The 55727-nt window shown below is 64.9% G+C and carries 59 protein-coding genes (2 of these 59 only partly in view); 30 read left to right on the forward strand and 29 right to left on the reverse strand.

The features are described from left to right. The 17 genes from ACN0TK_RS08895 to trmB all read left to right on the forward strand — a co-directional run. Positions 1-111 carry the 3' portion of a hypothetical protein gene (locus tag ACN0TK_RS08895; RefSeq protein ID WP_417309121.1) on the forward strand. Its footprint begins 423 nt before the window's first position, so 111 of the gene's 534 nt are visible here — the last part of the coding sequence; the start codon falls outside the window, past its left edge; it ends in the stop codon at positions 109-111. Between the two features lie 112 nt (positions 112-223). Next, on the forward strand, positions 224-1261 hold the full coding sequence (gene trpS, locus ACN0TK_RS08900) for a tryptophan--tRNA ligase (protein ID WP_417309122.1): 1038 nt from the start codon (positions 224-226) through the stop codon (positions 1259-1261). Positions 1262-1333: 72 nt separating this feature from the next. Next, complete coding sequence (locus ACN0TK_RS08905) at positions 1334-1807, forward strand: universal stress protein (protein WP_417309123.1); 474 nt, start codon at positions 1334-1336, stop codon at positions 1805-1807. Positions 1808-1880: 73 nt separating this feature from the next. Next, complete coding sequence (locus ACN0TK_RS08910) at positions 1881-2441, forward strand: NifU family protein (RefSeq protein WP_417309124.1); 561 nt, start codon at positions 1881-1883, stop codon at positions 2439-2441. A 399-nt stretch (positions 2442-2840) separates the two neighbouring features. Continuing rightward, positions 2841-3437: a tRNA (adenosine(37)-N6)-threonylcarbamoyltransferase complex dimerization subunit type 1 TsaB gene (tsaB, locus tag ACN0TK_RS08915; RefSeq protein ID WP_417309125.1), complete on the forward strand. Its 597-nt coding sequence runs from the start codon at positions 2841-2843 to the stop codon at positions 3435-3437. Continuing rightward, positions 3434-3919 carry a ribosomal protein S18-alanine N-acetyltransferase gene (rimI, locus tag ACN0TK_RS08920; protein ID WP_417309126.1) on the forward strand — a complete coding sequence of 162 codons (486 nt, stop codon included), beginning with the start codon at positions 3434-3436 and terminating at the stop codon, positions 3917-3919. The genes tsaB and rimI overlap by 4 nt, the downstream gene beginning before the upstream one ends. 28 nt (positions 3920-3947) lie before the next feature. Then, positions 3948-4385, forward strand: a complete 438-nt coding sequence (locus ACN0TK_RS08925) for a Fur family transcriptional regulator (protein ID WP_417309127.1) — start codon at positions 3948-3950, stop codon at positions 4383-4385. Next, positions 4382-5191: a lysophospholipid acyltransferase family protein gene (locus ACN0TK_RS08930; protein WP_417309128.1), complete on the forward strand. Its 810-nt coding sequence runs from the start codon at positions 4382-4384 to the stop codon at positions 5189-5191. Before ACN0TK_RS08925 ends, ACN0TK_RS08930 begins: the two co-directional genes overlap by 4 nt. 123 nt (positions 5192-5314) lie before the next feature. Further along, complete coding sequence (gene miaB / locus ACN0TK_RS08935; protein ID WP_417309129.1) at positions 5315-6733, forward strand: tRNA (N6-isopentenyl adenosine(37)-C2)-methylthiotransferase MiaB; 1419 nt, start codon at positions 5315-5317, stop codon at positions 6731-6733. Positions 6734-6761: 28 nt separating this feature from the next. Continuing rightward, positions 6762-7796 carry a PhoH family protein gene (locus ACN0TK_RS08940; RefSeq protein WP_417309130.1) on the forward strand — a complete coding sequence of 345 codons (1035 nt, stop codon included), beginning with the start codon at positions 6762-6764 and terminating at the stop codon, positions 7794-7796. Positions 7797-7798: 2 nt separating this feature from the next. Then, positions 7799-8269 (forward strand): rRNA maturation RNase YbeY, encoded by a 471-nt coding sequence (gene ybeY, locus ACN0TK_RS08945; RefSeq protein WP_417309131.1) that lies wholly within the window; start codon positions 7799-7801, stop codon positions 8267-8269. Positions 8270-8449: 180 nt separating this feature from the next. Further along, on the forward strand, positions 8450-9415 hold the full coding sequence (locus ACN0TK_RS08950; RefSeq protein WP_417309132.1) for a hemolysin family protein: 966 nt from the start codon (positions 8450-8452) through the stop codon (positions 9413-9415). 106 nt (positions 9416-9521) lie between these two features. Beyond that, positions 9522-11135 (forward strand): apolipoprotein N-acyltransferase, encoded by a 1614-nt coding sequence (gene lnt / locus ACN0TK_RS08955; protein WP_417309133.1) that lies wholly within the window; start codon positions 9522-9524, stop codon positions 11133-11135. Positions 11136-11265: 130 nt separating this feature from the next. Next, entirely contained in the window at positions 11266-12531 is a 1266-nt protein-coding gene (gene metK, locus ACN0TK_RS08960; protein WP_417309134.1) for a methionine adenosyltransferase, read from the forward strand. Positions 12532-12610: 79 nt separating this feature from the next. Further along, entirely contained in the window at positions 12611-12850 is a 240-nt protein-coding gene (locus tag ACN0TK_RS08965) for a DUF433 domain-containing protein (protein WP_417309135.1), read from the forward strand. Beyond that, positions 12850-13179 (forward strand): DUF5615 family PIN-like protein, encoded by a 330-nt coding sequence (locus ACN0TK_RS08970; protein WP_417309136.1) that lies wholly within the window; start codon positions 12850-12852, stop codon positions 13177-13179. The genes ACN0TK_RS08965 and ACN0TK_RS08970 overlap by 1 nt, the downstream gene beginning before the upstream one ends. A 12-nt stretch (positions 13180-13191) precedes the next feature. Continuing rightward, entirely contained in the window at positions 13192-13893 is a 702-nt protein-coding gene (gene trmB, locus ACN0TK_RS08975) for a tRNA (guanosine(46)-N7)-methyltransferase TrmB (protein ID WP_417309137.1), read from the forward strand. A gap of 79 nt (positions 13894-13972) precedes the next feature. On the opposite strand, the gene recF is transcribed toward trmB, so the two are convergent. The 7 genes from recF to mutM form a co-directional block, all read right to left on the reverse strand. After that, positions 13973-15085 (reverse strand): DNA replication/repair protein RecF, encoded by a 1113-nt coding sequence (gene recF / locus ACN0TK_RS08980; RefSeq protein WP_417309192.1) that lies wholly within the window; start codon positions 15083-15085, stop codon positions 13973-13975. Further along, positions 15085-15639 (reverse strand): HEAT repeat domain-containing protein, encoded by a 555-nt coding sequence (locus tag ACN0TK_RS08985; RefSeq protein ID WP_417309138.1) that lies wholly within the window; start codon positions 15637-15639, stop codon positions 15085-15087. The genes recF and ACN0TK_RS08985 overlap by 1 nt, the downstream gene beginning before the upstream one ends. Before the next feature lie 29 nt (positions 15640-15668). After that, complete coding sequence (gene dnaN / locus ACN0TK_RS08990; RefSeq protein ID WP_417309139.1) at positions 15669-16787, reverse strand: DNA polymerase III subunit beta; 1119 nt, start codon at positions 16785-16787, stop codon at positions 15669-15671. A 152-nt stretch (positions 16788-16939) separates the two neighbouring features. Beyond that, positions 16940-17110: a hypothetical protein gene (locus tag ACN0TK_RS08995; RefSeq protein ID WP_417309140.1), complete on the reverse strand. Its 171-nt coding sequence runs from the start codon at positions 17108-17110 to the stop codon at positions 16940-16942. A 161-nt stretch (positions 17111-17271) separates the two neighbouring features. After that, complete coding sequence (dnaA, locus tag ACN0TK_RS09000) at positions 17272-18720, reverse strand: chromosomal replication initiator protein DnaA (RefSeq protein ID WP_417309141.1); 1449 nt, start codon at positions 18718-18720, stop codon at positions 17272-17274. Between the two features lie 854 nt (positions 18721-19574). Further along, complete coding sequence (rpsT, locus tag ACN0TK_RS09005) at positions 19575-19844, reverse strand: 30S ribosomal protein S20 (protein ID WP_417309142.1); 270 nt, start codon at positions 19842-19844, stop codon at positions 19575-19577. Between the two features lie 169 nt (positions 19845-20013). Further along, on the reverse strand, positions 20014-20895 hold the full coding sequence (gene mutM / locus ACN0TK_RS09010) for a bifunctional DNA-formamidopyrimidine glycosylase/DNA-(apurinic or apyrimidinic site) lyase (RefSeq protein ID WP_417309143.1): 882 nt from the start codon (positions 20893-20895) through the stop codon (positions 20014-20016). Positions 20896-21101: 206 nt separating this feature from the next. On the opposite strand from mutM, the gene ubiE reads away from it, so the two are divergent. From ubiE to ACN0TK_RS09040, 6 genes are all read left to right on the forward strand, one after another. Continuing rightward, positions 21102-21857, forward strand: a complete 756-nt coding sequence (ubiE, locus tag ACN0TK_RS09015; RefSeq protein WP_417309144.1) for a bifunctional demethylmenaquinone methyltransferase/2-methoxy-6-polyprenyl-1,4-benzoquinol methylase UbiE — start codon at positions 21102-21104, stop codon at positions 21855-21857. Between the two features lie 4 nt (positions 21858-21861). After that, positions 21862-23400 (forward strand): 2-polyprenylphenol 6-hydroxylase, encoded by a 1539-nt coding sequence (gene ubiB / locus ACN0TK_RS09020; protein ID WP_417309145.1) that lies wholly within the window; start codon positions 21862-21864, stop codon positions 23398-23400. Between the two features lie 117 nt (positions 23401-23517). Further along, positions 23518-24117 (forward strand): hypothetical protein, encoded by a 600-nt coding sequence (locus ACN0TK_RS09025; RefSeq protein ID WP_417309146.1) that lies wholly within the window; start codon positions 23518-23520, stop codon positions 24115-24117. Between the two features lie 4 nt (positions 24118-24121). Further along, positions 24122-24580: a dUTP diphosphatase gene (dut, locus tag ACN0TK_RS09030; RefSeq protein ID WP_417309147.1), complete on the forward strand. Its 459-nt coding sequence runs from the start codon at positions 24122-24124 to the stop codon at positions 24578-24580. Further along, positions 24561-25298, forward strand: coding sequence for a DUF2259 domain-containing protein (locus ACN0TK_RS09035; protein WP_417309148.1), 738 nt, complete (start codon positions 24561-24563; stop codon positions 25296-25298). The genes dut and ACN0TK_RS09035 overlap by 20 nt, the downstream gene beginning before the upstream one ends. Further along, entirely contained in the window at positions 25295-26020 is a 726-nt protein-coding gene (locus ACN0TK_RS09040; RefSeq protein ID WP_417309149.1) for a HesA/MoeB/ThiF family protein, read from the forward strand. The genes ACN0TK_RS09035 and ACN0TK_RS09040 overlap by 4 nt, the downstream gene beginning before the upstream one ends. On the opposite strand, the gene ACN0TK_RS09045 is transcribed toward ACN0TK_RS09040, so the two are convergent. The 3 genes from ACN0TK_RS09045 to fabA form a co-directional block, all read right to left on the reverse strand. Continuing rightward, a complete protein-coding gene (locus ACN0TK_RS09045; RefSeq protein WP_417309150.1) occupies positions 26005-27081 on the reverse strand; it encodes a DUF4037 domain-containing protein in 1077 nt (358 codons plus the stop codon). The two genes, ACN0TK_RS09040 and ACN0TK_RS09045, sit on opposite strands and share 16 nt — an antisense overlap. 115 nt (positions 27082-27196) lie before the next feature. Beyond that, positions 27197-28423: a beta-ketoacyl-ACP synthase I gene (gene fabB, locus ACN0TK_RS09050; RefSeq protein ID WP_417309151.1), complete on the reverse strand. Its 1227-nt coding sequence runs from the start codon at positions 28421-28423 to the stop codon at positions 27197-27199. A gap of 32 nt (positions 28424-28455) precedes the next feature. Continuing rightward, positions 28456-28962 (reverse strand): bifunctional 3-hydroxydecanoyl-ACP dehydratase/trans-2-decenoyl-ACP isomerase, encoded by a 507-nt coding sequence (fabA, locus tag ACN0TK_RS09055; protein WP_417309152.1) that lies wholly within the window; start codon positions 28960-28962, stop codon positions 28456-28458. Between the two features lie 162 nt (positions 28963-29124). Between fabA and irrA the strand changes: the two genes are divergently transcribed. Continuing rightward, positions 29125-29568, forward strand: coding sequence for an iron response transcriptional regulator IrrA (gene irrA, locus ACN0TK_RS09060; RefSeq protein ID WP_417309153.1), 444 nt, complete (start codon positions 29125-29127; stop codon positions 29566-29568). 3 nt (positions 29569-29571) lie between these two features. Here irrA and ACN0TK_RS09065 read toward each other — a convergent pair whose 3' ends face one another. Both ACN0TK_RS09065 and ACN0TK_RS09070 read right to left on the reverse strand, forming a co-directional pair. After that, complete coding sequence (locus ACN0TK_RS09065; RefSeq protein WP_417309154.1) at positions 29572-30096, reverse strand: GrpB family protein; 525 nt, start codon at positions 30094-30096, stop codon at positions 29572-29574. A 42-nt stretch (positions 30097-30138) separates the two neighbouring features. After that, entirely contained in the window at positions 30139-30669 is a 531-nt protein-coding gene (locus ACN0TK_RS09070; protein WP_417309155.1) for an SH3 domain-containing protein, read from the reverse strand. Between the two features lie 137 nt (positions 30670-30806). Here ACN0TK_RS09070 and ACN0TK_RS09075 point away from each other — a divergent pair, with 137 nt between their 5' ends. Continuing rightward, positions 30807-31814, forward strand: a complete 1008-nt coding sequence (locus ACN0TK_RS09075; RefSeq protein WP_417309156.1) for a 2-hydroxyacid dehydrogenase — start codon at positions 30807-30809, stop codon at positions 31812-31814. Between the two features lie 17 nt (positions 31815-31831). Here the strand turns inward: ACN0TK_RS09075 and ACN0TK_RS09080 are convergent, their stop codons facing one another. The 8 genes from ACN0TK_RS09080 to rbfA form a co-directional block, all read right to left on the reverse strand. Beyond that, positions 31832-33094 (reverse strand): RNA polymerase sigma factor, encoded by a 1263-nt coding sequence (locus ACN0TK_RS09080; protein ID WP_417309157.1) that lies wholly within the window; start codon positions 33092-33094, stop codon positions 31832-31834. 52 nt (positions 33095-33146) lie between these two features. Then, entirely contained in the window at positions 33147-33578 is a 432-nt protein-coding gene (locus ACN0TK_RS09085) for a YciI family protein (RefSeq protein ID WP_417309158.1), read from the reverse strand. A gap of 157 nt (positions 33579-33735) precedes the next feature. Then, positions 33736-34029 carry a hypothetical protein gene (locus ACN0TK_RS09090; RefSeq protein WP_417309159.1) on the reverse strand — a complete coding sequence of 98 codons (294 nt, stop codon included), beginning with the start codon at positions 34027-34029 and terminating at the stop codon, positions 33736-33738. A gap of 128 nt (positions 34030-34157) precedes the next feature. Then, positions 34158-36293, reverse strand: coding sequence for a polyribonucleotide nucleotidyltransferase (pnp, locus tag ACN0TK_RS09095; RefSeq protein WP_417309160.1), 2136 nt, complete (start codon positions 36291-36293; stop codon positions 34158-34160). Positions 36294-36622: 329 nt separating this feature from the next. After that, positions 36623-36892, reverse strand: a complete 270-nt coding sequence (rpsO, locus tag ACN0TK_RS09100) for a 30S ribosomal protein S15 (protein ID WP_417309161.1) — start codon at positions 36890-36892, stop codon at positions 36623-36625. Between the two features lie 140 nt (positions 36893-37032). Then, on the reverse strand, positions 37033-38754 hold the full coding sequence (locus ACN0TK_RS09105) for a sensor histidine kinase (protein ID WP_417309162.1): 1722 nt from the start codon (positions 38752-38754) through the stop codon (positions 37033-37035). Positions 38755-38858: 104 nt separating this feature from the next. Then, positions 38859-39776, reverse strand: a complete 918-nt coding sequence (truB, locus tag ACN0TK_RS09110) for a tRNA pseudouridine(55) synthase TruB (RefSeq protein ID WP_417309163.1) — start codon at positions 39774-39776, stop codon at positions 38859-38861. Continuing rightward, the gene (gene rbfA, locus ACN0TK_RS09115; protein ID WP_417309164.1) at positions 39773-40183 is read right to left on the reverse strand and encodes a 30S ribosome-binding factor RbfA; all 411 of its coding nucleotides are present in this window, start codon (positions 40181-40183) and stop codon (positions 39773-39775) included. The genes truB and rbfA overlap by 4 nt, the downstream gene beginning before the upstream one ends. 249 nt (positions 40184-40432) lie before the next feature. Here rbfA and ACN0TK_RS09120 point away from each other — a divergent pair, with 249 nt between their 5' ends. Then, positions 40433-41092: a L,D-transpeptidase gene (locus ACN0TK_RS09120; RefSeq protein ID WP_417309165.1), complete on the forward strand. Its 660-nt coding sequence runs from the start codon at positions 40433-40435 to the stop codon at positions 41090-41092. 352 nt (positions 41093-41444) lie between these two features. Here the strand turns inward: ACN0TK_RS09120 and ACN0TK_RS09125 are convergent, their stop codons facing one another. Continuing rightward, positions 41445-42485, reverse strand: a complete 1041-nt coding sequence (locus tag ACN0TK_RS09125) for a helix-turn-helix domain-containing protein (protein ID WP_417309166.1) — start codon at positions 42483-42485, stop codon at positions 41445-41447. A 92-nt stretch (positions 42486-42577) separates the two neighbouring features. Continuing rightward, complete coding sequence (locus ACN0TK_RS09130) at positions 42578-44455, reverse strand: ABC transporter ATP-binding protein (protein ID WP_417309167.1); 1878 nt, start codon at positions 44453-44455, stop codon at positions 42578-42580. A gap of 177 nt (positions 44456-44632) precedes the next feature. On the opposite strand from ACN0TK_RS09130, the gene ACN0TK_RS09135 reads away from it, so the two are divergent. Continuing rightward, positions 44633-45784, forward strand: coding sequence for a THUMP domain-containing class I SAM-dependent RNA methyltransferase (locus ACN0TK_RS09135; protein ID WP_417309168.1), 1152 nt, complete (start codon positions 44633-44635; stop codon positions 45782-45784). A 107-nt stretch (positions 45785-45891) separates the two neighbouring features. Here ACN0TK_RS09135 and infB read toward each other — a convergent pair whose 3' ends face one another. The 4 genes from infB to rimP form a co-directional block, all read right to left on the reverse strand. Further along, positions 45892-48504: a translation initiation factor IF-2 gene (gene infB, locus ACN0TK_RS09140; RefSeq protein WP_417309169.1), complete on the reverse strand. Its 2613-nt coding sequence runs from the start codon at positions 48502-48504 to the stop codon at positions 45892-45894. 120 nt (positions 48505-48624) lie between these two features. Next, positions 48625-49242 carry an RNA-binding protein gene (locus ACN0TK_RS09145; RefSeq protein WP_417309170.1) on the reverse strand — a complete coding sequence of 206 codons (618 nt, stop codon included), beginning with the start codon at positions 49240-49242 and terminating at the stop codon, positions 48625-48627. A gap of 19 nt (positions 49243-49261) precedes the next feature. After that, complete coding sequence (gene nusA, locus ACN0TK_RS09150; protein ID WP_417309171.1) at positions 49262-50857, reverse strand: transcription termination factor NusA; 1596 nt, start codon at positions 50855-50857, stop codon at positions 49262-49264. Then, positions 50858-51478 (reverse strand): ribosome maturation factor RimP, encoded by a 621-nt coding sequence (gene rimP / locus ACN0TK_RS09155; RefSeq protein ID WP_417309172.1) that lies wholly within the window; start codon positions 51476-51478, stop codon positions 50858-50860. A 308-nt stretch (positions 51479-51786) separates the two neighbouring features. Here rimP and ACN0TK_RS09160 point away from each other — a divergent pair, with 308 nt between their 5' ends. Further along, on the forward strand, positions 51787-52200 hold the full coding sequence (locus ACN0TK_RS09160; RefSeq protein ID WP_417309173.1) for a GFA family protein: 414 nt from the start codon (positions 51787-51789) through the stop codon (positions 52198-52200). On the opposite strand, the gene ACN0TK_RS09165 is transcribed toward ACN0TK_RS09160, so the two are convergent. Further along, on the reverse strand, positions 52197-52817 hold the full coding sequence (locus ACN0TK_RS09165; RefSeq protein ID WP_417309174.1) for a GNAT family N-acetyltransferase: 621 nt from the start codon (positions 52815-52817) through the stop codon (positions 52197-52199). The genes ACN0TK_RS09160 and ACN0TK_RS09165 overlap by 4 nt on opposite strands. Positions 52818-53369: 552 nt before the next feature. On the opposite strand from ACN0TK_RS09165, the gene ACN0TK_RS09170 reads away from it, so the two are divergent. Further along, positions 53370-53849 (forward strand): SRPBCC family protein, encoded by a 480-nt coding sequence (locus ACN0TK_RS09170; RefSeq protein WP_417309175.1) that lies wholly within the window; start codon positions 53370-53372, stop codon positions 53847-53849. Positions 53850-53864: 15 nt separating this feature from the next. Here the strand turns inward: ACN0TK_RS09170 and ACN0TK_RS09175 are convergent, their stop codons facing one another. Together ACN0TK_RS09175 and ACN0TK_RS09180 are read right to left on the reverse strand one after the other, a co-directional pair. Beyond that, positions 53865-54815, reverse strand: a complete 951-nt coding sequence (locus ACN0TK_RS09175) for a hypothetical protein (protein ID WP_417309176.1) — start codon at positions 54813-54815, stop codon at positions 53865-53867. Positions 54816-54878: 63 nt separating this feature from the next. Beyond that, positions 54879-55598 (reverse strand): helix-turn-helix transcriptional regulator, encoded by a 720-nt coding sequence (locus tag ACN0TK_RS09180; protein ID WP_417309177.1) that lies wholly within the window; start codon positions 55596-55598, stop codon positions 54879-54881. A 100-nt stretch (positions 55599-55698) separates the two neighbouring features. Here ACN0TK_RS09180 and ACN0TK_RS09185 point away from each other — a divergent pair, with 100 nt between their 5' ends. Beyond that, positions 55699-55727, forward strand: the 5' portion of a protein-coding gene (locus tag ACN0TK_RS09185; RefSeq protein ID WP_417309178.1) for a VOC family protein. It continues 370 nt past the right edge of the window; 29 of the gene's 399 nt are visible here — the first part of the coding sequence; its start codon is at positions 55699-55701; the stop codon falls past the right edge of the window.

Consider the following 55727-nt stretch of genomic DNA (forward strand, 5'->3'; position numbering starts at 1 on the left):
GATGCCGGCGACACCTCCCCCATCGGCACGACACTCACCCTTGAGCAGCTCGAAGCTGCAGCGCAAAAAGTGCTCGAAGCCTGTCCCTATAGCGCCGAAACCGAGAGCTGATCCGCCGGCCCCCGACGCATCGCGATACCTGTGCCACGGGGCAGGGCCTTGCCCCCATGGGTGTGGAAGCGGTAAAGCCACCTCCGCATTCAACTTCGCTCGGGACAGCCCCATGCCATTCACGCCGCGCGTCTTCTCCGGCATCAAGCCGTCAGGTGATCTGCATCTGGGCAATTACCTCGGTGCCATCCGGCGCTTCGTGCCGCTGCAGGAAACCCATGAGACGATCTATTGCGTCGTCGACATGCACGCCATCACCGTGTGGCAGGACCCCGAGGATCTGCGGCGCTGGACCTACGAGATCGCCGCCGCCTACATCGCGTCCGGGCTCGATCCGAAAAAGTCGATCATCTTCAACCAGTCTCAGGTCGTCGAACACGCCGAGCTGAGCTGGATCTTCAACTGCGTCGCGCGCATGGGCTGGATGTCGCGCATGACCCAGTTCAAGGACAAGGCGGGTGAGAATTCCGAGAACGTCTCGCTGGGCCTGTTCGCCTATCCCTCGCTGATGGCCGCCGATATCCTGCTCTACAAGTCCACCGGCGTGCCGGTGGGCGATGATCAGCGCCAGCATCTCGAACTGACCCGCGACATCGCCAAAAAGTTCAACCACGACTTCAAAAAGCAGATCGCGGGCAACGGCTTCGACGCCGACGAAGGCTTCTTCCCGATTACCGAAACGCTGTCCACCGGCCCCGCCATGCGCGTCATGAGCCTGCGCGATGGCACCAAGAAGATGTCGAAGTCCGACGCCTCCGACATGTCGACCATCTATATGATGGACGAGGCCGATCTGATCACCAAGAAGATCAAGAAGGCCACCACCGACCCCGAGCCGCTGCCCTCCGAGGCCAAAGGGCTCGAAACCCGCCCCGAGGCGCAGAACCTCGTCGCCATCTTCGCCGCGCTCTCCGACCGTTCGGTCGATGACGTTTTGAGCGAATATGGCGGGCAGGGCTGGGGCAAGTTCAAGCCGGCGCTGGCCGAACTTGCCGTCTCCGTGCTCTCCCCCGTCGCCACCGAAATGCGGCGTCTGGTGGATGACCGCGGCGAAATGGACCGCATCCTTGCTGACGGGGCCGATCGCGCCCGCGCCATTGCGCAGCCCGTCATGGAGGATGTCCGACGGATCGTAGGCTTCGTCCGCTGACTGGACGCCCGATCCTCTATCTGGGACAATGCCGCCTTCTGCCAAAGGGGGAGCGGCGCCTTGGCTGAGACCATGACAGACCACAAACACAAGTTCCTTGTCGTCATCGACGACACCAAGGAGTGTGACCGCGCGGTCACCTTCGCCGCCCACCGCGTCAAGCGCACCGGCGGATCGATCGTCCTGTTCTCGGTCATCGAGACCCAGGACTTCACCCAGTTCATCGGCGTGGAGGATGCCCTGCGCGCCGAAGCCCGCGACACCGCCGAGCAACTGCTGGATGCGCGCCGGGCGCGCATTTCGCGGGTCGGCGATATCCGCATGGAAACGGTGATACGCGAGGGCGCCTGGCAGACCGAGATCGAGCGGCTGATCGCCGAGGATCCTGGCATCGGCATCATGGTACTGGCCGCCTCTACATCCAAGGATGGGCCCGGTCCGCTGGTCACCGCTTTCGCCGCCCGTTCCGGCGCCGCGGCCCTGCCGGTCATCGTCACCATCATCCCCGGCACCATGACCGACGAGCAGATCATCGCGGTGACCTGATTTCGCGCAGGCCCTTGCGTTTGCAGTGTCAGAACTCTATTTTAGAACCGTTCTAACACGAGATTTGTCCGCGATGTTTATCCAGACCGAAGCCACGCCCAATCCCGCGACGCTGAAATTCCTGCCGGGCCGCGACGTGCTGCCGGGCGAGCCGCGCGACTTCCGCACGGCCGAGGTGGCGCAGGTCTCGCCGCTGGCGAGCGCCCTTTTTGCCGTGCCCGGCGTCCAGGGTGTCTTCCTGGGGTCCGATTTCATCTCGGTCACCAAGGACACGGCCGAGTGGAATCACATCAAGCCGGCCATCCTCGGCGTCATCATGGAGCATTTCCTCTCCGGCAAGCCGGTCATTGCGACCGGTGAGGAAGTCGATACCGACGTCAGCGAAGAGTTCTTCGAGACGGAGGACACCGAAACCGTCGAGGTGATCAAGGAGCTGCTGGCGACGCGCGTGCGCCCGGCCGTCGCCATGGATGGCGGCGACATCATCTTCAAGGGCTTCAAGTCCGGCACGGTCTTCCTCCACATGCAGGGCGCCTGCTCGGGCTGCCCCTCCTCGACCGCCACGCTCAAGTCCGGCATCGAGAACCTCCTCCGCCACTTCGTCCCCGGCGTCGAGGCCGTCCAGCAGGTCTGATCGACCGGCACAGAGTTTCCAAAGGCCCGGCCCACCGCCGGGCCTTTCTTGCTTTCGTGCCCAACTTTGCAGTCAGGATCCTCCCAAGTTTACGGGGGAGGGGGATCAGCGAAGCGGGTGGAGGGGGCGCTCAACGCGCTGAACGCGCGCCCACACCGCGCCACTCGACTCTAAGTCGTCATGCCCGGGCGCAGACCCGGGCACCCAAACGATGCCCGCCTCGTCCTTCGACCTGCTCAGGATGAGGCTGTTCTAGATCCGCGCCGAGCTTGAGCCACAAGCAGCCCTCATGGTGAGCCTGTCGAACCACGAGGGCGTGGCAAATGAGATGGACCTCAACGGCGTCCACCCCCAACCTCCCCACGTGACTTTCCCACCGGCGCGCACTATCTGTCGGCTATGTCCGAAACCCTCCTCGCCATCGATACCGCCGCCCCGCGCCTGCAGCTCGCGCTGCTGGTGGGCGCGCGCGTCGACACGCTGGTCGAGGACATGCCCAAGGGCCAGGCCGAGCGCCTGTTTCCGGCAATCGACGAGCTGCTCGCCCGCAACGATCTCGCCTATGCCGATCTGACCCGGCTGGCCGTCACCACCGGTCCCGGCTCCTTCACCGGCCTGCGCATCGGTCTCAGTGCCGCCCGCGGTCTGGCGCTGGCGCTCGACATCCCGGTCCTCGGCATTCCCTCGCTGCTCGCCCTGTCGCTCGCCACCACTGGCGCGACTGCCGCGCTCATCGATGCGCGTCGCGGCGAAGCCTATACCCAGCAGTTTTCCGCCCCCGGCGAGCCGAGCTCCGCCGCCGCCGTCCTGCCGATGGACGATGCCGCCGCCGCCATCCCTGCCGGCGCGACAATCCTCTCCGATCCCTTCATCGATATCGCCGCGCTCGCCTGCTTTGCCGCCGGCGCCGATCCGGCCCGCTTTCCGCCCGAGCCCGATTACGTCCGCGGCGCCGACGCCAAACCGCAGGAAAAGTTCAGGGTGGCCCGCCAGTGAGCATCGACAAGCTCTGGTCCGCCCCCGGCAATCTCCACATCGAGCCGGCGGAGTTCGCCGATGCCGATGAGATGGCGCGCCTGCACGCCCAGGGCTTTTATCGCGGCTGGCCGCGCGAGGATTTCGCCACCTATATCGCCGGCAAGGACACTCCGGTCTATGTCGCCTGCGACGCCAAGCGGAACATCGCCGGCTTCGCCATGATCCGGCTCGCCGCCGACGAGGCCGAGCTGATCACCATTTCCGTCGATACCCGCCGCCGCAGCAAGGGCGTCGGCCGCGCGCTGCTGCAGGCCATATTCGACGATCTGCGCATGACCCCTGCCAAGCGCATGTTCCTCGAGGTCGCGGCCGACAATCCCGCCGCGCTCAGGCTCTATGAAAACCTCGGCTTCGAGCGCATCGCCGAACGCACCGGCTATTACGAACGGGCCGATGGCGCGCCCGCCACCGCTATTGTCATGGCGCGCGATCTTGTCTAACCCAAACGATGAACCTCAGGGGGCGGCCATGAACAAAGCCGGCATCCAGACGCTCGAAGAGCAGTGCGCCAGCAAGGGCATGCGCATGACCGAGCAGCGGCGCACCATCGCCCAGGTCATCGAGCAGGCCGTCGATCATCCCGATGTCGAAGAGCTCTATCGCCGCGCCAGCGCCATCGATTCCCGCATCTCGCTGTCCACCGTCTATCGCACGCTGAACCTGTTCGAGGAATCGGGCCTCGTCACCAAGCATGATTTCAAGGATGGCCGCGCCCGGTTCGAGCTGATCCCCGACGAGCACCACGATCACCTGATCGATATCCGCTCCGGCCGCGTCATCGAGTTTCGGAACGAGGAGATCGAGGCGATCCAGGAAGTCATCGCCAAGCGCCTCGGCTACAAGCTGGTCGACCACCGGCTCGAACTCTACGCGGTGCCCATGGCGCCCCGGGAAAAAGACCAATGATCCTGCGTTCGCTGTTTTTCATCTTCATCTTCGTGCCGGTCATGATCGTCGGCATCCCGATCCAGTGGGTCATCACCCGGCTCGGGCTCTACTGGAATTTCCTGCCCTTCGTCTTCCACACCCTGGGTCGCATCTTTCTGGGCATGAAGGTCAAGGTCATCGGCACCCCGTCCACCGGCAAGCCGACGCTCATCGTTTCCAACCACATCTCCTGGACCGACATCATCGCCATCGGCTCGCAGGCCGATGTTACCTTCGTCGCCAAGTCCGAGATCCGGAACTGGTTCTTCGTCGGCTTCATGGGCTCGCTGCAGCGCACGCTCTATGTCGATCGCAAGCGCCGGTCCGACGCGGCGCGCGCCAGCAAGGAAATGGGCCAGCGCATGGCCTCGGGCGGCGCCGTGGTGCTGTTTGCCGAAGGCCAGTCCGATCTCGGCACCCACGTCCTGCCCTTCCGCTCGGCGCTCATCGGCGCGGCACAACATGCCATGCTCGAGGCCGGCGCCGGCGAGGTTATGATCCAGCCGCTCACCATTGCCTACACCAGGCTGCAGGGCCTGCCGGTCGGCCGGACCGATCGCAGCTTCATCGCCTGGATCAAGTCCAAGTCGATCAAGCAGAACATCGTCGAAATCCTCACTGGCGGCACCCGCGAGGTCACACTGGCCTTCGGCACTCCGCGCCCGCTCGGCGCCGGCGCCAACCGCAAGACCGTGGCCAAGGACGCCGAAAACGAAGTCCGGCGCATGCTCGTCGCCCTCAACCGCGGCACCCCGCTGCCCGAAGCCGCCGCCCCCGCTAGCTAGCGCCCTGCTCACCTCGCCCGTCGGGGCAGAGGTCGGCACACTGCGCCGGGTGAGCGGGCCTAGCCCTCGGCCACGATTACGCCGCCTTTGCACTCCCGCGCGCTTCGGTGTATTTGCCGCTGCATGACCGACACCCTCGCGCACGCGCCCAAAAAACTGTTCATCAAGACCTACGGGTGCCAGATGAACGTCTACGACAGCGACCGCATGGCCGATGCGCTGGCGCCGCACGGCTACGAGCCGGTGCAGGCAATGGAAGACGCCGATCTCGTTGTCCTCAACACCTGCCACATCCGCGAAAAGGCCTCCGAAAAGGTCTTCTCCGAGCTCGGCCGCCTGCGCGAGCTGCGCGACACCCGCCGCGCCGAGGGCAACGATCTGATGATCGGCGTCGCCGGCTGCGTCGCCCAGGCCGAAGGCGACGAGATCGTCCGCCGCGCGCCCGCTGTCGACCTGGTCTTCGGCCCGCAATCCTATCACCGGCTGCCCGAACTCATTGCCCGCGCCCATAATGGCGCCCGCGTCGTCGACACCGACTTTCCCGAAGAGGACAAGTTCGCTCACCTGCCGGCGGCCAGGCGCGAGGTCACCCTCAAGCGCGGTCTCACCGCCTTCCTCACCGTGCAGGAAGGCTGCGACAAGTTCTGTTCCTTCTGCGTCGTGCCCTATACCCGCGGCGCCGAAACCAGCCGCCCGCTCGAACAGGTGCTCTCCGAGGCCCGCAATCTCGCCGCCGCCGGCGTGCGCGAACTCACCCTGCTCGGCCAGAACGTCAACGCCTATCACGGGCTCGACGCCACCGGCCGCAGCGTCGGACTGGGCGAGCTCTGCTATCGCCTCGCCGAGATCGAGGGCATTGCCCGCATCCGCTACACCACCTCGCACCCGCTCGACATGACCGACGAGCTGATCGCCGCCCATCGCGATCTTGATGCGCTGATGCCCTATCTGCACCTGCCGGTGCAGTCGGGGTCCGATCGCATCCTCAAGGCCATGAACCGCCGCCATACGGCCGAGCAATATCTCGAGGTCATCTCGCGCATCCGTGCCGCCCGGCCCGATATCGCGCTCTCGGGCGATTTCATCGTCGGCTTCCCCGGGGAAACCGAAGAGGATTTCGAGCAGACGCTGGAGATCGCCCGGGCGACCGGCTACGCCTCGGCCTTCACCTTCAAATATTCCATCCGCCCCGGCACGCCCGGCGCCACCATGGACAATCAGGTCGACGAGACGGTCAAGATGGAGCGCCTTGCGCGCCTCAACGCCCAGATCGTCAGCCAGACCCGCGCCTTCGCCGAAACCTGCGTCGGCCGCGTCCTGCCGGTGCTGATCGACAAGCCCGGCCGCATGCCCGGCCAGATTGGCGGCCGCTCGCCCTATCTGCAGGCCGTGCACATGGACGGCCCCGAAAGGCTGATCGGCCAGATCATTCCGGTTGAGATCGTCTCGGCAGGAAATAATTCACTCGCTGGCAAGATTGTCACAGCCAGTGAACCGAATTCTGCTAGCGTAGTTGAGTCAGATCACGTGGCTGCCCAATAGGGGGCGGCCGGAAAGGGAGCCCACCGGCTTGAGCAGGCATTTGTCCCCGAACCCCGACAGCGCCAATTCGTCCCAGCTGGAACTCGCCTTTGAAGATAATCGGCTCGCCGCCCAACTGTTCGGCGAGTTCGACCAGCACCTCGCCCTGATCGAACAGCGGCTCGAGGTCGAGGCCACCCCGCGCGGCAATCATCTCATGCTCTCCGGTGCCCCCAGCGCTATCGATCAGGCGCGTCGCGTGCTGGAGTCGCTTTACGCCCAGCTCGAAGAGGGTCAGGCGCTGGAGATCGCCACGGTCGATGCGGTCATCCGCATGATCCAAACCGAGGACAGCCAGCTCGTCCTGCCCACGCTGGAGAAGAAGGGCCGCGTGCGCATGGCGCAGATCGCGACGCGCAAAGCCACCATCGTCGCCCGCACCCCGGCGCAGGACGCCTATATGCGCGCCATGGACCGCTCCGAGCTGATCTTCGGCGTCGGCCCGGCCGGTACCGGCAAGACCTATCTCGCCGTCGCCCATGCCGCGAGCCTGCTCGAACGCGGCGACATCAATCGCATCATCCTCTCCCGCCCGGCCGTCGAGGCCGGCGAGCGCCTTGGCTTCTTGCCCGGCGATCTCAAGGAAAAGGTCGATCCCTATCTGCGCCCGCTCTACGACGCGCTCTACGACATGATGCGCCCCGAACACGTCGAGCGTTGGATCACCTCCGGCATCATCGAAGTGGCGCCGCTGGCCTTCATGCGCGGCCGTACCCTCTCCAATGCCGTCGTCATCCTCGACGAAGCGCAGAACACCACCTCGATGCAGATGAAGATGTTCCTGACCCGTCTGGGCGAGAACTCGAAGATGATCGTCACCGGCGATCCCTCCCAGGTCGATCTGCCGCGCGGCGAACGCTCCGGCCTCATCGAAGCTGTCGATCTTCTCGACGGCATCGAGGGCGTGCACGTCACCCGCTTTTCCGACAAGGACGTCGTGCGTCATGCGCTGGTCGGCCGCATCGTGCGCGCCTACGAGGCCGATACCGCCCGCCGCCTCAGCGAAAACGCCTCCAGGGGCTGAGCATGCAGCCGCTGTCGATTGTCGTGGCCGTCGAGGCCGATGGCTGGCCCGAAGGGCTCGAGCAGATCACCGAGATCGCCATCGGCGAAGCCCTGTCGCAATCGTCGGCCAAGCTCGCCGGCGTCGCTGAGCTGTCGGTCGTTCTGGCCGATGATGCCACCCAGCGCGAACTCAACAAGCAGTGGCGTGGCCAGGACAAATCCACCAACGTCCTCAGCTTCCCCCAGCTCGAACACTTCTCGCCGGTCTCCGGCTTGATCGGCGACATCATCCTTGCCCGTGAAACGCTGGAGCGCGAGGCGGCCGATCTGCAGGTCTCCTTCACTGACCATTACACCCATCTGGTCGTGCACGGATTTCTGCATTTGCTGGGCTACGACCACGAAACCGAGGAGGAGGCCCTTGTGATGGAGGGGCTCGAGACCCAGATCCTCGCAACGCTCGGCATTGCCGATCCCTATGCCGACAGTTAGACTGACCCCTTTCAACAACCGATGGACTGGCCGCACAGGCCGCACCCAATGAACGACCCTGACAGTTCGACCAATACCCCGAAGCCTTCCGCCAACGGGAAAAGCCCGGCGGAGCCTCCCTCTAGTCCCGCCCCCGCCACGCAGCGGGGGCCGACCCTGTGGACCTGGCTGAGCGGCCTCATGGCGCTGCGCACGGCCTCGCTCCGCGACGATCTCGAAGTTGCCCTAGAGAACGAGGACAAGGGCGAGACCAGCGATTTCACGCAATCCGAACGCACCATCCTGAAAAACGTGCTCGATCTCGCCGACAAGCGGGTCGAGGATGTCATGGTGCCGCGTGCCGACATCGAAGCGATCGACGCCACCGATACGCTGGCCGAAATGGTCAGCCGCTTCCGCCATGTCGGCCATTCGCGCATGCCGGTCTATATCGATAGCCTCGACAACATCACCGGCTTCATCCACGTCAAGGATACGCTGCGCCGCATCACCGAGCAGGTGCACGACCCCGACGCCGCGCTGCCGGTCAAGATGGTCTCCAGCGCCCTGCGCCAGAAGATCGAGAAGCTCGATCTCGTGCGTCAGGTGCTCTTCGTGCCGCCGCTGATGCCGGTGGGCGATCTGCTCACCCAGATGCAGCTCAAGCGCGTCCACATGGCCATCGTCATCGACGAATATGGCGGCACCGACGGTCTCGTGACCATCGAGGATCTGCTCGAGGCCGTCGTGGGCGAGATCGAGGACGAGTACGACGACGACATCGCTCTGGTCCGCAAGATCAATTCCAACACCTTCATTGCCTCGGCGCGTGCCGAGCTCGAAGAGGTGCAGGAGGTCATCGGCACTGATTTCGATGCTAGCGCCTACGCCGACGAAGTCGATACCATCGGCGGGCTGGTCTTCGATCTGGCCGGTCACGTGCCGACCAAGGGTGAGCTCGTCCGCGGCATCGCCGGTTTCGAGTTCGAGATCCTGCAATCGGACAGCCGCCAGGTGAAGCGGGTCAAGATCCGCCGCCAGCGGGCCCGGTCGGCCAAGCCGGCGCCGCGCGTCCCCGTGTCCGATGGCAAGGTGGCCAAAGGCACATCGGGTCCGGTCAACAAGGTCGATCAACCGCCCGCGCCCGGCCGCGAGGCAGCCGAATAAACTGTTCGGCGGGGCGCGTCCCCGCCGCATCTTGACCGGCCACGCCCCGCTGGCGACTGTCCGACATGCCCGATGATTCGCGTCCCACGTTTGTGTCTCGCAAGCCATGACCTGGCTCGCCGAAACCATCATGCTGTCGCATGGCTGGCGCCGCTGGCTCATTCTCATCGTCGCAGGCGCCATTGCCGCGGCTTCCGTGCCGCCCTTTTTCATCCTGCCGGCGCTCTTCGTCGCGCTGCCCATCTGGGTCTGGGCGCTCGATGGCGCCGAGAGCCGGCGCGGCTGGCGCCGTCTCTTCGGGCCCGCCTTCCGCATCGGCTTTGCCTTCGGGCTGGGCTATTTTTCCGTCGCCTTGCACTGGCTCGGCGCCGCCTTCCTGCAGGAGGGCGGCATCTACCTCGTCGGCATGCCGCTCGCCATCCTTGCGCTCGCGGCCATTCTCTCGGTCTTCTGGGGTCTCGGCAGCGCATTGGCGCATATGATGTGGTCGGGCGGGGCGCTGCGCATCTTCGCCTTCGCTTCCATGCTGTCGCTGGCCGAATATGCGCGCGGGCACCTGTTCTCCGGTTTTCCCTTCGATCTTCTGGGCTATGCGCTCACCGCCAATGACGAAATGGCCCAGCTCGCCTCGGTCGTTGGCACCTATGGCCTCACCTTCCTCGCGGCGCTTCTTGGCGCCACGCTGGCGCTGGTCTGGCCCGCCGATCAGCGTTCGCTCACCCGCCGGCTGATCCCGGCCTTTCTCGCCATAGCGGCCATCGCGGCCCAGGTCGGCTATGGCAGCATCCGCCTTTCGACCACCGAGCTCACCCCGCGCGACGACATGCGCGTGCGCATGGTGCAGCCGATGATCCTCGAACACGCGGGCTGGGATGTTGCCGATCCCGATACGCTTGTCACCCGTCTGATCCAGCTCTCCGAAACCCGCCTGACGCCAGACGATCCGGGACTCGACGCCGTCACGCATCTCGTCTGGCCCGAGTCGGTCTTTCCCTTCTTTCTCAACCGCTACCCCCAGGGGCTGGCGCTTTTCGCCCGCATGCTGCCCGACACCACCTTGCTGCTCACGGGCGCCCCCCGCGAGGCGCTGGCCGACGATGGCACCCCCATCCCGGACAATCCGGGCTATAATTCCATCCTCGCCATCGACACCAATGGCGAAACCATCGCCAGCTACGACAAGTCCCATCTCGTCCCCTTTGGCGAATATCTGCCGCTGCAGAGCTTCTGGCGCCTGTTCGGCATCAATCAGTTCGTTCCCGGCACCAATGGCTGGGCCGCCGGCAACGGCGACCGGCTGATGCGCCCCGGCATCGGCCCGGCCTTCCTCGCGCTGGTTTGCTACGAGGCCGTGTTCCCCGGCGATATCGGCGATCCTGCGGAAGCCCAGTTCATCCTCAACATCACCAATGATGCCTGGTTCGAAGGCTCCATCGGCCCCGCCCAGCATGCGCACCATGCGCGCATGCGTGCCGTCGAGACCGGCCTGCCGCTCCTGCGCGCCGCCAACTCCGGCGTCACCCTGGCCACCGACCCGCTCGGTCGCGTCACCGACCAGATCGCCGAATCGGTCACTGCGGTGCTCGATGTCGTCCCCGATCAGCCGCTCCCCGGTCGCACGCTCTTCGCCGCTTGGGGTGATCTGCCCTTCTGGCTGGCACTGCTGGTGTCCGCCGGACTCGGCCTTTTCGGCGCCCGTCCGCCCCGCCGTATCGGATGATCGCGTAGATGCCGGCGTAGGGGATATAAAGCTTCCTTTATATTCGCCTTGACCCACGGCCCGGCGGGTGGCAGAAACCGCGCAACGTCGCGTTTTTGCGCGTTTTCAGGCCAATTTTGGGGGGTTCACCTTGCCGCGGTCATCCTACCTGTTCACGTCCGAGTCCGTTTCCGAAGGTCACCCCGACAAGGTGTGTGACCGGATTTCCGACGAAATCGTCGATCTGGTGTTCCGCGAGGCCAAGAAGGCCGGCATGGATCCCGCGCAGGTGCGGACCGCCTGCGAGACCCTCGCCACCACCAACCGGGTGGTGATCGCCGGCGAGGTCCGCGTGCCGGATTCGCTGCTGAAAAAGGATAAGGACGGCACCATCCTGAAGGATGCGTCGGGCGCCCCGCGGGTCAATCCGACCAAGTTCAAGTCCGCCGCCCGCAAGGCCATTCGTGCGATCGGCTACGAGCAGGACGGCTTCCACTGGAAGACCTGCAAGATCGATGTGCTGCTGCACGGCCAGTCCGCCGATATCGCCCAGGGCGTTGACGAGTCCGGCAACAAGGATGTCGGAGCCGGCGATCAGGGCATCATGTTCGGCTATGCCAGCCGCGAAACGCCCGAGCTGCTGCCCGCGCCGATCTACTACGCCCACAAGATCCTCGAATCGCTCACCGCCGCCCGCAAGGCCGGCGAAGGCGATGCTGCCAAGCTCGGCCCGGACGCCAAGACCCAGGTCACCGTGCGCTATGAGGACGGCAAGCCCGTCGCTGTTACTCAGATCGTTCTGTCCACCCAGCACGTCGATCCGTCGCTGAGTTCCGAGGATGTGCGCCGCATCGTCGAGCCCTACATTCTCGCCGCTCTGCCCGAGGGTTGGGTTTCGTCGGAAACCGTCTGGCACATCAACCCGACCGGCAAGTTCGTTGTCGGCGGGCCCGATGGCGATGCCGGCCTCACCGGCCGCAAGATCATTGTCGACACCTATGGCGGCGCGGCCCCGCATGGCGGTGGTGCCTTTTCCGGCAAGGATCCCACCAAGGTCGACCGCTCGGCGGCCTATGCCGCGCGCTATCTCGCCAAGAATGTCGTTGCCGCCGGCCTTGCCGAGCGCGCCACCATCCAGCTCAGCTACGCCATCGGCGTCGCCACGCCGCTGTCGATCTATGTCGATCTGCATGGCACCGGCAAGGTCGAGGAAGCGGTGCTCGAAAAGGTGCTGGGCGATGTCTTCGATCTCAGCCCCCGCGGCATCCGCACCCATCTCGATCTGAACAAGGCCATCTACGCGAAAACCTCGGCCTATGGGCACTTCGGCCGCAAGGCCGGTCGCGATGGCTCCTTCAGCTGGGAAAAGACCGACCTCGTTCCGGCCCTGAAAGCCGCCGTCAAGGCAGCCGCCTGACAGCAAGACGCCGGCGGTTTGCCGCCGGCGAGCGGCGCAGCTATAATCCGGGGACGTCAATGCCCCCGGAGGCGTCGCGATGACCGACGATGACCTGCTCCTGCTGCAACGGATCGTCTCCACCCCCGGTGTGCTGGGCGGCAAGCCGCGGATCGATGGGACCCGGGTTGGCGTAGCCCATATTCTGGAAGCCCTGGCCGCCGGTGACACCGCGGAGGAAATCGTCAGGGACTTCCCCTGGCTGTCACATGACGATATCCGGGCCGCTCTCCTCTATGGTGCCTATCAGGCTCAGAATCCCACGCAAGCTGCGGAGTAATGCGCTTCCTGCTCGATGCGCAGCTGTCGCCCCGCCTGGTGCGGCAATTCGAGCAGGCAGGCCACGACGCCTCACATGTCTTCGACCATCTGGACCCCGCGGCAGGCGACGAAGCGGTCGCCATCCTGGCCAATCAGCTGTCTGCCTCTGTTGTCAGCAAGGATGCCGATTTCGCCGAATTGGCACACCGCGGCATCACCCAGCAGACCTTCGTTTGGGTGCGCGCCCCCAACATGTCGAACGATCTGCTATGGGCAAGGGTAGACCTTGCCATGCCTCGCATAGTATCGGCGGTGCGCGCGAAGGCGCGTATCGTCGAAGTGTTTTAGCCAAGGCCGAGTGTGACCAAACCTCATCCCCTGAATGCCACGGGCGAGCCGCGCGCCTTTTTCGGACGCCGCTCGGGCAAGCGCCTGCACGCCGGGCAGGACCAGCTGTTCCGCGATCTGCTGCCGCAGATCGAGATCACGCTCGATGAAGCCCCGCTCGATCCCAAAATCCTGTTCCCCGACGCCAGCCAGCATATCGTCGAGATCGGCTATGGCGGCGGCGAGCATCTGGCGCTCGAAGCGTCCCGCGCGCCGCAGACCGGTTTCATCGGCTGCGAGGTGTTTTCCGGCGGCATCGCCAAGATGGTGCAGCAGGTCGACGAGCAGGGGCTCGACAACGTCCGGCTCTTCACCGATGACGCGCTGAAACTCCTGGTCAAACTGCCCGACGCCTCGCTCGACGGCGCCTATCTGCTCTATCCCGATCCCTGGCCGAAGACCCGTCACCACAAGCGCCGCTTCGTCTCGCCGCTCACCCTCGCCGAGCTGGCGCGCACGCTGAAACCCGGCGCCTGGTTCCGCTTTGCCACCGATATCGAGGATTACGCCAACTGGACCCTGGCCCACATCCTGCGCGCCCCCGCCTTCCGCTTCGCCCCCGCGCCAGGCAGCTGGCACACGCCCTATGACGGCTGGCAGGCGACGCGCTACGAACAGAAAGCCCGCCGCGAAGGCCGCGACATCAGCTTCTACTTCGAGTTCACCCGCCTCTGAGCTGGAAGCTGCGCCGCTCCACCTCTCCTTTGGCGGAGAGGTCGGCGCGTAGCGCCGGGCGAGGGGGCCTAAACCATCCTCACTCCAGCCGTCCCTCCCGCACCGTCACCCGCTGCGCATCGTCGCCCAGCGCCTCGAACAGCATCGGGTCGGTGCCAGTCATGAAACACTGCGTCCCCAGCCCGTCCAGCGCCGCAAACAGCGCCGCGCGGCGGTTGGGGTCGAGATGCGCCGCCACCTCGTCCAGCAACAGGAAAGGCGCCATTCCTGCTGACCGCTTCACCAGTCGCGCATGCGCGAGAATCAGCCCGATGAGCAGCGCTTTCTGTTCCCCGGTCGAACCCAGCGCCGCCGGCATGTCCTTTTGCGCATGCCGCACATCGAGATCGACCCGGTGCGGCCCGACCAGCGTCCGCCCTGCAGCTCGATCCTGCGCCCGTCCGGCCCGCCAGCGCGCCTTGAGTTCGGTCTCCAGCGCCACCGAACTCTGGGGCTCCTCCCCGTCGGCGAAGAGCGGCGACAGCGCCAGCTCCGCCTTGGGGAAAGTCTCTTCGTCGAGGCTCGCGGAAATCAGCCCCTGCAACTCGCCGAGGCTGTCGGTTCGGTTGAGATGCACCCCTGCCGCCGCCGCCGCCATCTGCGCCTCCACCGCTTCGATCCAGCCCGCCTCACGGTCCTCGTCCAGCAGCCGGTTGCGCTGCCGCATGGCCTTTTCGAAGTCGCTCACCTGCGCCGAATGCGAGGGGATCAGCGTCGTCACCAGCCGGTCGAGAAACCGCCGCCGCTCGCTCGCCGGCCCGGTGAACAGCCCATCCATCGCCGGCGTCAGCCACAGCACGCGCAAATAGGCGCTCATTTCCTCGATCGTCCGGGCATTCGCACCATTGATCCGCACGCGCCGACCGCCCTCCGGACCCCCGGCACCGGTGCCGATATCGGTCGGCCCCTCGGCGGCCTCCACCGTCGTCGCCACCGCCCACATCCCGTCCGAGCCCTGCGCCGCGACATCGTCGAAACTTGCGCCGCGCAACCCCCGGCCCGGCGACAGCAGCGACACCGCTTCCAGCAGATTGGTCTTGCCGGCCCCGTTCGGCCCCACCAGCACCAGATGCCGCCCGTCGAGATCGAGGGCGGCCGAGGCATAATTGCGGAAATGGCTGAGTCGCAGCCGGGACAGGAAGCGGGACGGAATCATGAGTCTGAAAGACTGGAGAGTGCGCCTTCGGCGGCGCCGCGCACGTGGCCGTCAGCGTCCCGGGTCAAAGAGTCGATCTCCGCCAATTTGCTTCGGCCGTCAAACCGCACCGCCAGTTCGCAGGCAAATCGGCGGTGTCGCGGCATGCTGTCGATGTGGAATGCATCGAAGACGTCACTCCAGGTGTCTTGCCCAGCCAGTGCCCTCAGGCACCAGCCGGCCGCGGCGCGAACATCTCGGTTCGGGTCGCGTCTGAACATGTTGAGAACCGGCTCGACGTCGCCCTCTATCCCGATGCTCGTCAGCGCGCGCAAGCATGCTGCGCGGGTCAGGGGATCGGCATCCTTGAGGCGGCTTGCAATCCGCTCGTGCGCCTCGGCCAGTTTCCACCTGCCTGAGATCTCCATCGCCGTCCGCGCGACATAGCCGGAGCTGTCCGACAATGCCGACAGCACGACCTGCGTCAGTTTTGCATCCTGAGGCAACTTGCCGATGGCTTCGATAGCCGTGCGTCGCTTGAACGGGTCGCTGTCTGTCGTGGTGGCGAGCAAGACGGCATGGTCTGCCGCCCCGACCCCGCTCACACCCGCATCGGCATCAGCACATAGAGCGCCCGTGCGTCGCCATTCTCTTTCACCAGCGTCGGCGAGCCGGCGTCGTTGAACATGAACACCGCGCTTTCCGAGCGGATCTGCCCGATGATGTCGAGCAGATAGCGGGCATTGAAACCGATCTCGAACCCGTCGGTCTCGAATTCCACCGCCAGCTCTTCGCTCGCCGTGCCGTGGTCCGGGTTGGTCACGCTGAGTTCCAGCTGCCCCTGGTTGGCGCTCAGCTTCACCGCCTTGCCGCCCCGGTCCGACGCGATGGTCGAGACGCGATCGACGGCCGTCGCAAAGCTCGCCTTGTCGACATTCATCTGCTTGTCGTTGTTCTTGGGCGTCACCCGGTCGTAATCGGGGAAGGTGCCCTCGATCAGCTTACTCAACAGCACCACGCTGCCCAGCGTGAACCGGATCTTGGTCTCCGACACTTCCACCGCCACGTCGCCCTCGGCGCCATCCAGCAGCTTTTGCACTTCGGACACGGTCTTTTTCGGCACGATGATCCCGGCCATGCCCGCGGCGCCCTCGGGCGCATCGGCATCGGCCCGCGCCATGCGGTGCCCGTCGGTCGCCACGGCGCGCAGCGTCGGCGCCCCGTTCACCTCCAGCGTGTGCAGGTAAATGCCGTTGAGATAATAGCGCGTCTCCTCGTTGGAGATCGCAAACTGCGTGCGCTCGATCAGTTCGCGCAGCGCCGCCACCGGCACTTGGAAGGCGTGGCTGAAATTGCCCGACTTGAGATCGGGGAAACTGTCCGGCGCGAGGCAGGCGAGGTGAAAGCGCGAGCGGCCCGAGCTCAACAGCAGCTGGTCGCTGCCCGAGGTCTCCAGCCGCACTTCGGCGCCATCGGCCAGCTTGCGCACGATTTCATAGAGCGTATGCGCCGGCACCGTCGTCGTGCCCGGCGTTTCGACCATCGCCGGCACGCTCTCGGTCACTTCGATATCGAGGTCGGTGGCGCGCAGGTCCAGCGTGCCCTCGCCGGCTTTCAGCAGCACATTGGCGAGGATGGGATAGGTGTTGCGCCGCTCGACGACCCGATGCACATGGCCCAGCGATTTGAGCAGGTGGTTACGCTCAAGCGTGACTTTCATTTGTACTTACTTCCCTACCGCTTGCCGCCCGTCCAGGCGCGCCGAAACCCCGGTGAAACCGGGTGGCGACAATCGCAAGAAGGCCGGCAAAACGCAAGGGCGCGCGGCGCTCTAGCGCCCCGAGTCCCCGGCTTTTCGGTGGCTCGCCAGCCTCAGTGACGGCTATTGAGCATCGTCTCCATGGCCTCGAGCCGACGTTCCGTTTCCTCGGCATCGAGACGCTGCAGCATCTCGTGCCAGGCCCGGTCGGCCGGCTTGGGAGAATGGACAGGCTGGCGTTTCAGCTCAAGCCGTTTCACGCCCTTGCGAAGGCGCACAATCAAACGCGGAACAACCACAACACTACCCCGACTCTAGCGCAACTCGATCGCGGCATCCGCCCCCGGAGGGCCGCACTCGTCCTGGAGGTCGTTGCCTCCACCTGCTCCCGTGGCCGGGAGCCAGGGCCCGGCGGGATTGGGCCCGCCGGTTGGTCTTGTCCTGCCTAGTCCTCGAGCATGCGCTTGAGCAGCTCGACTTCCTGGGCCAGGTCCAGATCATCCTTGATCATCTGCTCGATCTTCCGCACCGAATGCAGCACGGTGGTATGATCGCGACCGCCGAACCGGCGCCCGATCTCCGGCAGCGAGCGCGAGGTGAGCGCCTTGGCCAGATACATCGCGATCTGCCGCGGCCGCACCACGTCGCGCGACCGGCGCGAGCTCAGCAGCTCGTTGCGCGGCACCTTGTAGTGGCGCGACACGATCTTCAGGATGTCCTCGATCCGCACCCGCCGGGCATCGCGCTGCCGCACCAGGTCGGCCAGAGTCCGCTCTGCCAGCGGCACGGTGATCGGTTCCTTGGTCAGCTGGTTGGCCGCCAGGAGGCGGTTCACCGCGCCGTCGAGATCGCGGCCATGGCTGACCACGGCGCGCGCCACGTAGTCGATCACCGACGGGGGGAACAGCGCATCGGAAAACCGTTGCCCCGCCTGTTCCACCCGCCGGGTCACGATGGCCCGCCGCAACTCCAGATCCAGCGGATTGATCGACACCACGAGCCCGCCGCTCAACCGCGAGCGCACGCGCTCGTCGAGCATCTCGAGATCGCGCGGTGCGGAATCGCCCGCCACCACAACCTGCTTGGCGCCTGTCAGAAGCGTCCCGAGCGTATGCCCGAACTCGGTCGCCGACTTGCCCTGCAGGAACTGCATGTCATCGATCAGCAGCAGGTCGACCCGCCGCAGCCATTCCTTGAACGCCAGCGCCGACTGCCGCTGCACCGCCGTGATGAAATGGTACATGAAGTGATCGGCCGTCAGATAGACGATCGAACGTTCGGAATCGGCCGCGCCGGCTTCCCACGCAATGGCGTTCAGCAGGTGGGATTTGCCCAGCCCGACGCTCGAATGAATGTAGATCGGGTTGTAGCTCACCGTCTTGTTGGCGGCGGCATGCGCCACCTGGCGGGCAACACCCAGCGCCATCTCGTTGCTGGCACCGGCCACGAAATTGTCGAAGGTCATCTTGGGGTCGAGCGCCGAGCCCGACAGCGCATCGCCGCGCACGGCCTGCGCCGGTTCCTTCATCAGTCGCGAGGTCGGCAGCGCCGCAGTGGCGGGTGCCCGCGCCGGCTCGGCCGGCACTGCCTCGACGGCATGGGCTTGCGGCAGCGGCTTGGCGCGCCCGTTTACCCGCACTGTCAGATGCATGCGCTCGATCGACGGGACTTCCGTGCGGATGACCTGCAGGATCTTTTCGGCATAGTTCGACTGGATCCACGAACACAGGAAACGGGTCGGCACGGACAGGTGCACCAGATCCTCGACGACCTCTTCCAGCTCCATCCGGGCGAACCAGGAATTGTAGATGTCTTCGCCGAACATGGCCTTCAGCCTGGCGCGGACCCGCTGGAACATTTCCTGCAAGGTCAGGTCCGTACCGTCGCTATCCATCGAAGTGGCCTCTTCGTTAAGTGTCGTAACGTCCTTGTTCTTGTCTGCCCATCGGTCCCGCTCCGCCGCCGCGTTCATCATCTGCTATTAGCCCCATCTGTTTCCTGCCGATCTCCGCCGGCCGGTTTAGTCGCGCCCGAATTCGGGCAAATCTATCCTGCGCGCGATCAACGCCGCGCGTTAAGTTGTCCTCACGCTGTAGATGACTGACGTCTGGCCTTTGCTTTGCTCCAGCCAGTTATGTCTTACGGACCCGCAAGAATTGTTCTACATGCCGCCAATTCAGCTCACAAATGTCCATAGATTGCAGCCGCCTTAGACTGCCTTCTCACGCACTATCACCGAATTCAATTGCACTCTGTCGGCTCGATTACTCAGTCTTGTGCCGCGTCTCTGAGCCAACGAAGGCATATTAGACAGTGGAATTTACCGAAGCAACGGGGCATTTTCGCCTTGTGGGGGTTGACTCGGGCTTAGAGGAAAACCTTTCCGCCAGGCCCCCTGCGCCACCCTGCCGCAGCCGATTTTTAAGGCGCTGTGACTCAAGGCTGAATCCAGAAATACCGTCGTTTTTCGCTCTGAGCACCCGGTGACAGACTCTGCCGTTTGGGAGATTTCTTTCCACGATTGACCCCTGAAATCACGTAGGGCCATGCGGGTGAAACGCCCGGATTTCTGGGCTTTTAGGCAAATCGTTAACGTAGCCGCCTGACTGTAGCATTGCTGTCACACTTAATGTGACAGGCCGTACAAACCCGCTTGCATAACCGCCGCGCTTTTTGCCGATCGCGCAACAAAAAAGGCTCCCGCAAGGGAGCCTTTCGCAAACTGTCGCCAGACCTGAGTCTGTCGGATCAGGACGCCTGCAGCGCCTTCACCCGGTGGTTCAGGCGGCTCACCTTGCGGGCGGCCAGGTTGGCATGAACGATGCCCTTGCTCGAAGCCCGTGCGATCTCGGGCTCGGCAACCTTCAGCGCGGCCATGGCAGCTGCGTGGTCGCCACCGGCGATGGCCTCTTCGACCTTGCGGATGAACGTGCGCATGCGCGAACGGCGCGACTTGTTCACTTCCGTGCGGGCTGCGATCTTGCGAGTGGCCTTTTTGGCCGAAGGGGTATTGGCCATGAATTCCTCTTGGCGTCCAACCCACTGGCTCAGCGTACTGTGCCGCAAAAGCCAGGGGCGATGAAATGAAAGCGGCGGCACCGGGCCGCCAAGGTCGGCGCTGTATAGTCGCGCTATGCCTCTGCGTCAACTGGAATCAGGCCTCCGGGCGGCCTGCTGCCGATTCCCCTCAGTGCTGGCAGACCGGGCAAAAAAACGTCGAGCGCCCCGATTGCACGATCCGCCTGATCACCCCCCGACAGCCCGGCGTCGGGCAGGGGGCATCTTCCCGGTCATAGACCGCAAACCGGTGCTGGAAATAGCCCGAGCCGCCGTCGGCCGCCCGGAAGTCCCGCAGCGTCGAACCGCCGGCGTCGATCGCCTCGATCAGCACGGTCTTCACCCCGTCCGCCAGCGCCTCCAGCCGCTTGGAGGGCTTGCCCGATTTCAGCACCAGGCTCTTGGCCGCGACATCGGGCCGGATATGGGCCCGGTGCAGCGCCTCGCTGACATATATATTGCCCAGCCCGGCAACGACCCGCTGGTCCAGCAGCGCCGCCTTCATCGGCGCGGCCTTGCCGCGAAAGCGCTCGGCCATCTCCTCGGCGTTGAAACCATTGCCCAGTGGCTCGGGCCCCAGCGCGCTCAGATAGGGGCAGGTGTCCTCGTCTTTATATAGGTCCATGAATCCGAACCGCCGCGCGTCATTATAGATAAGCGACATCTGGCCATGCTCGGGGTGGCTCAGCGCCAGCACCACATGGTCGTGCTTTTTCTCAGCGCTCGGCTCGTAATAGCGCGAGGCCTCCTTGAAGCGGAAATCGGCAAATCTGTAGATCCCGGTCATCCCCAGATGGCTCAGCCAGGTCTCGCCACTCGACAGCCGGAACAGCAGATATTTCGCCCGCCGGCCCAGCGTTTCGATCGTCGTGCCGGTCAGCGCCTCCGCAAAGCCCTCCGGCAACGGAAAGCGCAGGTCCTTGCGGTTCAGCTTCACGCTGTCGATGCGTGCCCCCGTCACATAGGGCATCAGCCCCCGACGCACCGTCTCGACCTCGGGCAGTTCAGGCATCCAGTTCTCCTTGGTCCCGCCTATGTGGCCCGCCCCGCTGCCGCCGACAAGCCCAAGGCTCCTGAGCCCTCGCGCTGAGCCCGTCGAACCATGAGGGCGCGCGCGCCGGAGCCACCCCAACACCCCGATAACCCTGCGCCTCTTTCCCGCATGGCAAGCCGCGGCGGCTTCGGCTATAACCGCGCCAGTTTTCGAAAGGCCGGCTGATGAGCGAAACCACGCATTTCGGCGAGCGCACTGTGGCGCTCGAGGACAAGCAGGGTCTCGTCGACGACGTGTTCCACCGCGTCGCCGATCGCTATGATCTGATGAATGACCTGATGAGCGGCGGCGTCCACCGTCTGTGGAAGGACGCCATGGTGGCGCGCCTTGCCCCGCCCAAGTCGGGCTCCGTGCCCTATCGCGTGCTCGATATGGCGGGCGGCACCGGCGACATTGCCGAGCGCATCGTCAACGCCTCGGTCGGCTATGCCGAAGTCACCGTCTCCGACATCAATTCCGACATGCTGCGCGTCGGCGCCGAGCGTGCCAAATCCTGGCGCTTTCCGACCCAGGCAACCTTCGTCGAGGCCAATGCCGAAGAGCTGCCGTTCGAGGATGCCAGCTTCGACGCCTATACGATCGCCTTCGGCATCCGCAACGTGCCGCGCATCGAGCGCGCCCTCGCCGAGGCGCATCGCGTGTTGAAGCGCGGCGGGCGTTTCCTCTGCCTCGAGTTCAGCCAGGTCGATGCCCCGGTACTGGCCGAGGTCTACCGCACATTCTCCGATCGCATCATTCCGCCCACCGGCCGCGCCGTCACCGGCGATGCGCAGCCCTATCAGTATCTGGTCGAATCGATCCGCAAGTTCCCGACCGCAGAGCACTTCTCGCGCATGATTGCCGATGCCGGCTTCCGCCGCGTCACGCACACGCCCTTCACCGGCAATATCGCGGCCCTGCACGCCGCCTGGAAGCTCTGAACCCATGGGTCTAGCCGCCTATTTCCGCCTCGTGCATACGGGCTGGGTGCTCGCGCGCGAGGGGACGCTGGCCATCATGGATAGCCCGGCGGTGCCGCCCGCCATGCGCGCCGGTCTGCGCATCGGCCGTTTGCTCGAACGCCCCGAAGTGCGCCGCACCGGCCGTGTCGAACGCCTCACCAATGCCCTCAACCGGCTCGGCCCCACTTATGTGAAATTCGGCCAGATCCTGGCCACCCGCCCCGATATCGTCGGCGCCGCGGTGGCCGATGATCTGTCGGTCCTGCAGGACAAGATGGAGCCCTTCGATCCGGCCAGCGTCCCCGGCCTGCTGCGCGCCGCGCTCGGCGCCAAGGCCGACGCGCTCACCGAACTGTCGGCACCCATCGCCGCAGCCTCCATCGCCCAGGTGCACCGCGCCGTGCTCACCGATGCCGAGGGCCGCCGCACCGTCGCGGTGAAGCTCCTGCGCCCCGGCATCGCCGAGCGCTTCCACCGGGACATCGAAGCCCAATATGCCGGCGCCCGTCTGGCCGAAGCCCTGGTGCCGCGCCTGCGCCGGCTGCGCCCGGTCGAAATCGTCAAGACGCTCGATCGTTCGGCCCGGCTCGAACTCGATCTTCGCCTCGAAGCGGCGGCCATCTCCGAACTTGCCGGCAATATCGAATCCGATACCGGCTTCGTCATTCCCAAGGTGTTCTGGAACCAGACCGCCGCCAACGTGCTCACCACCGGCTGGGTCGAGGGCATTCCGGCGCGCGACCTCGCGGCCATCGACGCCGCTGGGCTCGATCGCAAGCGAATCGCCGCCAACCTGCTGCAGTCCTTCCTGCGCCATGCCATGCGCGACGGCTTCTTCCACGGCGATCTGCACCCCGGCAATCTCTTCGTCGACCCGAAGACGCACGACGTCATCGCAGTCGATTTCGGCATCATGGGCCGCATCAACCGCCGCGAGCGCCGCTTCCTCGCCGAAATCCTCTATGGCTTCATCACCCGCGACTATCACATGATCGCGCGCCGCCATTTCGAGATCGGCTATGTGCTGCCCGATCAGTCGGTCGACGATTTCGCCCTGGCCCTGCGCGCCATCGGTGAACCGCAGCAGGGCAGGCTCGCCTCCGACATCTCGATGGCCGAAGTGCTGGGGCAGCTCTTCGCCACCACCGAAATGTTCCAGATGAAGGCGCGGCCCGAGCTCATCCTCTTACAAAAGGCCATGGTGCTGGTCGAAGGCGTAAGCCGCGCCATCGATCCCGATCTCGACATCTTCACGGTCGCCGAGCCCGTGGTGGGCGAGTTCGTGCGCCGCGCCGCCGGCCCGCTCGGCAAGCTCGAACAGCTGCAGGATCACGCGGAAGTCGCGGTCAAGACGCTCGGCCGCGTCCCGGGGCTGATCACCCGCGTCGAAACCGTACTCGACGAGCAGCAGCAGGCCGCCAATTCGACCGGCCGCAAATGGCGCGACGGGCTGCAGCTCGCCGCCTTCGTCGCCATAATCTGCGCCGCCGTGGTCTATATCGTCACCCAGCTTGCCGGCTGAGCCGTCGCCTGCCACTCAGATTGTGTTCATCACGCTGGCAATAGCGTGGCGATCTTGCAGCAGATCGGACCCCCGCCTAAGGTCCGGGCAAATCAAAAAACGTCTATGGAGCACGCAATGACACCGAAAACACTGGGTCGAATCGCCGGCATATTGGGCCTGACCGCCATTCTGGCCGGCTGTATTGATGTCACCGCCGAAGTCGAAGTGCTGTCCGAGACCGAGGGCCGCGGTGTCAGCACGATTACCATGAGTTCCGACTTCTACCCCATGCTGAAAAGCATGGGCGCCCAAGGCAGCGATCCCGACGATGGCTTCTGTGATGAGGCCGGCGCCGTCCTCACCGAAACCGAGGATGGCGGTGCCACCTGCACCATCGAGGCCTCCGGCAAGCTGGCCGACGTCAACAAGGAAGGCCCGAACGAGAATGCCGCCTTCACCGTGGTCAGCCCGGGCGTTGTGCGCGTCGCCTTCAAGACCGAGGGCATGGCCGGTCAGGTGACTGAAGGCCAGGACGCGGAGAGCGCCGCGATGGTCATGCCCTATTTCGAGGGCCACGATGTCACCATCGTCGTCAAGGGCAAGGCCATCACCGACACCAACATGACCCTGTCAGAAGACAAGACATCCGCCAAATATGTGATTCCGTTCACCGATCTGCTCCAGGGCACGGCAAAGCTGCCCGACGAGCTCTATGCCGTAGTGGATACCAACTGACCTTATGACCAACTCGATCAGCATCGCGCTGCAGGTTTTCGATCATGGCCGGGGGCTCGCGCTTCCGGCCTATCAGTCCACGGGAGCCGCCGGCGCCGACCTGGTGGCCGCGCTTCCTGAGGGTGCCATCGTCACCCTGCCGCCGGGCGGCCGCGAGATGGTGCCGACCGGCATCGCCATCGCCCTGCCGCTCGGCTACGAGGCGCAGGTGCGCCCGCGCTCCGGCCTTGCCGCCCGTCACGGTGTCACCGTGCTCAACAGCCCCGGTACCGTCGATGCCGACTATCGGGGCGAAATCCGCGTCATATTGATCAACCTCGGCGCAGAACCGTTTAAGATCCAGCGTGGCGATCGCATCGCCCAACTGGTCGTGGCGCCGGTCACCACGGCTGCATTCGATGTGAGGGAGACACTCGATGATACGGAACGGGGTACGGGGGGCTTTGGCTCGACTGGCCGCTAGCGCTGCAATCCTGCTGGGGCTGCTCGCCCCTGCAGCGGCCGGCGACGCTGCCACATTTGCCCCCATCGGATTTTCCGGGGACGGCCGCTATTTCGCCTTCGAGGAATTCGGCATTCAGGATGGCTCCGGCTTCTCCTTTGCCAATATCTATCTGGTCGATGTTGCTCAGGATCGCTGGGTCGGTGGCAGCCCATGGCGGGTGATGCGTCAAACCGATGGCGGGCCGGTTGCCCTGGCCCGCGATGCGGCACACCAGAAGGCCGAGGCGGCGCTGGCCGAGTTCGATGTGACCGCGCCGGCGACCTTCACCGCGCTCAATGGCGATGGCGAGATCCTGCCCGACAATGGCGCGACCCTGACCTTCGGCCGCCCCGGCTTCGCCATGGGCGGGCCGACCAACCTCGTCACCCTGTCGCTCACCACCACGACGCCACCGCCCGGCAACCCGGACTGCCTGAACTATATGGACGAGCCGCCGGTCGGCTTCGAGCTCCGGGCCATGCGCGAAGACGGCAGCAACAGCCTGCTCTACGCCGACGACACCGTGCCGCGTTCCCGCGGCTGCGCCGTCGGCTACAAGCTCTATGCGGTCGTTGGCCCCACCGAATGGTACTGGTTCGACAAGACGCCCATTGCCATCATCTCGGTCTATTCCCATGGCTTCGAGGGTCCCGATCGCCGCTTCATCGCTGTGCCCCTGCCGGACCTCGTCGAGTGAGTGCCCTCACCCCCGCCGAAACCCGCCGCTACTCGCGTCACATCGTGCTGCGCGGCGTCGGCGGCGAGGGCCAGCAAAGGCTGAAGGCGGCCCGCGTGCTGGTCATCGGGGCAGGGGGGCTGGGCAGCCCGGTCATCGCCTATCTGGCCGCTGCCGGCGTCGGCACGCTCGGCGTCGTCGATCACGATACCGTCTCGCTCTCCAACCTGCAGCGCCAGGTCATCCACCGCACCGACGCCATCGGCACCGCCAAGGCGGCGAGCGCCGAAGCATTCGTCAACGGGCTCAACGAGCTCGTGCAGTTCAGGGCGCATCCCGAGCGCCTCGAAGCCGCAAATGCCGCGCAGCTCATGTCCGGCTATGATCTCGTGATCGACGGCACCGACAATTTTGCAACCCGCCTCACCACGGCCAAGGCTGCCGCGGCGGCCGGCATCCCGCTGGTCTCGGGCGCCGTGTCGATGTTCGATGGGCAGGTGACGGTCTTCATGCCCGAAGGGCCGCAGTTCCGCGATCTCTATCCCGACACGCCCGACGAAGCCGATCTGCCGGCCTGCGAGGTGGTCGGCGTGCTGGGCGCCGTCACCGGCGTCATCGGCACGCTGATGGCCATGGAGGCCATCAAGCTGATCACCGGCACCGGCACACCGCTCATCGGCCGGCTGCTGCTCTACGATGGCCGCGCCGCCCGCTTCACCGAGCTCGACTACGGCGCGGCGTAAAGCGCCGCCATAATCCGCCGCGCCGTCTGCGGATCTTCGAGCAGCGGCGTCAGATCGCTGAGCTGGTCGAGCGCGCCCATCACCGGCAGCTCGCGCAGCCAGGGGTCCGAAATCGCCCCCATGCTGGCCGCCACGAGGTCATCGGCATTGATCGTGGTGAACGGCCGGTCGTAATAAGGCCCGAGCACCGGCGTGACCGGCTGTCCCAGCCCCGCGGCGACCTGATACGCCGCCAGCGCGAGATAAGCGGTCGCGAGATGGTCCTGACGTGCGCTCCAGTCCTCGGCCCCGAGCGCTGCGGCGAGTGCCGGCGTCAGCACCTCGGCCAGCGACAGCCGCGCAAAGCCGCTCCCCAGCCATTTGGGATAGGGGGCGTAACGCCCCTCGAGCAAAAAGGCCATGCGCATCACGTCGCGTGTCAGTCGCGCCGCCTCGATCCGCGAACCCAGCGCGTCGCCCACCTGCCCGGTGCGGCCCACAAAGGCCTGCTCCTCGGCAATGCGCCGCCACTGGCAGGCGATCTTGTACAGCCGCACGTCGCGCGGATAGCGCGACAGCGCGGCACGCGCATGCGTCAACGCACCGTCATCATCGTGAAACACCGCGCCTGCGGTGAAGGCGAGCAGCCGCTGCTCGGCGAACCCCAGCCAGTCGAGGGCGCTGAGCCCGGTGACAGATGAGACGCCGAGCTGCCGCGCCATGAACTGCGACAGCACGTGGAACTCCAGCCCGTGCGCAGCATGCCCCATGGCGCCGGGGCCAGAGGCAGGCGGGTGCGGACGGCTGCGCCAGCCGATCGGCTCGCCCGCGAAACGCGTCGGCATCGCTTGGACGAATTCGGCAACCAGCCGGTCGGCGTGGCGCGCAAAGTCCGCCTCCGAAACGAAGATCAGGACACGCGGACCCCAATTGTGGTCCCGCGAGGTTTCGTCGTCGAAGCCGAGCAGTTCGGAGCCATAGCCGATCAGCGCCGCGGCAGAGCGCAGCCCCGGCGCCGCGTTGGCGAGGAATGGCCGGACGATCTCGTCATGAAACTGCTGTGAAAGCGCGATGCCCTGCATCTCAATCCCCTCGTTGCGCCGCTCAATCTACGGGCAACGGCACGAGGCCGGAAGGAGAGTTGCGGGGGGAATAGGGGACGCCGGTCGCGCCGGCGTCCCGAATGCGTTTGGCCCGTCAGGCCGCGTCGGGGTGCTGGAACACCAGCGTGGCATTGGTGCCGCCGAAGCCGAAGCTGTTCGACAGCGCGATCCCGATATCCACATCGTCCTTGCGCTGCCTGAGGATCGGCATGTCGGCGAAGGCCGGGTCCAGCTCGGTGATATTGGCGCTCTCGCACATGAACCGGTTCTGCATCATCAGGATGCTGTAGATCGATTCCTGCACGCCCGTCGCACCCAGCGAATGGCCGGTCAGCGACTTGGTCGCCGACAGCGGCGGGCAGCTGTCCTCATTGCCGAACACGGCCCGCAGCGCTTCCATCTCTTTCAGGTCGCCCACCGGAGTCGAAGTGGCATGCGGGTTGATGTAGTCCACCTTGCCCTTCACCGTCTCCAGCGCCATGTTCATGCAGCGGATCGCGCCTTCGCCCGAAGGGGCCACCATGTCGTAGCCGTCCGACGTCGCGCCATAGCCGACGATTTCGGCATAGATCGTGGCGCCACGTGCTTTGGCATGCTCCAGCTCTTCGAGCACCAGCACACCGGCACCGCCGGCAATCACGAAGCCGTCGCGCTTGGCGTCATAGGCGCGCGAAGCGGTTTCCGGCGTGTCGTTGAAGCTCGTCGACATCGCGCCCATCGCGTCGAACAGGTTGCTGAGCGACCAGTCGAGATCCTCGTGGCCGCCGGCGAACACGATGTCCTGCTTGCCCCACTGGATCTGCTCCATGCCGGCGCCGATGCAGTGCTTGGAAGTCGCACAGGCCGAGCTGATCGTATAGTTCACGCCCTGGATGCCGAACGGCGTCGCCAGCGTCGCAGAAGCCGTCGAGCTCATCGCCTTGGGCACGGCCAGCGGCCCGATGCGCTTGGGGCCACGCTCACGGGTGATGTCGGCGGCATCGACCACGGTGCGGGTCGACGGCCCGCCCGAGCCCATGATGATGCCGGTGCGCGGGTTTTTGATGTCTTTGTCTTCAAGCCCGGCCTGGGCGATCGCCTCTTGCATGGCGATGTAGTTCCAGGCCGCGCCCTTGCCCATGAAGCGGGTCGTGCGGCGGTCCAGCACCTCGAACGGGTCGAGCTTGGGCTCGCCATGCACCTGGCAGCGGAAGCCGTACTTCACATAATCCTCGGCCACGACAATGCCGGGCCGGGCCTCGCGCAGGCTGGTGAGCACCTCGTCGAGATTGTTGCCAATCGAGGAGACGATCCCCATACCCGTTACGACGACACGCCGCATAGTCTCTCCTTCTGCCGGAACGATGGCCCGGCTCAGATGTCCGTGAACAGACCGACCCGAAGGTCCTTGGCTTCGTAGATCACCTTGCCGTCGGCCTTGACCCAGCCGTCGGCAATGCCCAGCGCCAGCCGCGAGCGCATCACGCGCCTCAGGTCGATGCCATATTCGACCAGTTTCACATCATTGGTGACCTGGCCGGAAAACTTGATTTCGCCGCCCAGTGCGCGGCCCTTGCCCGGCGATCCGCCCCAGCACAGGTAGAACCCCAGCATCTGCCACAGGGCGTCGAGCCCCAGGCACCCCGGCATCACCGGGTCGCCGATGAAGTGGCACTGGAAGAACCACAGGTCGGGAGTGACGTCGAGCTCGGCGCGCACCTGACCTTTCGAGTGGGAGCCGCCATCAGCGTCGATATGCGTGATGCGGTTGAACATCAGCATCGGTGGGGCCGGCAGCTGGGCATAGCCCTCGCCGAACAGTTCGCCCTTTCCGCTGCGGATCAGGTCATCGTAGTCATAGGCACTTTTGCGCTCAGCCATGGGCCGACATTCCTCTCGGTCGCTGGCGTGTGTTAGTAGTGGTGGGCTCGATGAGGGTCAAGCGCGCACCGGGGTTGTCCAGCCCTGCGGCGCTCGGGCGCTTGTATGAAATCCGCGGTAAAGCTATATGTTCCACGACCTTGGAGCCTGATACACGACCCAATGACCGAACGTAGCTTGAACCACCGCCCGATTCCGTCGCGCAGGCCCTGCCTCACTGCGGTCCTGCGGATGGCCGGGCTGCGCCCCACCCGTCAGCGCGTTGCTCTTGCAGAAATGCTGTTTTCGGGTCCGCATCGCCATGTAAGCGCCGAGCAGCTGCATGACGAGGCGCAGTCGAGCCGGGTCAATGTGTCGCTGGCCACCATCTACAACAGCCTGCATCAGTTCCGCGAAGCCGGTCTGCTGCGCGAAGTGGCGGTCGATGCGTCGCGGTCCTATTTCGACACCGACACGTCCGACCATCATCACTTCTATCTGGAAGACGAGCAGCGGGTGATCGACATCCCGGCTTCGTCCATCGTTATCCAGAACCTTCCCGAGCCGCCGGCCGGCATGGACATCACCCATGTCGACGTCGTCGTGCGGGTCAAGAAAGCCCGCTGAGCCCTACGTACTCAGTTTCGCTTTTTCCGCGGCGATAAAGCTGCCTTTGATGTCATTGTAGGCCGGTCGGCTGTTCGGCGCTTCAGTCATTGCGCGCTGCTTCTCGGCCAAATACGCGGCGCGCAAGGTCGCGTCTACGCGCAGGGCATCTCGAAACGCCAGATTTGGCCCCCATGATGGGCCGCCATATTCCACCAGATGCACCAGATGCGTGCGCTCGCTGCGGTTTCGTCCGCGTCCAAAAATGTGGTGGCCCGCCACACCCGCATCGGCAGCATGGTCATAGCCGAGATCCAGCAGCGGCATCAGGCACTCTCGCCAGCGTGCCATCGGCAAAACGCCGATCAGGATATCGAGGATAGGCTTCGCCGGCATGCCCGGCACGGATGTGGAGCCGTAGTGCGCGATCTCTTTCGCTGCTGTGCCATACAGGGCAGCCGCCAGCCGCAGTCTCTCGGTCTCGAAGTCCACAGCCCATTGTGGGTCGTAGGGGACAAGAAGGTTGGTGTTGTGCGCCAGACCCAGCATCGTGCCTCTCAACTCAAGCGCCAAGTAGCCCGACGCCCGACCTCAGTCGAATTCTTCGTCCGCGTACACACCCCAAAGCTCGGCCTGAGCAATCCAGCCGGCATAGGTCTGCTTGCTGCCGCCCTCCGGCGTATAGCTCGCGCTGGCTTCGCACCAGCTGCCGTCGCAGGCCTTGAGCTCCACCACATAGCCCGGCGTCAGCCACGCCCGCACGCTCGCATCACCCGATCGACCGCTGCGCAAGGCGACTGGCGCATTGCCCGCGGCGGCCGTCGGCGTCACCACGGCGGTGCGTTTGCCCTGCAAAAGGTTCTGGTGCAGCCAGCCTTCCGAGCCATCGGCATCGCGGATCTTCCGCCAGGTGTCGAATTCCTGGATGATTTCCACCGGCACCCCGGCCTTCACATAGACCCAGGCCACCGAATACTTCGTGCCGGGACCCACCCGCACGTTGATCGGGTCCGATCGCGTGGTCACGAACCGCGGCAGCGGCAACCCGCTGGGGGTGTCGGCGCCGAGCGCTACGGGCACGGAGCCGGTGCTAACGGGAACAAGGGCCACAAGTGCGGCCATCAGCAATCTGCCGAATCGCATCTGGAGAACGCCTCGAACGGGTGTCGGGTCGGGTTGGTCGAACATGACTTTGCAGGGGTGTGCTTTTTCCCTATCACTAGACAAAAGACCTTAATGGTCGCTGAAAGGCGCCGCTTTTGACTGACCGTCGACCCAGGATTTTCGTCACGCGCCACCTGCCCACGCAGATCGAAACGCGGATGACGACGCTGTTCGCGGCCGAATTCAATCCGGCTGATACGCCGCTATCGTCTGAAGAACTGCTGGCCAGGGTCGAAGGTTGCGATGTCCTCGTGTCCTCGATCAACGACCGCATCGACGCCGCGCTGATCGCCAGGTTTCCCAAGAGCCTGCGGCTCATCGCCCAGTTCGGCAACGGCTTCGACAATATCGATGTCGAGGCCGCCTATGCCGCCGGGCTCATCGTCACCAACACCCCCAGCGTCCTCACCGAGGATACGGCCGATATGGCCATGATGCTCATGCTCGCCCTGCCGCGCCGCCTCGTCGAAGGCGCCGGAATCATCCCGCGCGAAGGCCGCTGGTCCGGCTGGGCCCCCACCTGGATGCTCGGCCGGCGCCTGCGCGGCAAGGCGCTGGGCATCGTCGGCATGGGCCGCATCGGCACCGCCGTCGCCGAGCGCGCCCGCACCTTCGGGCTCAACATCCACTATTATTCACGCGATCGCCGGCCGCCGCAGGTCGAAGAGGCGCTGTCGGCGACCTATCACGACAGCCTCGACGCCATGCTGCCGCATGTCGATATCGTCTCGCTGCACACGCCGCTGACCCGTTCGACCCAGAACATCCTCAATGCCGAGCGCCTCGCCGCAATGCGCAAGGATTCCTTCGTGGTCAATGTCTCGCGCCCCGAACTGCTCGACGAACAGGCGCTGATAAAGGCGGTCGAAAGCGGTCACCTCTCGGGCGCCGCGCTCGACGTCTTCGAAAGCCGCAACGGCATCGATCCCTGCCTGCTCGATCTGGCCCGCAAGAACCGCATCGTCCTCACCGCCCATATGGCCTCGGCGACGCTCGAGGCCCGCCTCGAGATGGGCGAAACGGTCATCGTCAACATCCGGGCCTTTGTCGATGGCCATCAGCCGCCGCACCGCGTACTGCCGGAAAACCGCAAAGGCGTTTGATCCGCTCGAGGCTGCGCCTAGCCGCCCCTTGCACGGCACGCGTCCGCCCGGTCTTCCAGCAATCGCCGCTCGCGCTGGTTCGCGGTCATCGCCGCCGCCCGGGCAAACTCTCCGGCCGCCGCGTCAAACTGTCCGAGCTTTTCCAAGAGATCGCCGCGCACGCTGGGCAGCAGGTGGAACTGCGCCAGCCGCGGGTCCTGCATCAACCCGTCGACCGCCACCAGCGCCACCGCCGGTCCATACGCCATGCCGATCGCCACGGCGCGGTTGAGCGCCACGACCGGAGAAGGCGAGACGCGGTTGAGCGCGTCATAGAGCGCGGCGATCCGCACCCAGTCGGTGTCCGCGAACTGCGCTGCCGTCGCGTGGCAAAGCGCAATCTCGGCCTGCAGGCGGTAGGGTCCCGGCGCTTGGTCCAGCGCCGCAGCACGGCGCAACGCCGCCTCTCCGCGCCGGATCAGCAGCCGGTCCCAGCGGCTGCGGTCCTGGTCGGCCAGCAGCACCGGGTTGCCCTGCCGGTCGGTGCGTGCAGCAAAGCGGGCGGCCGTCAGCTCCATCAGCGCCACCAGCCCCAGCATTTCGCCATCATCCGCCATCAGCCCGGCAAGGCTGCGTCCCAGCCGCAGCGCCTCCTCGGCCAGTTGCGGGCGCAGCAGATCGTCGCCTGCGGTCGCCGCATGGCCTTCCGAAAAGATCAGGTAGATCACCGACAGCACGCTCGGCAGCCGCTCCTGGCGCGCCGCCTCATGCGGAACCTCGAAGCCAATCCCGGCGTCGCGCAGCTTTGCCTTGGCCCGCACGATCCGCTGCTGGATGGTCGTCTCGCTGGTCAGGAACGCCCGGCCGATATCCACCGGCGTCAGGCCACCGAGCAGCCGCAGTGTCAGCGCCACCCGCGCATCGACCGGCAGCACCGGGTGGCACGCGGTAAAGATCAGCGCCAGCCGCTCGTCGCCTATATCATCGTCCATCGCCGCAATGATCGCCGCGCTCGGGTCGGTCTCGGCCTCGGTCTCGCGGGCAATCTCGCCGGCCTTTTCCGCCATCATCCGGTTGCGTCGAAACCGGTCGAGCGCCCGGCGCTTGGCGACCAGCATCAGCCAGGCGCCCGGGTTCTCCGGCACGCCGTCACGCGGCCAGCGGTCGAGCGCCTCGACCAGCGCATCCTGCGCCAGTTCTTCGGCAAGCCCGACGTCGCGCACCAGCCGCGCAAGGCCGCCGATGATCTTCGGAGCCTCGATACGCCAGATGGTTTCGATGGAGCGGCTGGTGTCGGTCACGGCAAGGCAGGAAACACCGTTGCCCGCCCCGCCGCAAGCCGCGCGGGCACGCTCAGCTTTGCGATGTCTCGCGCTCTGCCATCTCGGCGGCGACCTTGTGATGCTGCTCAATGCCCGGCCCATCCTCGAAATCGGCAAGGTCGAACAGCTGGCGAATTTCCATGTTGAATCCGCCTTTCGCGCCGTCACCGGGGCAGCGCCGGCCCCATTCGATCGCCTCGGCGAGGCTCCCGCACTCCCACAACCAGTAGCCGGCCACCAGCTCGTGCGTCTCGGCAAACGGGCCGTCGGTGACGCTGGCCTTGCCGTCATCGATATGGATCCGCGCCGCCTTCGAACTCGGGTGCAGCCCGCCGCCGTCCAGCATAACACCGGCCTTCACCAGTTCCTCATTGTACTTACCCATAGCCATCAGCTCGTCCTGCGAGGGCATCTGCCCGGCCTCGGATTCTGGCGAGGCTTTGACGAGCACCATGAAACGCATTGCAATTCTCCCAGTTGTGCGGCGGTGACCCGGTCCTCCGGATCCTTCACATCACCCGCCGATATAGAGACATCGAACGACGGACCTGCCAATCGACAGCGTCCGCGATGTTTTTGGAGAATTTTCGACCGGGACCGGCGTCAGTCCGGCGGAGCTCTCAGGGCCAGCTGGGCGCCGGCATCACCGGCAGCATCTGCATTGCGCGGTTCTGCTGCGCCAAAAACTGCTGCCGCTGTTGCTGGATCTGCAGGTTCATCAGCGTGCTGTCGATCTGCACCTGCCGGTTGCGATAGGCGGTGTCGGTGGCCACCTCGCCATTGAGGCAGAGGCTCTGCTGCATGCCATTGGCGACATAGCCGCTGCTGGGGCCATCCGGCACCCCGACGCAGAGCGCCAGCGCCCCCGACGAGGTGGCGAGCAAAAGACCAAGCGCGACGACAAGCTGTTTCATCCCGGCATTCTGCGCCCGGCGGCCTGCGATGGGCAATTCAATTTGCTGCAACCTGTCTCGGCGCCAGCGCACGAAAAAGCCCGGGGTCGCGAAAACCCCGGGCTTCAATTCACACCAGTGAGACTGGCTTATTCGGCAGCCTCGGAAGGCGCCTTTTCCTTGCCGGTCTCCTGATCGACGACCTTCATCGACAGGCGGACCTTGCCGCGCTCGTCAAAGCCCAGCAGCTTCACCCACACCTTGTCGCCTTCCTTGACGACGTCGGTGGTCTTGCCGACGCGCTGTTCGGCGAGCTGGCTGATGTGCACCAACCCGTCCTTGGCACCGAAGAAGTTCACGAAGGCGCCGAAATCGGCGGTCTTCACCACGGTACCCTGGTAGATGACGCCGACTTCCGGCTCGTCGGTGATCGACTTGATCCACTTGATCGCGGCATCGATCGAATTGCCATCCGACGAGGAGACCTTGATGGTGCCGTCGTCGCTGATGTCGACCTTGGCGCCGGTCTTTTCGACGATCTCGCGGATCACCTTGCCGCCCGTGCCGATCACTTCGCGGATCTTGTCGGTCGGAATGGTGATCGTCTCGATGCGCGGCGCGAACTCGCCGACGCTGTCGCGCGACGTGTCGAGCGCCTGAGCCATCTCGGCCAGGATGTGCTCACGGCCACCCTTGGCCTGCTCCAGTGCGACTTTCATGATCTCTTCGGTGATACCGGCGATCTTGATGTCCATCTGCAGGCTGGTCACGCCATCGGACGTACCGGCCACCTTGAAGTCCATGTCGCCCAGGTGATCCTCGTCGCCGAGAATGTCGCTGAGCACCGCATAGCGGTCGCCTTCGAGGATCAGGCCCATGGCGATACCGGCCACCGGCTTCTTCATCGGCACACCGGCATCCATCAGCGCCAGTGAGGTGCCGCACACGGTCGCCATCGAGCTCGAGCCGTTCGACTCGGTGATCTCGGACACGACACGGATCGTGTAGGGGAACTCTTCGGCCTTCGGACGCATCGGGTTGATGGCGCGCCATGCCAGCTTGCCATGACCGATTTCGCGACGGCCGGGCGAACCCATGCGGCCAGCTTCACCGACCGAATAGGGCGGGAAGTTGTAATGCAGCATGAAGTTCACCTTGTGGGTGCCCTCGAGGCTGTCGACGAACTGCTCGTCATCGCCGGTACCGAGCGTGGCAACGACCAGCGCCTGGGTCTCGCCGCGGGTGAACACCGCCGAACCATGGGTGCGCGGCAGCACGCCCACTTCCGCCTGGATCGGGCGGACCGTCGTCAGGTCACGGCCGTCGATGCGCGACTTGGTGTCGAGAATGTTCCAGCGGACGATCTTGGCCTGCAGGTTGTGCACCACTTCGTGCAGGCCTTCCGACGACACGCTGCCGTCTTCGATCTGCGCGGCGAAATGCTCTTCAACCTTGGCGTTGGCCGCGGCGACAGCCGCATAGCGCTCGGCCTTGTCGGTGATCTTGTAGGCCTCGCGCAGGTCGGCTTCGGCAACCGCCAGCACGTCCTTTTCCAGCGCCGAGTAATCCGGAGCGTTGAACTCGCGGGGTTCCTTGGCGGCCAGCTCGGCCAGCTTGATGATCGCGTCGATGACCTTCTTGGAGGCCTCGTGGCCGAACATCACTGCGCCCAGCATAACCTCTTCGCTGAGTTCCTGAGCTTCGGACTCGACCATCAGCACGGCGTCCTGCGTGCCGGCCATCACGAGGTCCAGCTTGCTTTCGGCGCGGCGGTCGACGGCTAGGTTCAGCACATACTCGCCATCGACATAACCGACGCGCGCGGCGCCGATCGGGCCCATGAACGGCACGCCGGAAATGGTCAGCGCTGCGGAAGCGGCGACCATGGCGAGCACGTCCGGCGCATTTTCCATGTCATGCTGCAGAACGGTGATGACCACCTGGGTCTCGTTCTTGTAGCCATCGGGGAACAGCGGACGGATCGGACGGTCGATCAGGCGCGAGGTCAACGTCTCGGCTTCGGTCGGACGGCCTTCACGCTTGAAATAGCCACCGGGAATTTTGCCCGCGGCAAAATACTTTTCCTGGTAGTTCACGGTCAGGGGGAAAAAGCCCTGGCCCGGCTTCGGCGACTTGGCCGAAACCACGGTCGCGAGAACCACGGTCTCGCCCAGCGTGGCCAGCACGGCGCCATCGGCCTGCCGTGCCATCTTGCCGGTCTCGAGGGTCAGCGGCTGGCCGCCCCAGTTGAGTTCGACTTTGTGGTGATCGAAATTGATGGTCATGTTGTGTCTTTCCATTCTGCCGGCATGAGCGGGAACGCGGGAGGCGTAGGGCCCCCGCGAACTCATCCGGTGTGCCAGCCGCAACCTGCACCCCATGTGCGGGTCCGACCCAAAATCGGCACTGTTCCGCGCTGACACCCGGGTATCGGCCGGGGCGGAACATGGACAAGACGATGAGCCGCTCACTGCTTGGTCCGCCTTCTCCGAAGGCGTGGTAAGCGGCTGATGATCTCGCCATGCTCCGCGATAGTCGTCAGCCTACGCATGCACCCGGCTCGGCCGGGCAGGGCGCGAGGCGTACCTCGCAGCCCGATTTGATCGGCGCCGGTTTAGCGGCGCAGGCCCAGGCGCTCGATGAGCGACTTGTAGCGGGCGTCGTCCAGCTTCTTGACGTAGTCCAGAAGGCGGCGACGGGTCGAAACCATCTTCAGCAGGCCCCGGCGGGAATGGTTGTCCTTGCCGTGTGCCTTGAAGTGTTCGGTGAGATTGGCGATGCGCTCGGAAAGGATCGCGACCTGGACTTCCGGCGAACCGGTATCGTCGGCCTTGGTGGCGTATTCCTTGATGAGGGCAGACTTCCGCTCTGCGGTAATCGACATCTCAAAGTCCTTTCAAATAGAGGAGGATGGGACGCTGCTGCCCGGGATGTCGTCCAGGCAGAGCCAATACGTAACGACAGGCCAAAGCCTGACATACCGGCGCTCCTATAGGGGAAGAAGCCGCCGATTTCCAGTCATTTCTAGGAGGCGACAGGCGGTGGGTTGGCGCGGTTGGCCTTGTGGGCGCTCGATGGGTCGAGCGACGACATCGGCAGCGTGAACCTCCAGGTGATGCCGCTGTCCTGCACCTCGCGTGTCACCTCGCCACCAAGCGACCGGCCCACCATGTTTTCCAGCACTGTCGTTCCAAAGCCGCGGCGGTGCGTGTCGGGTCCTGGGTTGATACCGGTCTCCTGCCACACGAAGCTCACGGCATCCGGAGTCTGGCTCCAGCTGACATGCACCTTGCCGTCTTCCACGGCGAAGGCGCCATATTTAACTGCATTGGTCGCCAGTTCATGCGCGGCCATGCCGATGATCTGCGCGGCCTGCGCATTGAGCCGCAGGTCCGGCCCGTCCACCACCACCCGCTTGCCGTCGATGGGGCAGAACGGGTCGATCTGGCTGACCAGCAATTCCCTCAGGTCGACACCGGCCACGCCATGCGCCAGCAGCAGGTCCGTCGAACGCGCCAGCCCGAAGATGCGCTTCTCGAAAGCCGAGACGAACTCCGGCACGGAATCCGCGCCGCGCGCCGTCTGCTTGGCCATCGCCGCAATCACCGTCATCTGGTTCTTGCTGCGGTGCGCCAGCTCGCGCATCAGGAAGCGGACTTCGGTTTCGGCCGTCTGCCGCCGCCGCGAGGCCTCGCCCAGCGCCTCAGAAACCGTGGCGATCTCGCTAATCGGGAAGGGCCGCGCTTCGACAGGCTGCCCGCTGCCCAGCCTCTTGGCGTCCTTTTGCAGCCCGTGAACCGATCGGCCGATCCTGAGACTGACGAGATAAATCCCCAGCACCACCACGGCCGCCAGCAGCACGCCGCCGGCCAGCAGCGACCAGAAGGCATCCTCGAGCGGCTTTTCAACGACATCGCGCTGGGCCCACATGGCCAGCGTCCAACCCGTCATCAGCGACTTCTGTCGCACCACGAAATAGTCGGTGCCATCGCGGGTGATCGGCTGCCAGCCCGTGGCCGAGATCAGGTCGTCGTCTTCCAGCAGGTCGAAATTCTCTCCCGGCTCGCCGGCGTCCTGGGACGCCGCCAGAGTGTGCCCCTTGCGATCGATCAGCGCCACTTCCCACCCAGTGGGGATACGGCTGCTTAACAGCGCAGAACTCAGTGCCGCCGCGCTGCGGCTGAACCCAACCAGAAGCGGCTCGCGATCCGGCGGATACACCGGCATCAGGATGCTGATCACCCACTGCTTGGAAACGGCGCCAATCACACCGTCCGACACCACGACGTCGCGGGTCGCGAAGGCCTGCTCTGCCGTGGCCACATCGGTGATCGGAACAGTCGTCTGCTCGCTCAGCGGCACGCGGGTGCTGAGCGGCGAGGTCATGTCGGAGTTGACGATGTAGATGAAATTGCCGGTACCGGCGAGCGCGGCGCGCACCCGCTGGTGGAACGCGGCATAGTCGCCCTCGAGCAGCGACGGCGTCGTGCCGAGCACCTTCAGCGTGCTGACGTTGGCATTGATCTCGCGATCCACCGATTGCACGATCGAGCGCGCAGTCGCCGTCACCAGCGTCTCGACGACCCGCGCCTGCGCCTCATTGTTACGCTGGAGCAGGACGGCAGAAAATATGAAGGCGGGAACCAGCGCCACCAGCGCCAGGATCACCAGATAAACTGCAATAGGCTGAGAACGCCACCGCGTCATGCCCTTGCGAGACACAGGGGTACCGGCGCGTTCAGCCATCCCCATATCGCAAGTTCATTGCGCCTCTCACAAACTACACACGTTAAAAACCAGCGGTCCGCAACGAATCAGCATCGTTTTGGTTCCATGAATGACAAAATAATTCAAACGAATACACGACTTGGGCAGAACCGTCCTGCCTCAACGCGGCCAAGGGCCACAGGGTTGCCTGCATGGCTCGCCCAAACACTGTCGGCCTGCACCGGCGCGCCGGACCCGGCCAAAAGCACCTCATTGCCATGCCGCACCATCTTCGCCTCGGCAGCGCTCAGCCGCAGCTCCGGCACCAGCGACAGCCCGCTCGCAACCGGCAGCACAAGGTCATCGTTCTGCATCGCTTCCAACTGCGCGAACGTCACTGCCAGCGCCGCGTCGAACGGCCCCACCTGCGTGCGCCGCAGCGAGATCACATGGGCCCGCGTCCCCAGCGCACGCGCCAGATCCCGCGCCAGCGCCCGCACATAGGTGCCCTTGGCGCAGCCCATCTCGAAACTGCTCGATGTCTCCGAATGTGAAATGAGTGTCAGAAAGTCGATGGTCACTTCCCGCGCCGTCATCACCACCTCTTCGCCGGCACGCGCCAGGTCATAGGCGCGTTCCCCGTCGATCTTGATCGCCGAAAATGCCGGCGGCACCTGTTGGATGGTCCCGGTAAACTGGCCCAGCGCCGCCTCGACCGCCTCGCGCGATGGCCGGACGTCCGAACGCTCGGTCACTTCGCCTTCGGCATCGTCGGTCGTCGTCTCTTCGCCCCAGCGCAGCTCGAACTGGTAGACCTTTCGGCCATCCTGGATGATCGGCACCGTCTTGGTGGCTTCTCCCAGCGCAATGGGCAGGACGCCCGTCGCCAGCGGATCGAGCGTGCCTGCATGCCCGGCCTTCTTGGCTCCGGTCATCCAGCGCAGCTTGCCCACCGCCTGTGTCGAGGTCATGTCATAGGGCTTGTCCAGCACAACCCAGCCACTGAGGTCGCGCTTGATCCGCCGCGGCTGCTCGGCGCGGCCGGCCTTGCCTTGCGTCAACTGTCGTCGTCCTCGTCGGTCTTCAGGTCGCGCTGCACCCGGTCCGATTTCAGCAGCGCATCGATCCGTCCGAACTCCTCGAACGTATCGTCGACAAAGAACCGCAGGTCTGGCGCGAACTTCAGCCCCAGCGACGGCGAGATGCTGCCGCGGATGAACCGGTGGTGCCGGTTCAAAGCCGCCACGACCTCTTCTGCGCCCTCGCCGCCCAGCGGCATGATATAGGCATTGGCCAGTTTCAGGTCATTGGACATGCGCACCTCGGGCACGGTGATCACCTTGCCTTCAAGTGCCGCATCTTCGATTTCGCCGCGCGTGAACAACTGCGCCAGCGCGTGGCGGACGAGCTCGCCGACGCGCAGCATGCGCTGGGTCGGCCCCCGCGATTTGTTGGTTTGGCTTTTCATCGGCCCGGGTTATGCGCTCCCATCCTCGCCGTCAACAAACTGCATGCGACGCCAGCGAATTCGGCGGTTTCTGCGGTGCCGCAACCCAACGCCACAGCGCAGCGTTTGGCTGCACATGACGGCGTCAAAACAGATCGTGATCGTGCAATCGTCGATCGCGGGCGGGTGTGGCGCCTACGCACTCGACAACCGGCCCCTTCTTGGTGCTTTTGCTGCTTCTGATCCTGTACCTGCACTTGTGAGCCCATCGTGACGACAAGACGACTCTTCCTCCTCGGCGCTTCCGCCCTTGCCCTGTCGGCGTGCTCGTCAACGCGCTCGACCCGGCTGCAGGCCGATGGCCTGACCGTCATTCAGGTCGATGAGCCCTGGGCCAGCTATTACGCGAGCAAGCCGAACGAGAAGTTCCCCGTGCGCGCCGTGGACCTGCGCCGCATCCCGCAGCAATACTGGCGCCAGGAGGTCGATTACACCTCCAAATACAAGACCGGCTCCATCGTGGTGAACACCTCGGAGCGCTACCTCTATCTCATCCAGCCTAACAACCGCGCCATTCGCTATGGCGTCGGCGTCGGGCGCGACGAGGGTCTGCAGTTCAAGGGCAATGCCGTGATCTCGCGCAAGGCCGAATGGCCCGGCTGGACGCCGACAGCCAACATGATCCGCCGCCAGCCCGAGCGCTACGCCGAATATGCCGGTGGCCTGCCCGGCGGCCCGACCAATCCGCTCGGCGCCCGCGCGCTCTATCTGTACCGCAACGGCAAGGACACCCATTTCCGCCTGCACGGCACCACCGAACCCTATACCATCGGCACCCAGGTTTCTTCGGGCTGCATCCGGCTGATGAACCACGACATCATCGATCTCTACAGCCGCGTCCCCACCGGCACGCGCGTCTATGTAAGCTGATCTCAGCCCCGGCCGCACGGCCGGGGCTCTCCATTCCCTCCTGGTTGGTGCCCGGGCACTCACGTGCCCCCAGGGTGGTTTGGCGCGCTCTGTTAGCGGATTGGCGCGGCTCGCCATGGCGACTCGACCGGCGCATGCGCAGAGTTCACAAACGCGGCAACGCGGTGAGAGCAAGCATACGCGACACTGGTGAGCGGCTGCGCCTGGGGGGGTGCGGCCGACGCTGCGACCAGTGTTGTGGGTATGGCGGTGGGTGCCGGACGTGCACCCGCCGTCAATATCAACCCGGCGGTAATCTGTCGTTCAGTGCCGACGATCAGGGGCAGTTCAGCTCGCAGGGGATCGTCCATCGTCAGGCCGGCGTGGCACCCATCGCGTCGCGCTGGTCGAACTTACGCCTGCGCTGCGCGCGCGCCTCGCTCGGAGTCATCCCGGTCCACTGCCGGAACGAGCGAAAGAACGAGTTGGGGTCGTCATACCCCAGCAAATAGCCGATCTCGTTGAGAGTGATTGTTTCGTCGGCCAGATAGTGCTCGGCAAGCTCGCGCCGGGTTTCCTGAACCAGGGTCTGGAACGGTCTGCCTTCCGCCTGCAGGTGGCGTTGCAGGCTGCGCCGGCTGAGGTTCAGCCTGTCGCTGATCAGATCGATGGTCACCTCCCCACCGCTCGGCAACAGCGCGATCAGCAGCCCCGTGACGCGCGATGCATACTTCGATTGTGACGCGGTGTCCGCGAGCTGACGCCGCAGGTTTGGCGCGAACGCGTCCCAGACTTGGGGATTTTCGGAGATCAGCACCCGCTCGGCATCGCGGCGTGACAGCGTCAGCACTGGGCGGGCATTGTCATGTGGCGCAATGCCGAAATAGCGGGCGGCCGCGTCTTGCGCCGGATGCGTCTGCGGCAGGCCGATGCCCAGTGGCGTGACCGGACGCGCCGTGCACACCCGGCAGCATTCGACGACAAACACCTGTTCGAACAGCGCCAGGCTGAGCGGCATGGTTTGGCGCGCCACCGACGGCCGGAAGGCAATCTCCAGCGTGTCGGCTCCGGGCGTCAGATCATAGAATATCGGCCCCATCAGCGGCTTGAAGAGCGACAACCGTTCCAGCCCGTCGCGTACGGTGGCGCTGCAGGTGAAGGCCAGCAGTGAGGGGGTGAAGGGGCCATGCGCGAAACCCTGTCCCAGGGTGATGGGCAGTTCGGGATCGTTCGCGGCGTCCATCACCGCGGTCCACAGGGCAAAGAACTCTTCGGCATCCATGCGGCCCCCGCGGACGCTCATCAGACCGGGATCGACCCCGGCCCGGGCCAGCACAGCATCCACACCGAGTTGCAGCATGCCGCACAGCTGCGTCAGGGTGTCCCCGGCAGGATAAAGAACTTCACTACGCATTGTGGTCCAAGTCTTCGTCGGGCAATGAATGAGCATATGAACGCAGCGAATAGACGCCCTTCATACGCTGCTGACAACCCGGCGAGGGCCGCTCAGCGATACCCGGCGGCCTGTAGCTCGAACAGTTCGGCATATCTGCCGCCTTCGGCCATCAGCGCTTCATGCGTGCCCGCTTCGCGCACCTTGCCGTCCTCGACGACGATGATCCGGTCGGCCATGCGCACGGTCGAAAACCGGTGCGAGATGATGACTGCCGTCGTGCCCTCGGCCAGCTGCTTGAAGCGGCGGAACACCTCGGCCTCGGCCCGCGCATCGAGCGCCGCCGTCGGCTCGTCGAGGATCACCACTTCGGCTTCGCGCATATAGGCACGGGCGATGGCGATCTTTTGCCACTCCCCGCCCGACAGATCCTGCCCCTTGGCGAACACCCGCCCCAGCATCTGCTCGTAGCCATCCGGCAGCTTGTCGATCACCGAATGCGCGAGGCTCTGCTCGGCGCTCGAAACGATCCGCTCGCGGTCGTCCGCCGCCTCGATCCGCCCGACCCCGATATTGTCTGCGGCCGAAAAGCTGTAGCGCTGGAAATCCTGAAAGATCACGCCGATATGCTGCCTGAGATCGGCGCTCGAGAACTCGCGGATATCGGTGCCGTCGATCTCGATCCGCCCCTCCTCGGCGTCGTACAGCCGGGTCATCAGCTTGACGATCGTCGTCTTGCCCGCCCCGTTCTCGCCGACCAGCGCCAGCGTTTCGCCCGCCGGCACGTCGAAACTCAGCCCCCGCACCGCCCAGCGCTCCGAGCCAGGATAGCGGAAGCCGACATTGTCGAAGCGGATCCCGCGCTTCACCGGAATCGGGAAGGGCGCCGGCTGTGTCGGCTCCAGCACGGTCGGCTCGATATCGAAGAAGCTGAACAGGTCGTCGAGATAGAGCGCCTGCCCGGCGATCTGGGTGAAGCCGATCAGGATCTGCTGCAGGTAGCCGTTGAGCTGGCTGAATGACGACGACAGGAACACCAGGTCGCCAATGGTGAAATCGCCATTCAGCGTGCGCCACACGATATAGGCATAGGCGCCGTAATAGGTGATGGTCGAAACCACCGCCAACACCCCCGTCTCCAGCGACCGCCGCACCGCCAGCCGCGTGTTTTCGTCCAGGATATCGGCGCTCAGCCGCCGGAACCGGTCGCCGAGATAGGTGCCCAGCCCGAACAGCTTCACTTCCTTAGCGCTATCCGCGCTGGCCCCCAGCTGACGCAGATAGTCGAGCTGCCGCCGCTCAGGCGAGCGGTTGTGCGAAATCCAGTAGGCCAGCCGGTTGAAGCGGATTTCGCCCCACACTGCCGGCGCGAACGAGATGGCGAGCAAGACGATCAACAGCGGCGCATAAACGATCAGCCCCACCGCCAGCGCAACCGCCGTCACCACCGATTGCGCCTGCCCGAACAGCTGCGAGATCACCGTCGAGCGCGAAGCCGCCTGTCGCCGTGCGCGCTCCAGCCGGTCCTGATACTCGGCCTGCTCGAAATGCTTCAGGTCGAGCCGCGCCGCGTGCTGCATCAATTCGAGACTCATCGCGTTCGAGTGGGTTTCGCCCAGCACCTGGTCGACCACCCCGATGGCGCGGTTGATCACGTCGCGGCCGAACACCATGGCGAACTCGCCGGCCAGATAGGCCATCAGCAGCGTCAGCCGCCCGCTGCTCAGCCAGTCGGAAAATTCCGGTCCCGGCGCCCCGAGAGCCGTCTGCCGCATCACCTCGTCGATGATCAGCTTGGTGAACAGGATGATCAGCGGCGGCTGCAGCGCCACGATCAGCCGCAGCGTAATGCTGGCGATCATCAGCCAGCGGCTGGTCTTCCACATCTGCGCAAACAGCATGCCGAGCTGGCGCAGCGTCTTCAGCCGCCGGCCCTTGTCGAAAGGCAGTGATTCGGGCGGACCCAGGCGCCCGCCACCCATTCTGGCCATGTGTTGAGGCTCCGCTCCGCCCGTCCGCTTGCCGTCGGACGCGAATGGTCATGGTGATGAAACCGGTACTCTATCGCCCACCCGCGGCGCCGCAAAGTGCCCCGAATGGCGAGGTCAGGGCGCCACCGCGGCAAAAAACCTGTCGCTGACGACGTGGGAGCCGGATAACAAGGCGAAATGAGTGCACCCGATCCCGCCGCCCCGTTCGAAATCTTCCTCATCGCCGCGCCCGGCCTCGAAGAGCTGCTGGCCGACGAGGCGCGCGAGGCCGGCTTTGCCGATGCCGCGGTGCAGCTGGGCGGCGTTGCTTTCACCGGCACCTGGCCGGACGTCTGGCGCGCCAATCTCGTGCTGCGCGGCGCGACGCGTGTGCTGGTCCGGATCGCCAGCTTCCGCACCATGCATCTGGCACAGCTCGATAAGCGCGCCCGCCGCGTCCCTTGGGGCACGTTCCTGCGGCCCGATCTGCCGGTCGCCGTCGAAGCCACCTGCCGCAAGTCGAAAATCTATCACGCCGGGGCGGCCGCCCAGCGCATCAAGACCGCGATCACCGAATCCCTTGGCGCGCCCATCGCCGACAAGGCCGCGGTCACTGTCATGCTGCGCATCGAGGACGATCTGGCGACCATCAGCCTCGATACCTCGGGCGACCCGCTCTATCAGCGCGGCCACAAGCAGGCGGTCAACCGCGCCCCGATGCGCGAAACCATGGCGGCGCTCTTTCTCCGGCAGTCCGGGTATTCGGGCACCGAGCCTGTGCTCGACCCCATGTGCGGCTCCGGCACCTTCGTCATCGAGGCCGCCGAATGGGCCATGGGCCTGCTGCCGGGCCGCGACCGCCATTTCGCCTTCGAAAACTTCGCCGGTTTCGACCCCGCCGGCTTGGCCACGATGCGCAAGGCATCGGGGAGCCCATCAGCAAGCCTGCGGTTTTGCGGCAGCGATCGCGATGCCGGGGCGGTGGCGATGAGCCGTGAGAACGCCGACCGGGCAGGGGTGGCCGAAACGACATGTTTCACTGAAACCGACATCGCCGACCTGCAGCGCCCCGACGGGCCACCGGGCCTCATCATCTGCAATCCGCCTTACGGCCTGCGCATTTCTGGCAAAGGATCAGGCAAGGGCAAGGGAACCAGTCCGGAACTGAAGGCGCTCTACGCCCGCTTCGGCGCCGTGTTGCGCGAGCGCTTCTCTGGCTGGCGTGTGGCCTTTGTCACCACCGATCGCCAGCTCGCCGAAGCCACCGGCCTCCCGCTCCTGCCACCCGATCCCCCGGTCCTCCACGGCGGCATCCGCATCGCCCTCTACCGCACCAGGCCGCTGCCCTGAAGCAGCAATTCTGCGCTTGGGTCGGTAGGTAATCCCGCCCCCTCGTCCAAACAAAAAGGGCCCCGGATCGCTCCGGAGCCCTCTGATCTGTGTGAAACCGAATGCGCTTACAGCGAGCGTTCGATCGTTTCGACGCGGAAGCACTCGATGACATCGCCCTGGCGGATGTCTTCGTAGTTCTCGAACGCCATACCGCATTCTTGGCCGGTCTGAACGTCCTTCACTTCGTCCTTGAAGCGCTTCAGCGTCTTCAGCTTGCCTTCGTGGATCACCACGTTGTCTCGCAGCAGGCGCACGCCGGCGCCACGCTCCACGATGCCTTCGGTCACACGGCAACCGGCAACCTTGCCGACCTTGGTGATGTTGAAGACCTCGAGGATTTCGGCGTAGCCGATGAAGGTCTCGCGACGCTCCGGTGCCAGCAACCCGCTCATCGCGCTCTTCACGTCATCCACGAGGTCGTAGATGATGTTGTAGTAGCGGATTTCGATGCCTTCGCGGGCTGCAAGCTCGGTGGCCTGCTTGTTGGCGCGGACGTTGAAGCCGATGATGATCGCCGAAGATGCAGCCGCGAGCGACACATCGGACTCGGTGATCGCGCCGGCGCCGCTCATCAGGATCTGCGCCGAAACCTCTTCGGTCGACAGCTTGTTGATCGAGGCATTGATGGCCTCCACCGAACCCTGCACGTCGCCCTTGATGACCAGCGGGAACTTCGAGATGTCCGCCGTTTTCAGCTGGTTCATCATCTGCTCGAGGCTGGTGGCCCCGCCGCCGGCGGTCTTCTCGCGCAGCTGACGCTGACGATACTCGGTGACTTCACGGGCACGCGCCTCGGTCTCGACCACGCTGAACCGGTCGCCCGCCGAGGGCACGCCGGTAAATCCGAGCACTTCGACCGGCGTCGAGGGCCCGGCTTCCTTCACCTGCTCGCCCTTGTCGTTGATCAGTGCACGTACCCGCGCGAACTCGGTGCCGGCGACAAGGATGTCGCCGATCTTGAGCGTGCCGCGCTGCACCAGCACCGTCGCCACCGAACCGCGACCACGATCGAGCTTGGCTTCGATGACCAGACCCTCGGCGCGGCCGTCCTGCGGCACCTTGAGCTCCAGCACTTCAGCCTGCAGCAGGATGGTCTCGAGCAGTTTGTCTAGACCGTTCTTGGTATGTGCCGACACTTCCACGTCCAGCACGTCGCCGCCCATCGATTCGACGAACACTTCGTGCTGCAGCAGTTCCGTGCGCACCCGGCTCGGGTCGGCCGCCGGCTTGTCCATCTTGTTGATGGCGACGATGATCGGCACTTCGGCCGCCTTCGCGTGCTTGATGGATTCGATCGTCTGGGGCATCACGCCGTCGTCGGCCGCCACCACCAGCACTGCGATATCTGTCGACTGCGCACCGCGGGCACGCATGGCGGTGAACGCCTCATGGCCCGGCGTATCGAGGAAGGTGATGCGCTGGCCGTTCTTTTCGACCTGGTAGGCACCGATGTGCTGGGTGATGCCACCGGCTTCGCCCGAGACCACATTGGCTTCGCGGATCGCGTCGAGCAGGCTGGTCTTGCCGTGGTCGACGTGGCCCATGATCGTCACGACCGGTGCGCGGTCGACCAGATCTTCGGCCTTGTCGTCGGCGGTGATGTCGAACAGGCCTTCTTCCACGTCGGCATCCGAGACGCGCTTGACCGTATGGCCCAGCTCGACTGCGATCAGCTCCGCCGTATCGGCATCCAGCACGTCGTTGATCGTCACCATCTGACCCTGCTGCATCAGGATCTTGATCACGTCCACAGCGCGCTCGGCCATGCGGTTGGCCAGCTCCTGAACGGTAATCGCGTCCGGCAGCGTGACCTCACGGCTGATCTTGGGCTGCGTCTGCTGGTTGCGACCCATCTTCTTGTCGCGACGGCGCCGCATGGCGGCGAGCGACGGTCCGCGATCACGATCGTTCTCGGTCGTTGCGCTGGTCACCGTCAGGCGGCCGCGACCACGCGAATTGGCATCGCGACGGGTCGGCTTGTCGGGCGTCGGGCGCGCAGCATTGCGGCGCGCATTGGCCAGTTCATTGGCGCTCACCAGCCCAGGCCGGTTGACGGGCGCCGCGGTGCGGGTCTTGCGGCCATCGGCCTCCGACGGCGGCGCCGGCGGAATGTTGGCTCCAGGCTCGTTGCCGCGTCCTGCAGGCGAAGCTGCCGCACGCCGTGCCGGTGAAACCCGCTCGCCGCGTGCGGCATTGGCGATGCCGGCAACTTCTTCGACGGCCTTTTCGGCCTCCGCGGCGCGCTGCTTGGCTTCTTCTTCGGCCGCAGCGGCTTCGCGCAGCGCGCGGCGACGCTTGTCTTCCTCGTCCCGCCGCGCTTCTTCAGCAGCAGCCCGGGCCTGATCTTCTGCCGCACGGCTTGCCGCTTCGCGCAGAGCGCGAACGCGGGCCTCGGCCTCGGTATTGCTCAGGCCGACCTGCGGGCGGGCACCCTGGGGGCCGCGCGACTGCGGGCGGCCGCCGCCGGGCTGGCCGGGTCGGTTCTGTCCTGGCTGGCCAGGACCACGATTGGTCGGTGCGCCGCCCGGCACGAACCGGGTGCGCTTTTCCACGACCACCGTGCTTCGCGACGACCGGGACGTGTTGGAGCGATTTCCCAGATTGGGAGCGCCCTTCAACGACAGGGTCTTCTTCCCGCCGGCACCGGTCTCGTCGCGCTTGTCGTCGTTATCAGCCATGTAACTCGCGTCTTCCTTGCGAAACTCGCATTCCAGAGTCCCCCGTATGGGGCCTCCGCGTCCAATTCTTGGGTCGGGCGACTGGGACCGCAGCGCCTGTTGCGCCGCTCAATAGCCCATCTAATTGACAATGTAACGTGCCAGTCTTTCGGCACGTTGCACCGCCGCTTGGGCCGCGCCCCCACGTATGAGCGCAGCATGTATCACATTTTCGGTCCCGAGTGCCAAACCCAATTGGCCGGAATCGAGCATTTCAAAATGCGGCGCCACCGCCGGGTTCAGCCCGGCCTCTTGCGCCGCCAGCGTAAAGCCCTTGAGCGAACCCGCGAGCTTGTTACGTCCGTCTTCGGCCCCGTCGGATGCGGTGATCAGCCCGATCACCTCGCCCGCCTCGATCGCCGACTTCACCTTGCCTGCGCCCGTCAGCAGCTGCCCGGCCTTGCGGGCAATGCCCAGCGACTGCAGCAGCCGTGCCTCGAGCCGCTTGCGGGTCAGCCCCGCAAGATCGTCAGGCACCTTCACCTCAGCCTTCAGGCTGCGCGCAAAGGCTTTCTTCTTTTGCGCCTCGGCCACGAACTTGGCGCCGAGCGATATCCAGACCCCCCGTCCCTCTGCCTTGGCATCGGTATCGGGCACCACTTCGTCGTCCGGCGAGACGACGAAGCGGATCAGATCATCGACCGGCTTCACTTCGCGCGTCAGCGCACAAAGCCGTTCCGTTTCCGTGCGCGGGGCCACCGGGTAGGGCTACACCCGATTAAACGGGCGCCCCTTCCTCTTCGGTCTCGGCCTCGGTGGCGAGATCCTCTTCGGTGATCCAGCCGGCCTTCAGCCGGGCCTGCAGGATCATTTCCTCGGCTTCCTCACGCGACACCGGGAAGTCCTTGAACGTCCCTTCGAAGCGCTTGGTCTCGCCGTCCTTGCGTTCGGTCCAGCCCACGAGGTCGTCGGCGGCACAGCCGGCAAAGTCCTCGACGGTCTTGATGTCTTCCTTGCCGAGCGCCACCAGCATGACCGAGGTCAGGCCGGGGATCTCGTACAACTCGTCCTGAACGCCCAGGGCAACACGCTCGTCGTCGTTGGCCTTTTCGATCGCGGCCAGATATTCGGCGGCACGGGCCTGGATCTCGCCGGCCGTCTCCTCGTCAAACCCCTGGATCGAGGCGATTTCGGAAACATCGATATAGGCGAGTTCCTCGACCGAGGAGAACCCCTCGGAAGCCAATAGCTGGGCAACCATCTCGTCGACGTCAAGGGCTTCCATGAACAGCGCCGAGCGTTCGGAGAACTCCTTCTGGCGCCGCTCGCTTTCTTCCTGCTCGGTCAGGATGTCGATATCCCACCCGATCAGCTGGCTGGCGAGGCGCACGTTCTGGCCGCGACGGCCGATGGCGAGGCTCAGCTGCTCGTCCGGCACCACGACTTCGATGCGCTCGGCCTGCTCGTCGAGCACCACCTTGGCAACTTCCGCCGGCTGCAGCGCCGAGACCACGAGATCGGCAATCGACTCGGTCCACGGAATGATGTCGATCTTTTCGCCCTGCAGTTCGGCCACCACCGCCTGCACACGGCTGCCGCGCATGCCCACGCAGGCGCCGACCGGGTCGATCGAGCTGTCCGAGCTCGTCACCGCAATCTTGGCGCGGCTGCCCGGGTCGCGGGCGATCGAACGGATGGTGATGATGCCGTCGTAGATTTCCGGCACTTCCTGCATGAACAGCTTCGCCATGAACTGCGGATGCGTGCGGCTGAGGAAAATCTGCGGCCCGCGCTGCTCGCGGCGCACGTCATAGATATAGGCGCGCACCCGGTCGCCGTAGCGATAGAGTTCGCGCGGGATCAGCTCGTCGCGGCGGATGATCGCTTCGCCGCGGCCCAGATCGACGATCACATTGCCATATTCGACGCGCTTAACCGTGCCGTTGACGATCTCGCCGATGCGGTTGATGTACTCTTCGTGCATCCGGTCGCGCTCGGCGTCGCGCACCTTCTGCACGATCACCTGCTTGGCCGACTGCGCGGCGATGCGGCCGAATTCCATCGGCGGCAGCGGCTCGGTCAGGTAGTCGCCCACCTTGGCCGCGTCATTCTTCAGCTTGGCGTATTTCAGCTCGATCTGCTTGGCCGAGTCCTCGACCTCTTCGACCACTTCCAGCAGCCGCCACATGCGGGTCTCGCCCGAGCGCGGGTTGATCTCGACGCGGATCTCGGTCTCGACGCCGTAGCGGCCCTTGGCCGCCTTTTCCATGGCGTCCTGCATGGCTTCGATGACGATCATCCGATCGATCGATTTCTCACGCGCCACGGCGTCGGCGATCTGCAACAGCTCAAGGCGATTAGCGCTAACGGCCATTCAGTGAGTCTCCTCTTCAGGATCGGCGTTGTCGTTGATTTCGACGGTTTCGATCTCGTCATCTTCGTCGATTGGATATGCAGCCTGGTCGTCCCGCGCCTTGTCCATCAGCGCGTCGGACATCACCAGTTTGGCTTCGGCCAGCATCTTGAGCGGCAGCACGTGCTTGGGGTCGGCATCCTGCTGGGCGTCCGGCAGGCGGATCGTCACGGTCTCGTCGGTCGCATCGGCAATCTCGCCGCGGAACCGGCGCCGGCCCTTCAGCATGTCGCTGAGTTCGATCTTGGCCTCATAGCCCACATAGGCCTTGAAGTCGCGGGCCCGAACCAGCGGCCGGTCGATGCCGGGCGACGACACTTCGAGGTGATACTCGCGCTCGATCGGATCTTCGACGTCGAGCACCGGGGAGATTTCCTTGCTCAGCGTCTCGCAGTCGGCAATCGTGAACCGGCCGTGGCCGTCCTCGGCCATCACCTGCACGGTCAATCCATTGTCCTGCAGCATCTTCACGCGCACCAGCGCAAAGCCCAGGTCGTTGGCCACCGGCTCGATGATCTGCGCCAGGCGCGCCTCGAGCGTGGTCTCCTTGATATAGCGTTTTTCGTTGAGATCGAAGGTCATGAGCTCGGCAGGTTCGGGTCAGGGCAGGGGCCCGGAAAAACGAAGGGTGAAAACAAAAAGAGCGGGGGCCGGTTCGGCACCCACTCTCCGGTTACCCCTGAGATGTTGGAGGCTATATAATCCTGTTCAGCGTGGGTGGCAAGGGGCGGGCAAACCATGCTGCCCCGCACCCATTTTGCGCCTGGCACCTGATGCCGGCTTCCGACCCGATTGCGGTCATTTGCGAGCTTCTAGATCAATGGCAGCTTTTGGCCCATTGCAGTCGCAGCGGCCAAGGCACAAGCTCCGCACTGCAGGAGAGCTCGCCAATGTCCGAAGTCATTACAGCGTCGTGCCTTTGTGGAGAGGTCAGGATTTCGTGCGGAGACCAGGTCGGAGCGGGTGGATACTGTCACTGTGAGGATTGCCGTAAGGCAACCGGCAGCGCTTTCGGTGTGAACATCCCCTTTGCAGCAGAGACGTTCCGCGTGCTGTCAGGTGAGATAGGTTCATTCACCAAGACTGCTGATAGCGGAAATGAGCTGACACGGCATTTTTGCCTGCACTGCGGTTCGCCGCTCTACGGGACTTCTCCTCAGCACCCCCATCGGGTCTACGTAAGGGCAGGCATAATCGATCAGCCCCAGCTGGTTCATCCTGCGTCCCAGAGCTGGTGTCAGTCCAAAGTCGCCTGGGCTGAAATCGACGAAAATCTGCCCTCCTACCCGAGGGCGAGGCGTTAAGGCGTCTGGGCCATCTTCAGTCCCAGCCAGATTGTGCTGCCCTGCTCCAACACTGGAGAAAATCCGGACCTTCGCCAGAATGCGACGGCGCGCTCATTTCCTCTATTGGCGCCCACGTGCACGGCCTCAGCACACTGATCTGCGGCAAGCAATAACCAGGAGCGCATGAGTCTCGTGCCCCATCCGCGTCCCTGTGCCCGTGGCAGCAGGTTCAGATGGAGATGGGCAGGATAGGCGTCCGACACCTCGCTTGGCGTCATCCTGGGGTGGTGGATCATATTAGCCCGACGCTGATCGGGAGTTCTTTCCGGCTCGGGATAGTCAATCGGATCGCTGTAGTACGCTCGAAGGGGGGGCCACCATTCCCGCTCTAGCCGCAGTTCCCAACCGGCAGTGTCGGGAACCCCCAAGGCAAACCCCGAAACACCGATGTCATCGACCAACACAAGTATGAGAGCCGGCTCCAACGCGGCGTAAGCACCCGCATAGACATGGCCCATCAGCTTGGCATCGTCATAAAGGTGCGAGGCATCGCCGCCGAGATCGCCCGTGGCGAGCGAGATGGCATAAAGCTGGTCGGTATCAGCCGTCGCAAAGGATCGAATTTCAGGGGACACAGCAACCTCGAGCGAAAGCTACCAGTTCGTCGAACGCAGGCAAAGAGCATGCAGGTAGGTGTCCGCTTCTGGCGCTTAGCTGCCGGTGACTGCTGACACCGGCATGTCCGCTACCCACCCAAAGCAGACCGTCCATTGCCCACCACTTCTAGAAGTGGGCGAGCTTCACAGCGCCGTTCGCGCTGACGTCGAAAGCGACGCGAAATGGCGGCATCATTATTCCAGCCCGAAGAGGCGCAGCCCGCGTCTCGGCGGATTGCACACCCTCTCGCACCAATGCCCCCAAGACCTCATGGTGAGCCCCGTCATGGTGAGCTTGTCGAACGGCGAACCACGAGGTCGCACGCACCGGCCTTGCCACCGCCTCCTCCTTCGACGCGCTCAGGATGTGGCCTGCTGGAGGCGTAACCCCCTGAAACGAAGCGCGCGTCCCCTCCACCACGCAGCGGTCGAGGGGGCTGCGCGGGACGAAGCGAGCGTTCGCTGCCGTTGCGCCGATGTCTGGTTCCGGCTAACCAGGCAGGCACAGCTTACTAAGCCAGATGAGCACCCATGAAGACCGTAAGACTGGAGCACGAATACGCTTCACCGGCAGCAGAGGTCTGGGCATTGGCAACAGACCTCGATGCTCTCAGTAAGATCATGGATGGCGTTGTCACCTTCGAAGGTCTGCCGAGCGGTCGCGTCTATCAGGGCCAAAAGATCGCCGTGCGGGTGTCGCTGTTCGGAAAGTTGCCGCCTCAGCCGTATTTCATGGAAGTCCTGGAATGCGATGACGCAGCAATGATATTGCGATCCATCGAGAAGGGCGCAGGCGTCAAGTCGTGGCGCCACACTCTGACCGTCGAACCGCTGCAATCCGGATCCCGGCTGCGCGATCTCATCGAAATTGACGCGGGCTGGATGTCGTGGGCGTTCGCGCTCTGGGCGCGATTTCTGTATGGCAAGCGGCATGAACCGCGCGTTCGGATGCTGGCAAACATGCAGGCGAAACGGTCTGAGACTGAATTGTCCAATTCTGAGTTTCCGTGAGAAGGACCAGGTTGGTCATCGCGCGACGACCGGATCCGTCAAGCCATTCAGCCTGATCTGGTTCAGCTCGGCGGCGGAGAAAACGCCGGCCTGATGCAGCCGGATAAATTCCTCGGACACACTGGAGCCGAAAACGAGGACGTCATCGGTATTGACCGTCACGATGACACCGGCGTCGAAAAGTGTCCGGATCGGATGTTTGGCGATGCTCTCGACCCGGCCAAGCATCACATTGGACGTTGGGCAGATGTTGAGCCGGATGCGATGGTCCGCGAGAAAGCGCATGACCGCGGGCGATTGCGCTGCGGCAATCCCATGCTGCACTTCGTCGAGCCCCAGCTCCTCGACCGCCTGCCAGACATCGTCCGCGGTGCCCCATTCGCCCACATGCGCCTTGAGCCGAAGGCCCTTGTCTCGGGCCGCCTTGTAGACGGGCTTGAACACCCCAATGGGCTGCGCCATCTCGTCGGCGTAAAGGTCAAGACTTTGATAGGCGCCTGTCTCCAGCAGCGGCTCGGCCCAGCGCATCAGGGCGTCGATCGGGCAATGCCGCGACAGTCCCAGTTGGGCGATCCATTCGATGTCGGGGGCGACGCGCTGGTGGATGGCCCGCATCGCCGCGGTGAGGCCCAGGGCGTCCCCATCCCACAGGGTCAGCGCCCAGACATCTTCCCCGGCTTCAAGCCGCGTCACGCCGTCCGCCCTGGCCTGAACGAACGTCGCCTCGATCGCCAGCATCCGTCCGGCGGCGCCGGGAAAGGCCTCGCCGACCCGGTTGGCACTCACCCAGTCGTGCATTTCGTCCATCGAGGCGAGGACCCGATCGAGGGGAACGATGTCGATGCCCGTCCGCTCGCGGACAAAGCTGCGGCTGCCCCCTAGGCTGGCATGCGTATGCAGTTCGCTCTTGGGCCACGCCACGAGGGCGTCGCGGTCATGGCTGGCCAGTGCCGCTTCAAATGTCATGCCTGCCCCCCGGCGATTGTGGTCTGGCGCCAATCCGCTCTCACCTCACCCGCACCAATCTTCCTAAGCTTTGAAGGAAGGTCCAGCCTCGAGCGACGCCAGCTCCTCCTCCCGCCACCTCTGCCAGCGCCGCTGCAGTTCCCCTGCGCGCAGCCCGATCGGCGCATCGGTGATCTCCGCCGACTGGATCCTGTCACAGCGAAAATGCCGAAAGGCCTGGCGCAGTTCGCACCAGCCAATCAGCAGCCGGCTGGTCTCGGCATATCCCAGCGTCACCGGCCAGACCACGCGGTCGGTCGTCTCTCCGCCGGCCGAGCAGTAGACGAGCCGCAGCTTGCGCCCCTCGCGGATGGATTGCCGCAGACGGCTGGCCAGTCTGTCCGAGGGGTCGCTGTGCAAGGGCGGCCGCGCGGTCACGCTGGGTTCGGCAATGAAGGGTCGCAGATGTTCGGGGATCGACGCGGCGATCTTCGCCACCAGGTCGCGCGCCGCATTGGCCAGCGGGCGATCGGAATGCGCGGCCACCCATTGCGCGCCCAGAACGACCGCCTCGATCTCGTCAGCGGTCAGCATCAGCGGTGGCATGTCATAGCTGCGGTCGAGCACGTAGCCGAACCCCGCTTCGCCATCGATCGGCACCTGCTGGCCGACGAGGTCGGTGATGTCGCGATAGACCGTGCGCTTCGAAACCTCCAGTTCCTCGGCGATCGCGGCCGCCGTCACCGGCCGCTGCGAACGGCGCAGGATCTGGATGATCTGAAACAATCGGTCGGCGCGGCGCATCCCTGCTGACTCCTGTTGCCACAACGCTGGCAACAGCGCTGTGCGACACGGCACTTGTCAAGACCACGAGACAACACCCTCCTCCGAAAACGGGAATGAAATGAAGCTCGCCTCAGTCCGCCTCATCGC

The sequence above is a fragment of the Devosia sp. genome, assembly GCF_048261455.1.
Taxonomy (GTDB): domain Bacteria; phylum Pseudomonadota; class Alphaproteobacteria; order Rhizobiales; family Devosiaceae; genus Devosia_A.

Excerpts from the sequence above, each read along its gene's own strand:
- trpS (WP_417309122.1), top strand. The coding sequence starts at position 224 with ATGCCATTCACGCCGCGCGTCTTCTCCGGCATCAAGCCGTCAGGTGAT.
- ACN0TK_RS08905 (WP_417309123.1), top strand. The coding sequence starts at position 1,334 with ATGACAGACCACAAACACAAGTTCCTTGTCGTCATCGACGACACCAAG.
- ACN0TK_RS08910 (WP_417309124.1), top strand. The coding sequence starts at position 1,881 with ATGTTTATCCAGACCGAAGCCACGCCCAATCCCGCGACGCTGAAATTC.
- tsaB (WP_417309125.1), top strand. The coding sequence starts at position 2,841 with ATGTCCGAAACCCTCCTCGCCATCGATACCGCCGCCCCGCGCCTGCAG.
- ACN0TK_RS08925 (WP_417309127.1), top strand. The coding sequence starts at position 3,948 with ATGAACAAAGCCGGCATCCAGACGCTCGAAGAGCAGTGCGCCAGCAAG.
- ACN0TK_RS08930 (WP_417309128.1), top strand. The coding sequence starts at position 4,382 with ATGATCCTGCGTTCGCTGTTTTTCATCTTCATCTTCGTGCCGGTCATG.
- miaB (WP_417309129.1), top strand. The coding sequence starts at position 5,315 with ATGACCGACACCCTCGCGCACGCGCCCAAAAAACTGTTCATCAAGACC.
- ybeY (WP_417309131.1), top strand. The coding sequence starts at position 7,799 with ATGCAGCCGCTGTCGATTGTCGTGGCCGTCGAGGCCGATGGCTGGCCC.
- ACN0TK_RS08950 (WP_417309132.1), top strand. The coding sequence starts at position 8,450 with ATGGCGCTGCGCACGGCCTCGCTCCGCGACGATCTCGAAGTTGCCCTA.
- lnt (WP_417309133.1), top strand. The coding sequence starts at position 9,522 with ATGACCTGGCTCGCCGAAACCATCATGCTGTCGCATGGCTGGCGCCGC.
- ACN0TK_RS08965 (WP_417309135.1), top strand. The coding sequence starts at position 12,611 with ATGACCGACGATGACCTGCTCCTGCTGCAACGGATCGTCTCCACCCCC.
- ACN0TK_RS08970 (WP_417309136.1), top strand. The coding sequence starts at position 12,850 with ATGCGCTTCCTGCTCGATGCGCAGCTGTCGCCCCGCCTGGTGCGGCAA.
- dnaN (WP_417309139.1), bottom strand. The coding sequence starts at position 16,787 with ATGAAAGTCACGCTTGAGCGTAACCACCTGCTCAAATCGCTGGGCCAT.
- dnaA (WP_417309141.1), bottom strand. The coding sequence starts at position 18,720 with ATGGATAGCGACGGTACGGACCTGACCTTGCAGGAAATGTTCCAGCGG.
- rpsT (WP_417309142.1), bottom strand. The coding sequence starts at position 19,844 with ATGGCCAATACCCCTTCGGCCAAAAAGGCCACTCGCAAGATCGCAGCC.
- mutM (WP_417309143.1), bottom strand. The coding sequence starts at position 20,895 with ATGCCTGAACTGCCCGAGGTCGAGACGGTGCGTCGGGGGCTGATGCCC.
- ubiE (WP_417309144.1), top strand. The coding sequence starts at position 21,102 with ATGAGCGAAACCACGCATTTCGGCGAGCGCACTGTGGCGCTCGAGGAC.
- ubiB (WP_417309145.1), top strand. The coding sequence starts at position 21,862 with ATGGGTCTAGCCGCCTATTTCCGCCTCGTGCATACGGGCTGGGTGCTC.
- ACN0TK_RS09025 (WP_417309146.1), top strand. The coding sequence starts at position 23,518 with ATGACACCGAAAACACTGGGTCGAATCGCCGGCATATTGGGCCTGACC.
- dut (WP_417309147.1), top strand. The coding sequence starts at position 24,122 with ATGACCAACTCGATCAGCATCGCGCTGCAGGTTTTCGATCATGGCCGG.
- ACN0TK_RS09045 (WP_417309150.1), bottom strand. The coding sequence starts at position 27,081 with ATGCAGGGCATCGCGCTTTCACAGCAGTTTCATGACGAGATCGTCCGG.
- fabB (WP_417309151.1), bottom strand. The coding sequence starts at position 28,423 with ATGCGGCGTGTCGTCGTAACGGGTATGGGGATCGTCTCCTCGATTGGC.
- fabA (WP_417309152.1), bottom strand. The coding sequence starts at position 28,962 with ATGGCTGAGCGCAAAAGTGCCTATGACTACGATGACCTGATCCGCAGC.
- irrA (WP_417309153.1), top strand. The coding sequence starts at position 29,125 with ATGACCGAACGTAGCTTGAACCACCGCCCGATTCCGTCGCGCAGGCCC.
- ACN0TK_RS09065 (WP_417309154.1), bottom strand. The coding sequence starts at position 30,096 with ATGCTGGGTCTGGCGCACAACACCAACCTTCTTGTCCCCTACGACCCA.
- ACN0TK_RS09070 (WP_417309155.1), bottom strand. The coding sequence starts at position 30,669 with ATGGCCGCACTTGTGGCCCTTGTTCCCGTTAGCACCGGCTCCGTGCCC.
- ACN0TK_RS09085 (WP_417309158.1), bottom strand. The coding sequence starts at position 33,578 with ATGCGTTTCATGGTGCTCGTCAAAGCCTCGCCAGAATCCGAGGCCGGG.
- ACN0TK_RS09090 (WP_417309159.1), bottom strand. The coding sequence starts at position 34,029 with ATGAAACAGCTTGTCGTCGCGCTTGGTCTTTTGCTCGCCACCTCGTCG.
- pnp (WP_417309160.1), bottom strand. The coding sequence starts at position 36,293 with ATGACCATCAATTTCGATCACCACAAAGTCGAACTCAACTGGGGCGGC.
- rpsO (WP_417309161.1), bottom strand. The coding sequence starts at position 36,892 with ATGTCGATTACCGCAGAGCGGAAGTCTGCCCTCATCAAGGAATACGCC.
- ACN0TK_RS09105 (WP_417309162.1), bottom strand. The coding sequence starts at position 38,754 with ATGGCTGAACGCGCCGGTACCCCTGTGTCTCGCAAGGGCATGACGCGG.
- rbfA (WP_417309164.1), bottom strand. The coding sequence starts at position 40,183 with ATGAAAAGCCAAACCAACAAATCGCGGGGGCCGACCCAGCGCATGCTG.
- ACN0TK_RS09125 (WP_417309166.1), bottom strand. The coding sequence starts at position 42,485 with ATGCGTAGTGAAGTTCTTTATCCTGCCGGGGACACCCTGACGCAGCTG.
- ACN0TK_RS09130 (WP_417309167.1), bottom strand. The coding sequence starts at position 44,455 with ATGGCCAGAATGGGTGGCGGGCGCCTGGGTCCGCCCGAATCACTGCCT.
- ACN0TK_RS09135 (WP_417309168.1), top strand. The coding sequence starts at position 44,633 with ATGAGTGCACCCGATCCCGCCGCCCCGTTCGAAATCTTCCTCATCGCC.
- infB (WP_417309169.1), bottom strand. The coding sequence starts at position 48,504 with ATGGCTGATAACGACGACAAGCGCGACGAGACCGGTGCCGGCGGGAAG.
- nusA (WP_417309171.1), bottom strand. The coding sequence starts at position 50,857 with ATGGCCGTTAGCGCTAATCGCCTTGAGCTGTTGCAGATCGCCGACGCC.
- rimP (WP_417309172.1), bottom strand. The coding sequence starts at position 51,478 with ATGACCTTCGATCTCAACGAAAAACGCTATATCAAGGAGACCACGCTC.
- ACN0TK_RS09160 (WP_417309173.1), top strand. The coding sequence starts at position 51,787 with ATGTCCGAAGTCATTACAGCGTCGTGCCTTTGTGGAGAGGTCAGGATT.
- ACN0TK_RS09170 (WP_417309175.1), top strand. The coding sequence starts at position 53,370 with ATGAAGACCGTAAGACTGGAGCACGAATACGCTTCACCGGCAGCAGAG.
- ACN0TK_RS09175 (WP_417309176.1), bottom strand. The coding sequence starts at position 54,815 with ATGACATTTGAAGCGGCACTGGCCAGCCATGACCGCGACGCCCTCGTG.
- ACN0TK_RS09180 (WP_417309177.1), bottom strand. The coding sequence starts at position 55,598 with ATGCGCCGCGCCGACCGATTGTTTCAGATCATCCAGATCCTGCGCCGT.